At 72.6% G+C, this 56,463-nt stretch carries 50 protein-coding genes and 1 riboswitch (2 of these 51 cut by a window edge); of the genes, 25 read left to right on the top strand and 25 right to left on the bottom strand.

The features are described from left to right. Positions 1-405: the beginning of an NCS2 family permease gene (locus Q5694_RS24025; RefSeq protein ID WP_333935350.1), read on the bottom strand. Its footprint begins 1,047 nt before the window's first position; only the first 405 of its 1,452 coding nucleotides appear in the window; it begins with the start codon at positions 403-405; its stop codon lies off the left edge, out of view. A 118-nt stretch (positions 406-523) separates the two neighbouring features. On the opposite strand from Q5694_RS24025, the gene Q5694_RS24020 reads away from it, so the two are divergent. The 3 genes from Q5694_RS24020 (at position 524) to Q5694_RS24010 (ending at position 4,372) form a co-directional block, all read left to right on the top strand. After that, the gene (locus Q5694_RS24020; RefSeq protein ID WP_333935349.1) at positions 524-820 is read left to right on the top strand and encodes a DUF2530 domain-containing protein; all 297 of its coding nucleotides are present in this window, start codon (positions 524-526) and stop codon (positions 818-820) included. 179 nt (positions 821-999) lie between these two features. Then, the gene (locus Q5694_RS24015) at positions 1,000-1,845 is read left to right on the top strand and encodes a class I SAM-dependent methyltransferase (protein ID WP_333935348.1); all 846 of its coding nucleotides are present in this window, start codon (positions 1,000-1,002) and stop codon (positions 1,843-1,845) included. A gap of 133 nt (positions 1,846-1,978) precedes the next feature. Beyond that, positions 1,979-4,372 (top strand): HAD-IC family P-type ATPase, encoded by a 2,394-nt coding sequence (locus Q5694_RS24010; RefSeq protein WP_333935347.1) that lies wholly within the window; start codon positions 1,979-1,981, stop codon positions 4,370-4,372. Positions 4,373-4,376: 4 nt separating this feature from the next. Here Q5694_RS24010 and Q5694_RS24005 read toward each other — a convergent pair whose 3' ends face one another. Next, positions 4,377-5,906, bottom strand: coding sequence for an FG-GAP-like repeat-containing protein (locus tag Q5694_RS24005; RefSeq protein WP_333935346.1), 1,530 nt, complete (start codon positions 5,904-5,906; stop codon positions 4,377-4,379). A 114-nt stretch (positions 5,907-6,020) separates the two neighbouring features. Beyond that, positions 6,021-6,461, bottom strand: a complete 441-nt coding sequence (locus Q5694_RS24000) for a hypothetical protein (RefSeq protein ID WP_333935345.1) — start codon at positions 6,459-6,461, stop codon at positions 6,021-6,023. A gap of 490 nt (positions 6,462-6,951) precedes the next feature. Between Q5694_RS24000 and Q5694_RS23995 the strand changes: the two genes are divergently transcribed. Together Q5694_RS23995 and Q5694_RS23990 are read left to right on the top strand one after the other, a co-directional pair. Then, positions 6,952-10,641 carry an ALF repeat-containing protein gene (locus Q5694_RS23995; RefSeq protein ID WP_333935344.1) on the top strand — a complete coding sequence of 1,230 codons (3,690 nt, stop codon included), beginning with the start codon at positions 6,952-6,954 and terminating at the stop codon, positions 10,639-10,641. After that, positions 10,638-10,997 carry a DUF6086 family protein gene (locus tag Q5694_RS23990; RefSeq protein WP_333935343.1) on the top strand — a complete coding sequence of 120 codons (360 nt, stop codon included), beginning with the start codon at positions 10,638-10,640 and terminating at the stop codon, positions 10,995-10,997. The genes Q5694_RS23995 and Q5694_RS23990 overlap by 4 nt, the downstream gene beginning before the upstream one ends. A 76-nt stretch (positions 10,998-11,073) precedes the next feature. Here the strand turns inward: Q5694_RS23990 and Q5694_RS23985 are convergent, their stop codons facing one another. The 4 genes from Q5694_RS23985 to Q5694_RS23970 form a co-directional block, all read right to left on the bottom strand. After that, positions 11,074-14,238 carry a sacsin N-terminal ATP-binding-like domain-containing protein gene (locus tag Q5694_RS23985; RefSeq protein ID WP_333935341.1) on the bottom strand — a complete coding sequence of 1,055 codons (3,165 nt, stop codon included), beginning with the start codon at positions 14,236-14,238 and terminating at the stop codon, positions 11,074-11,076. 88 nt (positions 14,239-14,326) lie between these two features. Continuing rightward, a complete protein-coding gene (locus Q5694_RS23980) occupies positions 14,327-14,536 on the bottom strand; it encodes a DUF397 domain-containing protein (protein ID WP_333935340.1) in 210 nt (69 codons plus the stop codon). Next, the gene (locus Q5694_RS23975) at positions 14,533-15,411 is read right to left on the bottom strand and encodes a helix-turn-helix domain-containing protein (RefSeq protein WP_333935339.1); all 879 of its coding nucleotides are present in this window, start codon (positions 15,409-15,411) and stop codon (positions 14,533-14,535) included. Before Q5694_RS23975 ends, Q5694_RS23980 begins: the two co-directional genes overlap by 4 nt. A 600-nt stretch (positions 15,412-16,011) precedes the next feature. Next, positions 16,012-16,938: a DUF3027 domain-containing protein gene (locus Q5694_RS23970; RefSeq protein ID WP_333935338.1), complete on the bottom strand. Its 927-nt coding sequence runs from the start codon at positions 16,936-16,938 to the stop codon at positions 16,012-16,014. Positions 16,939-17,210: 272 nt separating this feature from the next. Between Q5694_RS23970 and Q5694_RS23965 the strand changes: the two genes are divergently transcribed. The 4 genes from Q5694_RS23965 to Q5694_RS23950 all read left to right on the top strand — a co-directional run bounded on the left by Q5694_RS23965 (position 17,211) and on the right by Q5694_RS23950 (position 20,855). After that, entirely contained in the window at positions 17,211-18,644 is a 1,434-nt protein-coding gene (locus Q5694_RS23965) for an MFS transporter (RefSeq protein WP_333935337.1), read from the top strand. 219 nt (positions 18,645-18,863) lie between these two features. After that, a complete protein-coding gene (locus tag Q5694_RS23960; RefSeq protein ID WP_333935336.1) occupies positions 18,864-19,337 on the top strand; it encodes a DUF2771 domain-containing protein in 474 nt (157 codons plus the stop codon). Then, positions 19,307-20,017: a futalosine hydrolase gene (locus Q5694_RS23955; RefSeq protein ID WP_333935335.1), complete on the top strand. Its 711-nt coding sequence runs from the start codon at positions 19,307-19,309 to the stop codon at positions 20,015-20,017. The genes Q5694_RS23960 and Q5694_RS23955 overlap by 31 nt, the downstream gene beginning before the upstream one ends. Continuing rightward, positions 20,007-20,855, top strand: coding sequence for a 1,4-dihydroxy-6-naphthoate synthase (locus tag Q5694_RS23950; RefSeq protein ID WP_333935334.1), 849 nt, complete (start codon positions 20,007-20,009; stop codon positions 20,853-20,855). The genes Q5694_RS23955 and Q5694_RS23950 overlap by 11 nt, the downstream gene beginning before the upstream one ends. Before the next feature lie 16 nt (positions 20,856-20,871). Here Q5694_RS23950 and Q5694_RS23945 read toward each other — a convergent pair whose 3' ends face one another. Beyond that, positions 20,872-21,255, bottom strand: a complete 384-nt coding sequence (locus tag Q5694_RS23945; RefSeq protein WP_010035896.1) for a cold-shock protein — start codon at positions 21,253-21,255, stop codon at positions 20,872-20,874. 162 nt (positions 21,256-21,417) lie between these two features. Between Q5694_RS23945 and Q5694_RS23940 the strand changes: the two genes are divergently transcribed. Beyond that, positions 21,418-21,666 (top strand): hypothetical protein, encoded by a 249-nt coding sequence (locus Q5694_RS23940; protein ID WP_333935333.1) that lies wholly within the window; start codon positions 21,418-21,420, stop codon positions 21,664-21,666. Here Q5694_RS23940 and Q5694_RS23935 read toward each other — a convergent pair. Together Q5694_RS23935 and Q5694_RS23930 are read right to left on the bottom strand one after the other, a co-directional pair. Then, positions 21,645-22,277 carry an HAD family hydrolase gene (locus tag Q5694_RS23935; protein WP_333935331.1) on the bottom strand — a complete coding sequence of 211 codons (633 nt, stop codon included), beginning with the start codon at positions 22,275-22,277 and terminating at the stop codon, positions 21,645-21,647. The two genes, Q5694_RS23940 and Q5694_RS23935, sit on opposite strands and share 22 nt — an antisense overlap. An 84-nt stretch (positions 22,278-22,361) precedes the next feature. After that, a complete protein-coding gene (locus tag Q5694_RS23930) occupies positions 22,362-23,375 on the bottom strand; it encodes a hypothetical protein (RefSeq protein ID WP_333935330.1) in 1,014 nt (337 codons plus the stop codon). Positions 23,376-23,527: 152 nt separating this feature from the next. On the opposite strand from Q5694_RS23930, the gene Q5694_RS23925 reads away from it, so the two are divergent. The 3 genes from Q5694_RS23925 to Q5694_RS23915 all read left to right on the top strand — a co-directional run bounded on the left by Q5694_RS23925 (position 23,528) and on the right by Q5694_RS23915 (position 26,678). Beyond that, entirely contained in the window at positions 23,528-26,068 is a 2,541-nt protein-coding gene (locus Q5694_RS23925; RefSeq protein WP_333935329.1) for a helicase C-terminal domain-containing protein, read from the top strand. Between the two features lie 193 nt (positions 26,069-26,261). After that, a complete protein-coding gene (locus tag Q5694_RS23920; protein ID WP_333935328.1) occupies positions 26,262-26,393 on the top strand; it encodes a hypothetical protein in 132 nt (43 codons plus the stop codon). A gap of 96 nt (positions 26,394-26,489) precedes the next feature. After that, the gene (locus Q5694_RS23915) at positions 26,490-26,678 is read left to right on the top strand and encodes a hypothetical protein (protein WP_333935327.1); all 189 of its coding nucleotides are present in this window, start codon (positions 26,490-26,492) and stop codon (positions 26,676-26,678) included. Here the strand turns inward: Q5694_RS23915 and istB are convergent. Then, a complete protein-coding gene (gene istB, locus Q5694_RS23910) occupies positions 26,656-28,116 on the bottom strand; it encodes an IS21-like element helper ATPase IstB (protein WP_443040931.1) in 1,461 nt (486 codons plus the stop codon). The genes Q5694_RS23915 and istB overlap by 23 nt on opposite strands. A 181-nt stretch (positions 28,117-28,297) precedes the next feature. Between istB and Q5694_RS23905 the strand changes: the two genes are divergently transcribed. Beyond that, positions 28,298-29,941 carry a DNA repair helicase XPB gene (locus Q5694_RS23905; protein ID WP_333935325.1) on the top strand — a complete coding sequence of 548 codons (1,644 nt, stop codon included), beginning with the start codon at positions 28,298-28,300 and terminating at the stop codon, positions 29,939-29,941. A gap of 15 nt (positions 29,942-29,956) precedes the next feature. On the opposite strand, the gene Q5694_RS23900 is transcribed toward Q5694_RS23905, so the two are convergent. Further along, positions 29,957-30,148, bottom strand: coding sequence for a hypothetical protein (locus tag Q5694_RS23900; RefSeq protein WP_333935324.1), 192 nt, complete (start codon positions 30,146-30,148; stop codon positions 29,957-29,959). Positions 30,149-30,425: 277 nt separating this feature from the next. Here Q5694_RS23900 and Q5694_RS23895 point away from each other — a divergent pair, with 277 nt between their 5' ends. Then, positions 30,426-32,465: a HelD family protein gene (locus tag Q5694_RS23895; RefSeq protein WP_333935323.1), complete on the top strand. Its 2,040-nt coding sequence runs from the start codon at positions 30,426-30,428 to the stop codon at positions 32,463-32,465. Between the two features lie 58 nt (positions 32,466-32,523). Here the strand turns inward: Q5694_RS23895 and Q5694_RS23890 are convergent, their stop codons facing one another. Together Q5694_RS23890 and Q5694_RS23885 are read right to left on the bottom strand one after the other, a co-directional pair. After that, a complete protein-coding gene (locus tag Q5694_RS23890) occupies positions 32,524-33,249 on the bottom strand; it encodes a copper homeostasis protein CutC (protein ID WP_333935322.1) in 726 nt (241 codons plus the stop codon). A 102-nt stretch (positions 33,250-33,351) separates the two neighbouring features. Then, positions 33,352-34,029 (bottom strand): maleylpyruvate isomerase family mycothiol-dependent enzyme, encoded by a 678-nt coding sequence (locus Q5694_RS23885; RefSeq protein ID WP_333935321.1) that lies wholly within the window; start codon positions 34,027-34,029, stop codon positions 33,352-33,354. 47 nt (positions 34,030-34,076) lie between these two features. Here Q5694_RS23885 and Q5694_RS23880 point away from each other — a divergent pair, with 47 nt between their 5' ends. Continuing rightward, positions 34,077-34,739 (top strand): HD domain-containing protein, encoded by a 663-nt coding sequence (locus Q5694_RS23880; RefSeq protein WP_333935320.1) that lies wholly within the window; start codon positions 34,077-34,079, stop codon positions 34,737-34,739. Between the two features lie 10 nt (positions 34,740-34,749). Beyond that, positions 34,750-35,829, top strand: a complete 1,080-nt coding sequence (locus tag Q5694_RS23875) for a GNAT family N-acetyltransferase (protein ID WP_443040930.1) — start codon at positions 34,750-34,752, stop codon at positions 35,827-35,829. Here the strand turns inward: Q5694_RS23875 and Q5694_RS23870 are convergent. Both Q5694_RS23870 and Q5694_RS23865 read right to left on the bottom strand, forming a co-directional pair. Beyond that, positions 35,799-36,086, bottom strand: coding sequence for a DUF4031 domain-containing protein (locus Q5694_RS23870; RefSeq protein WP_333935319.1), 288 nt, complete (start codon positions 36,084-36,086; stop codon positions 35,799-35,801). The two genes, Q5694_RS23875 and Q5694_RS23870, sit on opposite strands and share 31 nt — an antisense overlap. Before the next feature lie 7 nt (positions 36,087-36,093). After that, positions 36,094-36,477, bottom strand: a complete 384-nt coding sequence (locus tag Q5694_RS23865; protein ID WP_333935317.1) for a hypothetical protein — start codon at positions 36,475-36,477, stop codon at positions 36,094-36,096. Between the two features lie 55 nt (positions 36,478-36,532). Here Q5694_RS23865 and Q5694_RS23860 point away from each other — a divergent pair, with 55 nt between their 5' ends. Together Q5694_RS23860 and murQ are read left to right on the top strand one after the other, a co-directional pair. Then, positions 36,533-37,468 carry a MurR/RpiR family transcriptional regulator gene (locus Q5694_RS23860; RefSeq protein WP_333935316.1) on the top strand — a complete coding sequence of 312 codons (936 nt, stop codon included), beginning with the start codon at positions 36,533-36,535 and terminating at the stop codon, positions 37,466-37,468. 46 nt (positions 37,469-37,514) lie between these two features. After that, positions 37,515-38,474 carry an N-acetylmuramic acid 6-phosphate etherase gene (murQ, locus tag Q5694_RS23855; protein ID WP_333935315.1) on the top strand — a complete coding sequence of 320 codons (960 nt, stop codon included), beginning with the start codon at positions 37,515-37,517 and terminating at the stop codon, positions 38,472-38,474. A 53-nt stretch (positions 38,475-38,527) separates the two neighbouring features. Here murQ and Q5694_RS23850 read toward each other — a convergent pair whose 3' ends face one another. Further along, on the bottom strand, positions 38,528-40,576 hold the full coding sequence (locus Q5694_RS23850; protein WP_333935314.1) for a hypothetical protein: 2,049 nt from the start codon (positions 40,574-40,576) through the stop codon (positions 38,528-38,530). Positions 40,577-41,338: 762 nt separating this feature from the next. Here Q5694_RS23850 and Q5694_RS23845 point away from each other — a divergent pair. After that, positions 41,339-41,908 (top strand): hypothetical protein, encoded by a 570-nt coding sequence (locus Q5694_RS23845; RefSeq protein WP_333935313.1) that lies wholly within the window; start codon positions 41,339-41,341, stop codon positions 41,906-41,908. Between the two features lie 4 nt (positions 41,909-41,912). Here the strand turns inward: Q5694_RS23845 and Q5694_RS23840 are convergent, their stop codons facing one another. From Q5694_RS23840 to thrC, 6 genes are all read right to left on the bottom strand, one after another. Further along, a complete protein-coding gene (locus tag Q5694_RS23840; protein WP_333935312.1) occupies positions 41,913-43,448 on the bottom strand; it encodes a carboxylesterase/lipase family protein in 1,536 nt (511 codons plus the stop codon). Positions 43,449-43,539: 91 nt separating this feature from the next. After that, complete coding sequence (locus tag Q5694_RS23835; protein WP_443040929.1) at positions 43,540-44,697, bottom strand: NADH:flavin oxidoreductase; 1,158 nt, start codon at positions 44,695-44,697, stop codon at positions 43,540-43,542. A gap of 160 nt (positions 44,698-44,857) precedes the next feature. Continuing rightward, positions 44,858-46,480: a chaperonin GroEL gene (groL, locus tag Q5694_RS23830; RefSeq protein WP_333935309.1), complete on the bottom strand. Its 1,623-nt coding sequence runs from the start codon at positions 46,478-46,480 to the stop codon at positions 44,858-44,860. Positions 46,481-46,813: 333 nt separating this feature from the next. Beyond that, complete coding sequence (locus Q5694_RS23825) at positions 46,814-47,017, bottom strand: cold-shock protein (RefSeq protein WP_010035953.1); 204 nt, start codon at positions 47,015-47,017, stop codon at positions 46,814-46,816. A gap of 447 nt (positions 47,018-47,464) precedes the next feature. Next, complete coding sequence (locus tag Q5694_RS23820; RefSeq protein WP_134033403.1) at positions 47,465-47,740, bottom strand: MoaD/ThiS family protein; 276 nt, start codon at positions 47,738-47,740, stop codon at positions 47,465-47,467. Between the two features lie 85 nt (positions 47,741-47,825). After that, the gene (gene thrC / locus Q5694_RS23815) at positions 47,826-49,112 is read right to left on the bottom strand and encodes a threonine synthase (RefSeq protein WP_333935308.1); all 1,287 of its coding nucleotides are present in this window, start codon (positions 49,110-49,112) and stop codon (positions 47,826-47,828) included. Between the two features lie 18 nt (positions 49,113-49,130). Continuing rightward, a riboswitch (SAM riboswitch) is annotated at positions 49,131-49,286 on the bottom strand. A gap of 153 nt (positions 49,287-49,439) precedes the next feature. Here thrC and Q5694_RS23810 point away from each other — a divergent pair. From Q5694_RS23810 to otsB, 3 genes are all read left to right on the top strand, one after another. Then, entirely contained in the window at positions 49,440-50,384 is a 945-nt protein-coding gene (locus tag Q5694_RS23810; RefSeq protein ID WP_333935307.1) for a glucosyl-3-phosphoglycerate synthase, read from the top strand. A 73-nt stretch (positions 50,385-50,457) separates the two neighbouring features. Further along, the gene (locus Q5694_RS23805; RefSeq protein ID WP_333935306.1) at positions 50,458-51,846 is read left to right on the top strand and encodes an alpha,alpha-trehalose-phosphate synthase (UDP-forming); all 1,389 of its coding nucleotides are present in this window, start codon (positions 50,458-50,460) and stop codon (positions 51,844-51,846) included. A gap of 7 nt (positions 51,847-51,853) precedes the next feature. Beyond that, positions 51,854-52,693, top strand: a complete 840-nt coding sequence (gene otsB, locus Q5694_RS23800) for a trehalose-phosphatase (protein WP_333935305.1) — start codon at positions 51,854-51,856, stop codon at positions 52,691-52,693. A 102-nt stretch (positions 52,694-52,795) separates the two neighbouring features. Here the strand turns inward: otsB and Q5694_RS23795 are convergent, their stop codons facing one another. Beyond that, complete coding sequence (locus Q5694_RS23795; protein ID WP_333935304.1) at positions 52,796-53,047, bottom strand: DUF3263 domain-containing protein; 252 nt, start codon at positions 53,045-53,047, stop codon at positions 52,796-52,798. A 35-nt stretch (positions 53,048-53,082) separates the two neighbouring features. Beyond that, complete coding sequence (locus Q5694_RS23790; protein ID WP_333935303.1) at positions 53,083-54,336, bottom strand: ABC transporter substrate-binding protein; 1,254 nt, start codon at positions 54,334-54,336, stop codon at positions 53,083-53,085. A 133-nt stretch (positions 54,337-54,469) separates the two neighbouring features. Between Q5694_RS23790 and Q5694_RS23785 the strand changes: the two genes are divergently transcribed. After that, positions 54,470-55,411, top strand: a complete 942-nt coding sequence (locus tag Q5694_RS23785; protein ID WP_333935302.1) for an ROK family protein — start codon at positions 54,470-54,472, stop codon at positions 55,409-55,411. Beyond that, positions 55,411-56,463: the 5' portion of an N-acetylglucosamine-6-phosphate deacetylase gene (gene nagA / locus Q5694_RS23780; protein WP_333935301.1), read on the top strand. The gene runs 159 nt beyond the window's last position; 1,053 of the gene's 1,212 nt are visible here — the first part of the coding sequence; the start codon lies at positions 55,411-55,413; its stop codon lies beyond the right edge, outside the window. The genes Q5694_RS23785 and nagA overlap by 1 nt, the downstream gene beginning before the upstream one ends.

The raw sequence follows: 56,463 nt of genomic DNA, 5'->3' as shown, positions 1-56,463 counted from the left end.
GAAACCGGCCAGCACCACCATGCCCATCGCGTCCGGCCAGGACATGCGCGGGGCGAGCTGGAGGGCGACGACCGAGTTGACCCCGAGCCCGGCGGCGAGCGCGATCGGGACGTTGCCGATCACGCCCATGAGCAGCGTGCTGAACGCCGCGGTCAGGGCCGTGGCGGTGACCAGCTGCCCGTTGTCGAGCTGGTGGCCGTACATGTCCTTCGCGCTGCCGAGGATGATCGGGTTCAGCACGATGATGTAGGCCATCGCGAAGAAGGTGGCGAGACCGCCGCGGACCTCGCGGGGCAGGGTGCTGCCCCGCTCCGAGATCCGGAAGAAGCGGTCGAGTGCGCCGTACATGGGCCCGGCTCCCGGCTGATCAGGGGCGGGGACCTTGGCGGGAGCCGAGGAGGACATGTGCTTGGTGATTCCTACGAAGAGAAGTGGTCAGACACAAACCGTTTCAGTATGAACATATGAGGCCCGGGTCGGCCATCTCCGCGCGTAGACCCGAGCGCCTCGTAAGCTGTCCCCCATGGCGAAGTGGACCCCCCGACACGAGGCGCCGGAGCCCTTGGAGGGCCCCGTGGTCGCCACCATCACCGGCGGCACGATCCTGTGGTTCGTCCTCTTCCTGGTGCAGCTGCCCTTCTACGGCTGGTTCGACGACCACGGCCACACCTGGTGGGTCTGGACCTGCCTCGCCGGCGGCGGGCTCGGCCTCATCGGCATCTGGTACGTCCGCAGGCGCGACGCCGCCATCAAGCGGTCGGCGTCCGGCGCGGCGGCGACCCCGGCACATCCGGCCGGACAGGCGCCCCCGGCCGGATAGGCACCCCCTGGCCTCTCGGCCGCCCGTGGCGCTTCCGGCCGCTCCGGGCCGGACAGGCACCTCTGCTCCGCCCTCCGGGAGACACTCCCCCGGCTCCTCCCTACGCTCGTAGAGAGGCGGGCGGGCGTGCCCGGGGCCGTCGGCGCGAAACCGCCGTCCGACCGGTGAGGAGCGCAGCCATGACGACGCAGAACAGCGCGGCCGACGTCGACCGTGCGCTGAAGGCCAAGCACCGCGCGATGTGGGCCCAGGGCGACTACCCGTCCCTGGCCGCCGAGATCATCCCCGAACTGGGGGCGATCCTGGTCGAGGCGTGCGGGGTGGGCCCCGGCCAACGGGTCCTGGACGTCGGGGCCGGTTCCGGCAACGCCGCGATCCCGGCCGCCCTGGCCGGCGCGGACGTCGTCGCCTCCGACCTGACCCCCGAGCTGTTCGAGGCCGGACGGCTCGTGGCGGAGAGGCAGGGTGCGCGGCTCACCTGGCGGGAGGCCGACGCCGAGGCCCTGCCGTTCGGCGACGGCGAGTTCGACACCGTGCTGTCCTGCGTCGGCGTGATGTTCGCCCCGCACCACGACCGGGCCGCCGGCGAACTCGTCCGGGTCTGCCGCCCCGGCGGCACCATCGGCCTGCTGAGCTGGACTCCCCAGGGGTTCATCGGGCGGATGTTCGCCGTGATGAAGCCCTACGCGCCGCCGCCCCCGCCGGGTGCGCAGCCGCCCCCGCTGTGGGGCGAGGAGGACCACGTGCGCGCGCTGCTCGGCGACCGGGTCACCGACGTGCGCGCCGAGCGCCGGACGGTCCGCGTCGACCGCTTCGCCACGCCCGAGGCGTTCCGCGACTACTTCAAGGAGCGCTACGGCCCCACCATCTCCGTCTACCGGAACATCGCCGGCGAGCCCGACCGCGCCGCCGCCCTCGACCGGGACCTGGTGGCCCTCGCCCGCGACGGCGACCTGTCGGCCGGGCAGGACGGGACGGTCCTGGAATGGGAGTACCTGCTGTTCACCGCCCGCCGGTCCACCTGACGCCGGGCGGCGGGCGGGCGGGGCGACGGCGTACAACTGCCGTACGACCACGGCACGAAGCCGGTCCTTCCCAGGTCGGATCTTCGCCCCGTTCGGCGGGTGAGCCGGCAGAACCGCACGTACCGTCGAAGGCATGACGCATCTCGACGCGGGTGCCCGCACCGACTCCGCGCAGCCGGGGACGATCACCTCACGCGAGACGGGGCTGACCGCGGCCCAGGTCGCCGAACGCGTGCGGCGCGGGCAGGTCAACGACGTGCCGGTGCGCAGCAGCCGGTCGGTCGCGGACATCGTCCGGGCGAACGTCTTCACCCGCTTCAACGCGATCATCGGCGTGCTGTGGCTGATCATGCTGGTCGTCGCGCCGATCCAGGACAGCCTGTTCGGGTTCGTGATCCTCGCCAACACCGGCATCGGGATCGTGCAGGAGTGGCGGGCGAAGAAGACCCTGGACTCGCTCGCGCTGATCGGCGAGGTGCGGCCGACCGTGCGGCGGGACGGGTCCGCCGCGCAGGTCCACACCTCCGAGATCGTCCTGGACGACCTGATCGAGATCGGCCCGGGCGACAAGGTCGTGGTGGACGGGGTGTGCGTCGAGGCCGACGGGCTGGAGATCGACGAGTCGCTGCTCACCGGCGAGGCCGACCCGGTGGTCAAGCACCCCGGTGACCCGGTGATGTCCGGCAGTTTCGTCGTCGCGGGCGGCGGGGCGTTCCAGGCCACGAAGGTCGGCCGGGAGGCGTACGCGGCGCAGCTCGCCGAGGAGGCCTCCCGGTTCACGCTCGTCCAGTCCGAGCTGCGGTCGGGCATCTCCACGATCCTGAAGTACGTCACCTGGATGATGGTCCCGACCGCGATCGGCCTGATCATCAGCCAGCTGGTCGTGAAGCGGAACGCCTTCGACGACTCCGTCGCCCGCACGGTCGGCGGCATCGTCCCGATGGTCCCCGAGGGCCTGGTCCTGCTCACCTCGGTCGCCTTCGCCATCGGCGTGATCCGGCTGGGCCGCAAGCAGTGCCTGGTCCAGGAGCTGCCCGCGATCGAGGGCCTGGCCCGGGTCGACACCGTCTGCCTGGACAAGACCGGCACCCTCACCGAGGGCGGCATGGACGTCACCGAACTGCGCACGCTCCCGGGCGCGGACGAGACGTACGTGCGGAAGGTGCTCGGCGCCCTCGGCGCGTCGGACCCGCGGCCCAACACCTCGCTGAAGGCGATCATCGACGCGTACCCGGCCGTGGAGGACTGGCACTGCACCGAGGCGCTGCCGTTCTCCTCGGCCCGCAAGTACAGCGGCGCCGCCATCGACGAGGGCGGCGGGCGGAGCGGACGGTGGTTGCTGGGCGCGCCGGACGTGCTGCTGGCCGACGACGACCCGGCGCTCGCGGAGACCGTCCGGCTCAACGAGCGGGGCCTGCGCGTGCTGCTGCTCGCCCGCGTCGACCGGGCCTTCGACGATCCCCGTGTGAGCGACGGCGCCGAGCCGGCCGCCCTGGTGGTGCTGGAGCAGCGGCTGCGGCCGGACGCGGCCGACACCCTGCGCTACTTCGCCGACCAGAACGTGCGGGCCAAGGTCATCTCGGGGGACAACGCGGTCTCGGTCGGCGCGGTCGCCGCCAAGCTGGGGCTGTCCGGGACCACCGTGGACGCGCGGCGGCTGCCCGCCGACCAGGACGGCATGGCGGACGCGCTCGACGAGGGCACGGTGTTCGGCCGGGTCACCCCGCAGCAGAAGCGGAACATGGTCGGGGCGCTGCAGTCGCGCGGGCACACGGTCGCCATGACCGGCGACGGCGTCAACGACGTGCTCGCCCTCAAGGACGCCGACATCGGCGTGGCGATGGGCTCCGGCTCGGAGGCCACCCGGGCGGTCGCGCAGATCGTGCTGCTGAACAACAGCTTCGCGACCCTGCCGGCGGTGGTCGCCGAGGGCCGGCGGGTGATCGGCAACATCACGCGCGTGGCGACGCTGTTCCTCGTCAAGACGGTCTACTCGGTGCTGCTGGCGGTGCTGGTCGTGTGCTCCCAGGTGGAGTACCCGTTCCTGCCCCGCCACCTGACCCTGCTGTCGACGCTGACGATCGGCGTCCCGGCGTTCTTCCTGGCGCTCGCGCCCAACAAGGAGCGGGCGAAGCCGAACTTCGTCCGGCGGGTCATGCGGTACGCGGTCCCCGGCGGGGTCGTCGCGGCGGTGGCCACCTTCGCCACGTACCTCCTCGCCCGGGGGCACTACGCGGGGCCGGGAGCGCTGGCCGCGGAGACCAGCGCGGCGACCCTGACGCTGTTCCTGGTGTCGATGTGGGTGCTGGCGATCATCGCCCGGCCCTACACCTGGTGGCGGGTCGCGCTGGTCGCCGCGATGGGCGGGGCGTTCCTGCTGGTGCTGGTCGTGCCGTGGCTGCAGGACTTCTTCGCGCTGAAGCTGGTGGGGATGACGATGCCGTGGACCGCCGTCGGCATCGCGGCGGTGGCGGCGGCCGCATTGGAACTCCTGTGGAGGTGGGTGGACCGCCGCTTCCCCGCGTGACGCGTCAGAGTCTGGGCCACATGCTCTTGCCGGCTGCCAAGTTGCCCTTGCCGTCACCCGCGAACCAGCGCAGATCGCCGTTGTACTCGACGGAGGCCAAGTCGGCCTTGCCATCACCGTTGAAGTCGCCACTGAGCAGGGGTCGGTAGCTGGTCCAGTCCTTACTGGGCCACATCGAGCGGGCCTTGTCGAAGGTGCCGTCAGCCTTGCCGGGGTAGAGGCTCAGACTCCCATCACCTGCCCCGGCTGCTATGTCCTCGCGGCCGTCACCATTGAAGTCCCCTGTGGCGATGCGCTCCTTCTTCCAGGTCTTGTCCGGCCACATGGCCTTCTTCTGGTTGACCAGATCACCCTCTGCATCCCTCTTGTAGCTGTACAGGGAGCCATCCGGCCACTGGAAGACCGGAGTGTCGCGGCCGCGAGTGGCACTGTGCAGGACGGCTGCCGGCAGCAGTTCCTTCCAGGTGGCATCCGTCCACAGCTTCTGCCGCAACCACATGGGGAACGGCAGGCGCCTGCTTCCCATGTACAGATCTCCTGTGTCCCAAACGGTGAGCACCTCGACGCCGGCCTTGTCGGTGAAGTCACCCGCCAGGATCTGCTGCACCCGAGAGTTGCCGAGCGCGGGCAGGTAGGTGCCGAACTGCAGTGATCCGTCAGGACGGCTGTAGAAGACCTGGACGGTGTCGTCCGCCATGAGGGAAGCGACGTCCGTACGACCGTCGCCGTTGAAGTCCGCGGTCGTCATGGCGTCCTTGACGAACTTCTGACGGTGCGTCATGCGCACCTGCTGCACCCAGTCTGCGATGTCGTCCACACGGGCGGCGACAGCCCCGGTGCGCGTCTCGTCGGAATTGAAACAGCCACCACCCCAGGCCGCCGTGACAACGCCCACCAGCCGGCCCTGAGCACTGAGTACCGGGCCTCCGGCATCGCCCGGGCACACGGCTCCACCGGAGGTGGGTGAGATCGCCAGTGTCGTCGAGTCGACGGTGTCCACACGGAAGGCGCTACTGTGCGCCTTCTCAGGCACCCAATCGGTTCTCGTACGGCCGAAACCGACCGTACGGAGCTGATCGCCCGGGGCCGGTGCGGCCGACTCGACCTCAGCCTCGTCCCTGCCGGGGAACGGGCCGTCCAGCGGGTTCTCGACGCTTGGGTCGTCGACACGTGCCATAACCAGGTCGCGGTCCGTGTGCGGTACGAGCTGCAGGATCTTCTGCTTCTCCGGCGCCTGCCCGAGTCGGTTGCCGTCGGCGGTCACGACCGCCGGGTACGGAGGTGCGCCCGCCGCGACCTTCGTGGTGCTGGAAGGGTCGGCGGCGAAGCAGCTGGCGGCGGTGAGCACCCATTGGTGATCCACCAGAGTGCCGGAGCAACTACGTACGTTGTCCTTGCCGAGGGTGAGGTGGATCTTCACGGTGAACTGGTCGGCGCCGTCAGCCACCTGATCACCGCTGACGGGCTGCGCCGTCGACGCACCCAGCACGCTGGCCGCGAGAGCTACCGTCAGTACCCCACCAACCCACGACATGCGCTTGGCACTTGTACAGGGATATGTCACGTTTCCTCGCCTAAGGACGGGCTCTGCCCTGCAGAGATCATTCGGGTCAGTCGGAGTGTCACGCGGGGCGACGGGGGCACCCCGTCAGCCGGTCACGCGCAACTCGACCAGCACGGACCTGGCACCGCCTACGGTGCCTTCTCCCACGGATTCGAAGCCTCCCTGCGGGACGTTGACCGTCGTGGTCTTGCCGTTGGCAGTGAGGTCTGCACTAAGGGGGTGATCCGCCGCTTCCATCGCGAAGACGCGTGGCAGCTCGAGGGTAAGGCGGCCGGTCTTGCCGAGGGCTCTGAAGCAGTAGGTCCCCTGGCGGCCGACCGAGCCGTCCTCGACGGTCATCACTCGGATCTGTTGTGCAGCTTGGTCACATTCCGCCAGCAGGATGCGACCGTCCCCCTGCTTCAATTTGATTCCCTTTTCCGCCATGATGCGGTCGGCGCCGGGATATTTGTAATCCTCAATCGCGACGGGCGGGGTCGGGCCTGACGGTGATTGCGGCGGATCGTCCGCGGAAGCGACTGACATACCAGCGAGCGTGGCACACGCTACTGCGACGCCGGCGATAATCAGTTCTCGGGTGCGAAAAGGCACCGAAGCGTCCCTTCAGGCGCGGCTGCTCACATTACGAAGGCCTCGCCGGAATCAGAATGAAAGTGGAAATAGAATCCAGGCATACGCGACCGGAGTGCGGTCACCGGATACGCCTTGCAACCCGCGCCAACGGGCCCCCGTACAACCCCCTGAAGATATGAGCCTGGAGTGGTCCCGGCTGGTCAGGCCGACACGCGAAGCCAAAGTCGTGGCACAGCGTATGCAGGAGCAGGTCGAACGTCAACACGAATCTTCAAAACCTGCGCCTCCACTCCACCCCCTCGAGTGAAAAGAGCCGAAAAGTCCGTTCTGGGCGTGGCTCGATATTGGAGTAACCGACTGCAGAAGTGATGACTATGCTTATCCGTCGACTATTCGGCGACTCGCTTTCGGGGGTCGTCGCCGATGACGAGATAGGTGTTCAGTGAAACGAAGAACTGACCAGCTCGACAACGCCGGTAAAGTGGCGCGAGTCCTACGCAGAACGGCACTGAGCTTGTTGCCGTTAAGCCTTACGGTCGGCCTGCTGGGCTCTGTGCCGGCAGTGGCCGCCACAGCCGCTCCGAACGGGGCCCGGTACGCCGCAGCGACGTCGGCCGTCACCCCAGCGGACCGCGGTCTTGTCGTGGATTACTGGAGGAGCGGTGGTCCCGGTGTGAGGTCGGCGGCCGAGGCCGCGCTGACCGGCACGGATGCCGATGTGGAAGCCTTCCTGAAGGTCGCGGACGACTTGACCTTCCAGGACGAGCGGGTGAGTGCCGCGAAGATCGCTTCGGTGGGCGGCACGGAGCTGCTGACCGCCGCGCGGAAGGCCTTGGCCGGAACGCGTGATGAGCTGCACGACTTCCTGGACGACGGCTGGGAAGACCCAATGGCTCAGGACAACCGTGTCCGGGTCGCCCAGATCATCGACACAGGCAGCCCGAATGTCCAGAGCGCCGGACGGGCCGCGCTCGCGGGCACCCCTGATGACGTCCGAAAGTTCCTCACGGATGGCCAGTACGTGCAGCGTGAGCAGGACGAGCGGGTGCAGCTCGTGCAGATCGTCAGCGTAGGCGGCACCAACGTGCGTGCCGCTGGACGCATCGCACTGAACGGCAGCGCAGCGGACATCCGAGAGTTCCTCGAAGTCGGCCAGTTCGTCGCTCGCGCCAAAGACCAGGAGCACGCGACAGTCGCCGAACTCGCTCAGCAGGCGAAGGAGGCGGGTAAACAAGCCGCCAAGGCCACCGCGGCGGCCAAGAGCGAGTCCGCCAAGGCAGTACATGCGGCGCAGCTCGCCAAGGAGGCAGCGCAGGAAGCAGAAGCCGAGGCGAAGGCCGCCAAGAACGACACCGACAGAGCCGCACGGGCTGCGAAGCGGGCCGCCACGGCGGCTTCGCAGGCCGCCGCGTCCGCGCAACGGGCGATCGATGCGGCCGACGCCGCGAACAACTCAGCACGCGTCGCGGCCAACGCGGCCTCCCAGGCAGCCGCTGCAGCGGCAGGTGCTTCCCAGGCGGCCTCTCGCGCGCGCAGTGCTGCTGCCGATGCCGCAGTGGACGCGAAGAACGCGGAGGCAGCGCGCAAGGCGGCCAAGGACGCCCACAAAGCGGCTGAGGGGGCGAACCTGGCCGCCGACGCCGCCGATCAAGCGGCGAAGGCGGCCGACGCGGCGGGTGACGCTGCGAAGTCGGCGGCAAGCGCCGGCGCCAACGCCGATCTCGCAGCAGACGCCGCGACAGAGGCGGGCAACTATGCCGGTCAGTCGAGCGCCGCCGCTGCCGAAGCCCGCGCCGCCGCGGCGGCCGCCAAGCGTCATGCGACGGAGGCCAATCGGGCTGCGGCCACCGCCGAATCCCTGGCACGCAAGGCGGCGAAGGCTGCCCGTGAGGCCCGTGACGCGGCGAAGTCAGCCGCCACGCACGCCAAGAAGGCCGGTGATGCGGCTGAGGAGGCGGCCGAGAACGCCGGGAAGGCTGCGCAGGCCGCCACCAAGTCCACGGAGCACGCGAATGCGGCCACCGAGGCGGCGAATGACGCGACCAACGCCGTGTCGAAGGCCCGGGAGATCTTCACCCTCGCCCGCGAGGTCGAGGCAGCCGAGTTGCTCGGTCGCACGAACGCGGGCATAGAACTGGCCAAGGACTACAAGCAGCAGGAGGAGGCCCGTGCGACGGCGCGGGCCGGGCTGGTCAAGTCCTCGAAGGAGCGTGAAGCCGAGCGTGACCGGCTCGTCGCCTCGGCCGCCGAACCCGGTGCCGACCTGACAGCCGTGGCTGACGAGGGACGCGACCTGGCTGTGCGTGTGATGAAGGAAGGCACCGCGTGGGGCCGTGCCGCGGCCGAGGCAGCACTGGCCGGCACTGACGCGGTAGTCCTCGATTACCTGCGCAACGGCTGGCGGACGGCCCAGCAGCAGGACGAACGCTCCTACGTCGAACGCCTCGCCGAGGAAAGCGAGGACAAGGGGGTGCGTGAGGCCGCCGAGGCCGCCCTGGACGGTGATTCCTCCACCATCACCGAGTTCATCGAGACCGGTCAGTACAAGGCGGCTGCCGAAGGCATGCGCGTCGTCATCGCCCAGGTGATCTCCAACGCCGGGCCCGTCCTCAGCGAAGCGGGCCGCAAGGCCCTGGCCACCGGGGACCCCAAGAAGTACAGCGAGTTCCTCGTCACCACGCAGTACACCGCCCGTACACAGGACGAGCGGGTGAGGGCGGCGCAGCTGGTCGACACCGGCACTCCCGAGGTCAAAGCCGCCGCACGGATCGCTCTCGAGGGATCGCCCCAGGCGCTGCATGCCTTCATCGTTTCCGGTCAGTACATGGCCGCTCGCAAGGACCATCTGTCCGCCACGCACATTGCCCGTGTCCAGAAGCTGATCTCAGACGCGGCGAAGGTCGCGGCTACGGCACAGCAGAACGCCGCTACGGCTCAGAAGGTCGCCGCGACGGCCCGCAAGGCTGCCGACAAGGCCATCGAGTGGTCGAAGAAGGCCGACGCGTCGGCGGCCGACGCACGCGAGTACGCCAAGAAGGCCGAGCAGTACGCCAAGGACGCCGAGTCGTCGGCGGCGAGCGCGGCCGCGTCCGCCAAGACCGCCCGTGATGCGGCCAACCGAGCCGACGCAGCGGCGGCCGACGCGGCCAGGTCGGCGGCCGACGCCACGCTTTCCTCAGAGGTTGCTCAGACGGCTGCGTCCAACGCGTCGTATTACGCGGACCAGGCGTACAAGTCGGCGGTCGCCGCCGGCAAGGACGCCGAAGCGGCGCTCAAGGACGCGACTGCCGCCTTCAAGGTCGCCGTGAAGAAGTACCGGGAAGAGGAGGAGGCACGGCGCAAGGCCGCCATCGAGGCCAAGGAGAAGGCGAGCAACGACAACGGGGCACTAGCTCGTCAGATGTACCGTTGCGGACAGGGCTACATTCCTTGCGACCCAGCGGGTTTCGCCCGCTGGTGTCAGCACAACGAGGTCTACTGCGACGTCTTGGCGTACAGTGACGAGTTCGCCGACGCTATGGAAAGTGTCTGGAACGCGGAAAAGGAGCTTCTGGGCCTCGGGAAGCTGGAGCAGTGTTTGGAGAGGGCGGACTTCGAGCACTGCAGAGGGCTCGCTGCGGACGCGCTCGTGGGTGGCAAGCTGAAGGCTCTGGACAAGCTGTACGACCGGCTCACGCTGCTGAAGCGCGGCTGCAAAGTAGTTCCCAAGGCTTCGCGCACTTCGTCGGCCTCACTGGCCACAATACGGTCGACCAAGGCTTTCTCCTCCTCAGCAAAGGCTTCTGGCACCGGGGACTTCGAGTGCTTGGACGGCGTGAAGGATCATGACGTCTACGATCCCGACACCGGAAACCGGATCACGGACATCGACCTCTTCGAGAAGGGTGTGATGTGGGAACTCAAGACGGCCATCTACGCTGAAGAAAAGTGGCTCGACGACAAGGTCAACAAGAAGCTGGCTGCCTACTTGAAGTGCCGAAAGCTGCTCCCCGGCTACGAGAACGCACCCATCGGGTTCCGATTCACCAAGTCCGGTATGGACCCGCGCTTCCGAGCAGCCTTGGAGGAGCGCTTCCGTCAGCTACGGCAAGCCCATCCCGACCTCGACCTTCGACTGGAGATCGCAGATTGAGTTACCCCTTCGAGTACAACGACGAAACGCTCTGGGACGCGGGCTACCACAGCGGACGGCTGTACGAGTCCCTCGCCCAGGGAGCAGCCGGCTTCCTGGCGGTGCCGTCCGGGCTCACGCCCAGCCCGCAAGGGGGCTGCACGGTCGATCGCGACGTATTTCAGGCGTTCGTCCAGCGGTTGTACGACCTGCGCGCAGCTACCTCAGCTGAGGTCCTACGAGGACTGACGAACGGTCTGCTCGTCACATCGCTTGTACTGCTCAACCGGTCCGGTGGCTCGATCGCGCTGAACCCGGAGGATGCGACTGCCCTGGGCGAGGCCACGTCGACCCTCGCACGTTCCATGGCGTCCTAGCGCACATCGCCTCACCCTGGTCGGGGTGCCGTTTCCGAGACGGCACCCCGACCTCACCACATGCAGGCGGAGGCACTCAGTCGAACCACCGGTCCCGTGCCAGTTCCCGGGTGCGGGACGGGTCCTCCAGGAGGGCCGCCACCTCGAAGCGCCGGGGCCACTGGCCCGCCGCCCAGGCGAGTCCCGCGGCGACGCCCTCCAGGGTGGCCGCGTGCAGCACCCCGTCGTCGGTCAGCCGCCAGTCGATCTCCACACCGTCCACGACGAGTTCCTCGTGCTCGACGTAGGAGGCCGGGGTCCGCGCCCCGAGCAGCGTCCGCACCGGCTCCGGAACCTCGTGCTCGGTGCCCTCGGAGGTGACCTCACCGGTGACGGACTCGCTGAGCCGCCGCACCTGGAACAGTTCGGCCAGCTCCGCGGCCCGGCTGGGACGTACGGGCAGCAAGGGCACGCCCTCGGTGAACGGCAGCAGGTCGGGCGAGTCGCACACGACCGCCTCGGCCGCGTCCACCACCTCCACCCGGCCGTCGACGACCGCGCGGAGGTCGTCCGGGAGCGTCACCTGCTCCGGGTCCAGCTCGGCCAGCGCCCCGTACAGGGCGTGCAGTTGGGGAGCCGACACCTCCCGCTCCGGGTCGGCCAGCCGGTCGAGCAGTTCGGCGGCGCCGCCGGGCTCGTCCAGCAGCGCGGCGACGGACGTCCGCACGCCCAGCGCCCGCAGCACCTGCTCGTCCTCGAACCCGGTGGCGTCGGCCTCCTCGTACAGCCCGCGCAGCAGCGGGTCGCCACCGGCGGAGCGCAGGCCGGCCGGGCGGCGGCCGTCCAGCACGGGGTTCCCGCGCAGCCACCAGGCGGTGTACGGCCGGACGACCTCGTGCGTCCCGTCGTGCAGCAGGATCCGCACGGGCTCCACGAGGGCGTCCCGCAACGGCGGCCGGGACAGCAGGGCCAGCGCCTGCGGCCACTTGTCCTCGTCGACCAGGTCCAGGTCCCGGACGGCGACGATCTCGGTCGCCACCGGCGGCACGGGGCTGTCGGGGAACCGGTCGAGGACGTCCTCGCACCACACGTCGACGGCGTCCAGCAGCCCCGGGTCGTCCGGCTCGGCGAAATCGCCCTCGCGGGGCTCCAGTTCGTCCGGGTCGAGGACGACGTCGGTGGCGCGCACCAGGGCGAAGTTCACCAGCACCCCGCACGCGGCCAGCGGCTGCTCACCCCAGCGAGACGCCAGCTCGGCGTCCACGCGGGCCAGTTCGCCCTCCCGCATGACCCGGGCGAACGGCCCGCCCGGGTAGACCAGTTCGCAGGCCGGGGCCGGTTCGCCGTCCTCGTCGGGCAGGGCGAGCGCGCCGAGCCAGGGCTCCTCACCGGGCTCCAGACCGGCGTCCCGGACCAGGCCGAGCACGGTGTCGGCCAGTTCCTCGGCGTCGAGGACGTCGTCCTCCCAGTTCACCCCGCCCTCGTCGTCCAGGGAGGCGGCGACGGCGGCCCTCACCTGCGGGGTGGTGAGCACGGCCCGCGGGGTGGCGGGCAGCGCGCCCAGCTTCTCCAGGATCGGGTGGACGGCGTCCGGGTGGGCGACCTTCAGCCCCAGCCGGGCCAGGACCTCCGGGTCGATGCGGGCGGTTTCCGGACCGGGCAGCAGCACCTGCCGCGGCCCGATCGTGGTACGCCCGGCCCCGGTGCCGGACGCCTCGGGGCCGCCCCCGGCCAGCGGCACCGGCAGCCCCGACAGCCGGTCCGGGTCGACCCCGGCGAGGCTGTCGTAGAGCCGCCGCCACCAGCCCGGCTCCTTCTCCAGCCCGGCCAGCCGGTCGATCGCGTCGGTCAGCGGGATCCGGGCGACGCCGAGGGTGCGCAGCTCGGCGCGGCGTTCGAGCCCGGCGGGCAGCAGCGTGGGCAGCACCTCGGCGAGGACCCGTACGGCGTCGGCGCCCGCGCCCTCGACGAGTTCGGCGTCCCGCGGCCGCAGGGACTCCGGCAGGTCGTCATCCTCCCGGGGAGGCAGCGCGGGCGGCAGGAAGGCGGTGCGCGGCAGCCGCCGGAGGACGGCGTGGCGCAGGGCGCCGTCCAGTTCGCCCTTGCCGAGCGGGCCGGGCACCAGGTCGATGATGCCGGTGGTCACCGGCCGCCAGGCGGCGAGGAGTTCGGCGTAGGCGTCGGCGGCGCGCTCGACCAGGAAGTCGGTCAGCGGGCCGGGGGCGGCGTGGCGGCGCGTGGAGTCCAGCGGGAACGAGGCGATGAGCAGGGCCGGGACGCCGAGCGGCTCGTCGCTGGGCGTGGGGGCGTGCACCACCGGGCTGGTGCGCGGGCGGGCGGGGGTGCCGTCGCCGTCGACCGGCACGGCCCAGGTGACCGACCAGTGCGGGCGCAGCCGTTCCTCCACGGGCCGGTCGGCGAGCAGTTCCGGGTCGAGGGCGCCGTGGGCGGCGGCGATGCGCCAGTGGGTGACGCCGTCGCGGGAGTCGTCGACGACGGTGAAGGGACCGTCGGTGCGGCGGACGAGGGTGCGCGGGGTCTCGTCGCCGATCTCGACGACGACCTCCTCGAGCCCGGGCAGGGCGAGGAGCAGCGCGTCGTCGACGGACCGCAGCAGCCGCTCGGCGAGATCGGCGGCGGCGGTGTCGCGCAGCGGCAGGATGACGGCCGTGTCGTACGGGGCGGGGGCGGTGCCCTCGGCGGCGAACGGCAGCCGCAGCAGCGGGACGTGACCGTCGCGGCGGCGGACCTCGTCGCCGAGGCCGGGGCTGTGCCGCGCGGTGTCGGCGGCCAGGTCCCTGGCCTCGGCGAGGGACCAGCGCACCCCGCCGTGCCGGCCGACGACGGCGGGCTCGTCGGTGACGGACAGCACGGCCGCGAATCCCACGCCGAAGCGTCCGACGGAGGGAGTGTCGCGTTTGGCCGACGCCCGCAGCGTGGACAGCGACTCCACGCCGGCCGCGTCCAGCGGGGCACCGGTGTTGGCGGCGACGAGCACCCCGTCGCGCAGTGTCAGCCGCAGCCGCCCGGCGGCTCGGGAACGGGCCGCGGCGTCGGCGGCGTTCTGGGCGAGTTCGACGACGAGCCGGTCCCGGTAGCCGCCCAGGACCAGGTCCTCCTCGGCGTTGGCGTCCTCACGGAACCGGGCCGGGCTGGTGGCCCAGGCGTCGAGGACACCGCGCCGCAGCCGGGCCGTGCCGAAGGGATCGGCACCCTCGGCGGCGGGGCGCACGAACTTGCTGCTCACGTTGACTCTCCTCATCGGCCCTGATCGGCGTGAGGTCGAAGGTACCGCTCCCCGGCGGGGCGGTGAGACGGCAGTGAGCGGCGCGGACCCGGTGCGTCGGGCGTCAGGACCCGGAGGCGTACGGCACGAACGCCGCCCACGCGTCCGGGGTGACGGTGATGCGGGGGCCCTCGGTGTCCTTGGAGTCGCGGACGTGGACGGTGCCGGGGGTGAGGGCGAGTTCGACGCAGGAGTTGCCGTCGTTGCCACCGCTGTAGCTGCTCTTGAACCATGCCAGCTCAGAAGCGTCCCCGGCGATGGTCTTGCGGATCATGTTTCTCCCAGCAGTTCTTCGATGAAGGCTGTTGACTCGCGTGGAGAGAGTGCCTGAGCCCGGATCGTGCCATACCTCAGCTCAAGAATGCGTAGGTGCCTCGGATCGGAGGTCGGCCGACCGCTGAAGGCTCCGTCGGAGCGTCCTACCGCCGTGCCGTCCGCGAACTTCATCAGTTCGATCCTGCCGTCCATCCCCGAGTGGGTGTCACAGTTCATCGGCATCACCTGAAGCACGACATTGTGCAACCGCCCCACCTCCCACAGGCGTTCGAGCTGTCGGCGCCATGCCATCCTCCCCCCGATGGGGCGGCGCAGGACCCCCTCTTCCAGGACGAAGCTGAGGGCCGGGGCCGGGTCACGCTCGAACACCGCCTGCCGAGCCAGGCGAGCGGCCACCATGCGTTCCACATCGTCCGGCGAGTACGGAGGCTGTGCGGCCCCGATCACAGCTCGCGCGTGCTCCGGTGTCTGCAGCAACCCTGCGACGATGTTGCACTCGTACAGCCCGATCTCGACCGCCTTCGCCTCCAGCTTCCCCAGCTCCCGAACCTTCTTCGGATACCGGACCTTCTTCACGTCCTCCCAGGCCGCCGCGATGAGTCCGCCCGCGCCCAGGATCTCGTCCGCCTTGTCCAGGAACTCCTGGCGGGGGATCCGCTTGCCACCCTCGATCTTGTAGACCATGTCCTCGCCGTAGCCGACCACCTGGCCGAACTCGGCGGCCCGCATCCCCGCCGCCTCACGCCGCAGCTTCAGCTGCCTGCCGACGGTGGTGATGACCGCGACGCCCCACTCGTCGTCCGGGTCCACCTCCCAACCCGGCTCGTCCGCCTCGCTCTTGAGCCGACCCGCCCCCGCCTCGACCGCCGTCATGCCGCACCTCTTCCTCGGAACCGTCCGTGACGCACCCGGCGCCCTACCCGCGCGGGACGCCGGTGCAGCCAGGAAAGCACCGGACAGACACCGGACAGTGACCATAGACGCACAGCCGGTGACCACACGCCGGCGTGCGGATCACGCCCCACCGGAACCCGCGTTCCGAGGCTCCGGTGCCGTCGGCGCCTTCCAGAACAAGCACCTCGGGGAGGAAGCACCCCACCAGGCCCCACCCTTTCCCGCCCGAGGCGCACGCTCACTCGGGCGGGTGGACATCACCGGCTGAACTGGATTCTCGGTCCCCCGGCGGCTCTACGCTCAGCGCACACAACCGAAAAAACTTCGGCCCCCGCCGGGACGGCAATCCCAGGGCGAGGGCCTGACCACCAAGGAAGAAGCACCTTCCCGATGGATGCCCAAAACCCTCGCGCGCCCGGTCAGCCGCCGACCGCGATTCGACCCGTTCGCGTCACCGCGCGGGCGGCGTCGTCCACGACAACACCCGCCACACCACCCGCTTCGTGGTGATCGAGGCTCTGCTGGAGCACCTGGGGCTTTGAAGGGAGGCCGGCGGCGCCACCGCCGGCCTCGGGTGCGCTACGAGTGGCCGAGGTCGGCCGCGGCCTCGTCGTCCGTGACCGGCACCGAACCGGAGTCCGGGGCCGGGCGGAGCGGGAAGGGGTCGACGCGGGTCTCGTCGACGACCGGCGGGGCCGGCTGCGGCGGGCGCGGCATGACGGCGGCCTCGGAGTGGCCGCCGCAGCCGTAGGCGAGGGAGACCAGCCGGCCGTCGGCCGGGGAGAACTCGTTGGCGCAGGCGCCGAACGCCTGGCCGAGGGAGCCGCCGATGGGCACGAGGAAGCCGCAGCTGACACAGGAGGCGGGGGCCGACTGCGCCATGGGGGTCTTGGCGCCGAACGCCTCCTCCCAGCGGTCGGCCGCGGTGTGCAGCCCGTACCGGGACAGCACCCGGGCGCGGCGCATGCCCAGCTCCTCCGCGACGGCGGCGATGGAACCGCGCGAGGGGGCGAGCGGGAGGCGGGCGGGGGCGTCCCCGGTGACGTCGGCGTCCTCCGCCTCCACCAGGTCGGCCATCTCGTGGGAGACCGCGGAGTTGGGCGGCGGCTCGTCCTCGCCCGAGTAGCCGGGCTCCAGACGCAGGTCGTCGGCGTCCGTGGGGAGCAGGTCGCCCGGGCCCAGGTCGCCCGGGCGCAGCCGCTCGCTCCACGGCACCCACTCGGGCGCCAGCACCGCGTCCGGTCCGGGCAGCAGGACCGCCTCGTCCACGGTGACGATCTTCGCGCGGGACGCCCGGGCCACCGTCACGGCCCAGCGCCAGCCCCGGTAGCCCAGTTCCCGGCATTCGAAGAAGTGCGTGACAACGCGGTCCCCCTCGGAGACCGCACCCACATGCTCGCCGACGATCCCCGGCGCGGCGGCCTCCTCGGCGGCGGCGCGGGCGAGGTCGACGGCCTCGGCGCACAGACGGTCAGGGGTGCGGCTTCGCGTTGTCGCTGCGCTCACAGGTATCGCTTCTCTCCATACGCCGTCTCACGAGTGCGCCACTCCCGGCGCGGGGACGGACGGAGCGGACCGGGGGACCGCGTCGACGTCCTTCATCCATTTTGCGGGATGGCTGAGATACGCACGCTACCCTTCCGCCCCACTGCGCGTACACCGACGGTCCTGTTCCCCGCCGGACCGGTCATCGCCGATCACCCCCGGACAGTCACCCCAGAGGCCCTATACAAGCGGTAATGGCACTAGCCACAGCCGTATCGGGGCACTATGACGTCGTGGCAGCCGCGAAGACGCCCCAGGGCGCCACCGGGACCGGTGGGTCGAAAGGGGTCAAGACAACCAGCCGACCGCACGCACCGGGCCGTCGGGGCGGCCCCTTCCGCGCGTTCGGGCGCGCCCTGCACTTCCCGGTGACCGGGACCGCCCGCGGCATCCGCAAGGCCACCCACGCGCACGGCGCCGGCGAGTCCGGCCTCGGCAAGCTGATCGAACTGCACGGCGTGAACGGCGCCGGCGACGTCATGATCACCGTCGCGCTCGCCTCGACCGTGTTCTTCTCCGTGCCGACCGACGAGGCGCGCGGGCGCGTCGCGCTCTACCTCGCCATCACGATGGCGCCCTTCACCCTTCTCGCCCCGGTCATCGGCCCCCTCCTGGACCGCGTCCCGCACGGCCGCCGCGCCGCGATGGCCGGCGCGATGTTCGCCCGGGCGCTGCTGGCGATCGTGCTGTCCGGCGCCGTCGCCAGCGGCAGCCTGGAGCTGTACCCGGCGGCGCTCGGGGTCCTCGTCGCCTCGAAGGCGTACGGCGTGGTCAGAAGCGCCGTGGTGCCCCGGCTGCTGCCACCGCGCTTCTCCCTGGTGAAGGCCAACTCGCGGGTCACCCTGGGCGGCCTGCTCGCCACCGGCATCGCCGCCCCCATCGGTGCGGGACTCCAGCAGATCGGCCCGCGCTGGCCCCTGTACGGCGCCTTCCTGATCTTCGTCGCGGGAACGTTCCTGTCGTTCACGCTGCCGCCGAAGGTCGACTCCGCGAAGGGCGAGGACCGCGCCCTGCTGGCGGCCGACGAAGAGCACCTGCACGGGCCGCACCGCCGGCCGGTCAAGCGCCCCGGGCTGCGCACGGTCGGCCCGGCCGTCACCCACGCCCTGGCCGTGAACGCCTCCATCCGCTGCCTCACCGGGTTCCTGATCTTCTTCCTCGCCTTCCTGCTGCGCGAGCACCCGATCTCCGGTCAGAGCGCCGCCGTGTCCCTGGGGATAGTGGGCGTCTCCGCGGGCGCGGGCAACGCGCTCGGCACGGCCGTGGGGGCGTGGCTGCGCTCCCGGGCGCCGGAGATCATCATCGTGACGGTGGTGGCGTGCGTGCTGGGCGCGGCGGTCACGGCCGCGGTGTTCTTCGGGGCGATCCTCGTCGCCGTGCTGGCCGCGATCGCGGGGTTCGCGCAGGCGCTGGCCAAGCTGTCCCTGGACGCGCTGATCCAGCGGGACGTGCCCGAACTGGTCCGCACCTCGGCCTTCGCCCGCTCCGAGACCCTGCTGCAGGTGTCCTGGGTGCTGGGCGGGGCGATCGGCATCGTCATGCCGCTCAACGGCACGCTGGGCCTGGCGGTGGGCGCCGCCATCGTGGGCACCGGCTGGCTGGCGACCGTCCGCGGCCTGGTCGACTCGGCGCGGCGCGGGAGTACGGGGCGGGCGCGGGTGGCCTAGCGACCTGAGTCGGAGATTCGTCGAGGATCTCGTCGGCGGTCTTGGCCCAATGGCGTCGCGAGGCAGAAGGGAGTCGTCGGACAGGCCCTGGGGACTGCCGTCCGGATCACTGCGCGGACCGGGGCCCGGCACGCGCGCCGGTGAGGCGCCGCGCGGGTGGTGCGGGCGCGCCGGACCCCGCGTGGGCGGTGCGACCCGCGGGCCCGATAGCCTTCGCCCATGAACACGTTGCAATCCGCTGTGCGACGCCGCCGCGCCGTCGCCGCCGCCGGCGTCGTATCCGCCGGACTGCTCGTCCTGTCGGCCTGTGACAAGCCGACGTCGATGGCCACGCTGACCGTGGGCAGCGACTCGGTGAGCTCCGAGGCCACCTGCGGCGGCGAGGGCAAGGCCCTGAAGTCGTCCGCGCTCACCCAGTGCCTGAAGGACAAGGGCATCGAGAGCATCTCCGTCGACCCGGACGAGACCGTCCGCTTCGGTGTCGACCCGGAGATCGCCGACGAGGGCTGGACGATCCTGATGAACGGTCAGCCGCTGACCGAGGCCAGCAAGAAGACCTACCGCACGATCCCGGGCAGCGTGTTCTTCAACGCCCAGTACGGTGCGCAGGGCAACTCGACGCTGGTGTCCATCAAGGCCGGCGAGAAGGACACCCAGGGCCTTTGGAACTTCAAGCTCGAGAAGGACGCCTGATCGCTGCCGCTGAGCCCCGCCGGGTGCTGGTCGCCACCGCGGTTCCCGTGGAACGGGACGCGGTGGCCGCGGGCCTTGGCGGCGGCAGCGGCACGGACGTGATCGCCGCCGGGGTCGGGCCCGCGCTCGCCGCCGCCTCCACCGCCTCCGCCCTCACCGCCGCCGCCCTGCGCGGCACCCCGTACGGCCTCGTCGTCTCCGCCGGGATCGGCGGCGGGTTCCCGCCCGCGGCACCCGTGGGGTCGCTCGTGATCGCCGACGAGATCGTCGCGGCCGACCTGGGGGCGCAGACCGAGGACGGCTTCCTGTCGGTCACCGAGCTGGGCTTCGGCACCGTGCGGCACGAGCCGCCCGCCCCTCTGGTGCGGCGGGCCGCCGAGGCCACCGGCGCCCCGGCCGGGGCCGTGCTGACCGTGTCGACCGTGACCGGCACCGCCGCCCGGGCCGCGGCGCTGAAGGAGCGGCACCCCACGGCACTCGCCGAGGCGATGGAGGGCTTCGGCGTCGCCGAGGCCGCCGGCGCGCAGGGGGTGCCCGTGCTGGAGATCCGGGCGATCTCCAATCCCGTCGGACCGCGCGACCGCGCCGCCTGGCGCATCCCCGACGCCCTGGCGGCCCTCACCGAGGCGTTCGGGAAGCTCGCGCCCGTACTGGAGAGTTGGAACCGGCATGACCGCTGAGCAGCTGCAGATCGCGTACTCCCCCTGCCCGAACGACACCTTCGTCTTCGACGCCCTGGCCCACGGCCGCGTCCCCGGCGCTCCCGCCCTGGACGTGACCTTCGCCGACATCGACGTCACCAACGGCATGGCCGAGCGCGGCGAGCACGACGTGCTGAAGGTGTCGTACGCCGTGCTGCCCTACGTCCTGGACGACTACGCCCTGCTCCCCTGCGGAGGCGCCCTCGGGCGGGGCTGCGGGCCGCTGGTGCTGACCCGGGAGGCCGGAGCCGACCTGACGGGGCGGACCGTCGCGGTCCCGAGCGAGAAGTCGACCGCCTACCTGCTGTTCCGGCTGTGGGCCGCGGACACCCTGGACGGCGGGGTCGGCGAGATCGTCGTCATGCCGTTCCACGAGATCATGCCGGCCGTGCGGGACGGGAAGGTCGACGCGGGGCTCGTCATCCACGAGGCACGCTTCACCTACCGCACCTACGGGCTGCACAAGCTCGCCGACATGGGCGAGCACTGGGAACGCACCACCGGGCTGCCGATCCCGCTCGGCGCGATCATCGCCAGGCGGTCGCTGGGCGAGGAGAGGCTGCGGCTGCTCGCCGACTCGGTCCGGGCGTCCGTGCGGGCGGCCTGGGACGACCCCGAGGCGTCCCGGCCGTACGTCATGGAGCACGCCCAGGAGATGGACCCGGCCGTGGCCGACCAGCACATCGGGCTGTACGTCAACGAGTTCACCGCCGACCTCGGCGAGGACGGCTACGCGGCCGTGCGCGGGCTGCTGACCCGCGCGGCGGCCGAGGGGCTCGTCCCGCCCCTCGGCCCGGACGCGCTGCGGTTCCCCTGAGCCCGCGGTACCGGGCTCAGACGTCCAACTGGTCGGCGACCGCGCGCAACAGGCCGGCGATCTTCTTGCCGGCGGTCTTCTCGGGGTAGCGGCCCCGCTCCAGCATCGGCGTGATGTTCTCCAGGAGCGTGGTCAGGTCCTGGACGATCGAGGCCAGCTCGTCGGGCTTCTTGCGGGTCGCCGCCGCGACGGACGGGGTCGGGTCCAGGATCGTCAGCGACAGCGCCTGGTCGCCGCGCTGTCCGGCGACGACGCCGAACTCCACGCGCTGGCCCGGCTTGAGCGTCTCGACTCCGGCGGGGAGGACCGAGGAATGGACGAAGACGTCACCGCCGTCGTCGCGGGAGAGAAAGCCGAAGCCCTTCTCACTGTTGAACCACTTGACCTTGCCGGTGGGCACGTCTGTCCTCGTCCTCGTACTCGTCGGAAAACTGCTTCTGAAACGGCTCTGGATAGCACTCGGGCGGGTCCTACGACCCGCCGGTACCAAGGCTAATGCTCTTGCAGCCGGTGACAAGACGTCACCCGGCTGTTCCCTCGCGCTGGGAACTACCCTGGTCGGGTGCGTGACAAAACCCAAACGAATTCCGCCGCTCCCGGCGACCGCCTGGTCCGTACCGGAGCCGTCGTCTTCTTCATCGGTGCCGTGGCCACTCTGGTCACGGTCGCCCCGTTGTTCCTCGGGACGACGCCCTTTCCGACGTACATGTTCGGATTGAGCATGCTCATGGCGGTCGGTTTCCTGACGGCCGGGGCGGGGGTACTGCGTTCCGTGGCGGCCGGGCGGCGTCAGGCGCGCGCGGGACGGTAGTCCGAAATCCACCGCGGGAATTCGGTCAGGTCGCCGAGCACCACGTCCGCGCCCGCCGCGCGCAGTTCCTCCGGGGAGCAGGGGCCGGTGGCCACCGCCACCGAGAGCGCGCCGGCCGCGCGGGCCCCGCGGACGTCCCCGACGTGGTCGCCGACGTAGACGCCCGCGTCGTGCTCGCGCAGGGCCTGCGCCTTCTGCTCGGCCCACAGGTCGCCGACGACGGCGTCGGGCTCGATGCCCAGGTGGGCGAGGTGCAGCTTGGCGTTGGGCTCGTACTTGGCGGTGACGACGATCGCCCGTCCCCCGGCCCGGCGCACGGCGGCGACGGCCTCGCGGGCGCCGGGCAGCGCGGGGGTCGCCTCCACGGCGAACGCCGGGTACATCTCCCGGTACACGTCCGCCACGGCCGGCACCTCCTCGGCCGGGAACCAGTTGGCCAGTTCCTCGGCCAGCGGCGGTCCGAGGCGGGTGACCGCGAGGTCGGCGTCGATGTACACGCCCGTCCGCTCCGACAGCGCCCGGTAGCAGGCACGGATGCCGGGGCGGGAGTCGATGAGGGTCATGTCGAGGTCGAAGCCGACGGTGAGCGCGGGCAGGGTGGTGGAAGCCATATGGGCCATTGTGCCCGCGCGCCGCGGCCGACGACCGCCGCCCTGTGGGCGGCCGCCGCGCCGCGGCCGCCGCGCCGCGGCCGGTCATCCGCGGCGCCGGGAACGCCAGACGAGGAACAGGGCCGAGGTAACGGCCGCCGCCCGGACCACCCACGGCCAGGTCTGGGCCACCGCGTCGTTCAGGTGTCCCTCGGCGACGGGGTCGCCCCAGCGGCCGTTCATCCGGCCCCAGAGCCAGACCAGTCCGCCCGCCGCGCACAGGCCGGGCAGGACGGCGACCGTCCACTTGGTCTCCGCCGGGGTGAGGCGGCGCGAGGCGTAGGCCAGGAGCCAGCCGAGCAGCAGGACGAACCAGTTGCCGAGCACCGCGCCCGCCACCAGGAGCGCGGCGGCGACCAGCAGGAACGGGTTGCTCCAGCCCGTCGGGGGCAGGCGCGGGAAACGGCGCCGGCCACCGGTGTCCGTGGCCGCCGCCTCGACCGCCGGGGCGGCCTCCGCGTCCGCCGGCCCGTGCGGCCCGTCCTTCTCCGGCTTGCGCTGCGGCGGCGGCTTGAGCAGGTCGGGCAGTTCCACCCCGCCCACGAACCCCGGCACCTCGTCGCCCAGCCCGAACGGACTGCCGTCCACGCGCCACCAGTCCGGCTCGACCCGGCTGTCACCGAGTTCGTGCGCCGCGGCCAGGTGCGGCGGGGCCGCTCCCTCGGCGGGGGCCGGCCGGGCCTCCTCGCCGGTCCGGGCCTGGCGGGGGCGCGGGACGACGCGCCGGGCCCCCCTGGGCCGCTCGCCCCGCCCCTGCGGCTCGCGTTCGCGCTGCACGGGAACGGCGGCGGAGGCGGTCTGCGGCGCGGCACCGGCCGGTCCGGCGCCGCTGCCGTCGGCCGCCGCCGCCACGACCTCGTCGGGGCTGCCCAGCCGGGTCAGGATGCGGCGTACGGCGGCGGGCGAGTCGACGGTGGCCTTCGCACGGCACCGGTCGATCTCGTTGCGCAGATCCGCGACCAGGCGCATCCGGGTGGCCGAGGACAACTGCTGTTGCTGGGCCACGTCGCCGACGCGGCTCAGATACTCGTAAACGACCTGGTCGCTCTCAATCCCCACGAAGTCCCCTCCGGGGCGCATCCGTTGCGTGACGCCGTCGGACGACGGTACCGCGCGGGGCGGCGGGGCGGCCAAAAGGCCGTCCGCCGTCCGGGAGCGGGGCCGCGCACGGACGGCCCGGGCCCGGAAGGCGACCCGCTACCGTGGACCGGATGAGCACCGAGGACACGCCTTCGGCCCCCCGCTCCCTCGCGGAAGCGCTCCGCGCGCGGGGCGACGCTTCGCTCGGCGCGCTCCTGCGCAGCCGCCCGGACCTCATCACGCCCGTCCCCACCGACCTGACGCAGCTGGCGACGCGGGCGGGCACGCGTGCCTCGGTCGTCCGGGCCCTGGAGCGGCTGGACCGGTTCACCCTGCAGACGGCGGAGGCGCTTGCGGTCGCCCCGGACCCGGCGGAGTACGGGGACCTGCTGGGGCTCATGGCCGGGGACGACGCCGAACCGGCCGTCGTCGCGGCCCTGCCGCACGCCCTGGACGTGCTGCGCGAGCAGGCCCTGGTGTGGGGTGGCGACGACCGGCTGCGGCTGGTGCGCACCGCGCGCGAACTGCTGTCGCCCTCGCCGCAGCACCCCTCGCCGACCGGTCTGGGCCCGACGGTGCGGGAGGCCGCCTCCGGGATGTCCCCGGGGCGCATCCAGGAGATCGTCACGACCGCCGGGCTGCCCTCCACCCACGACACGGTCTCCGCGGTGACCGCGCTGTCGGCGCTGTTCGGGGACCGCGAACGGATGGCAGCGCTGCTCGACGGGGCCCCGGCCGACTCGCTGGAGGTGCTGGAGCGGCTGGTGTGGGGACCGCCGTACGGGCAGGTGACGGCCGATCCGGCGCCCCGGCTGCGCTGGTTGCTGGACCGCGGGCTGTTGCTGCCGACCGCGCCCGGGACGGTCGTCCTGCCGCGCGAGGTCGCCCTGCATCTGCGGCGCGGGCGGGCGCACCGCACGCCCGAGCCGGTGCCGCCGGTCGTGGAGGCCGCCGCCGCGCACCGTCCACAGGTTGTGGACAGCACCGCCGCCGGACAGGCGTACACCGCGCTCGCCACCGTCGAGGAGCTGCTGAAGGACTGGGACGAGGGCGGCCCCGCGGTGCTGCGGGCCGGGGGCCTGAGCGTGCGCGATCTGAAGCGCACCGCGGTCGCCCTGGACGTGCCCGAGCCGGTCGCCGCGTTCTGGGTGGAACTGGCGTACGCGGCGGGCCTGATCGCCTCCGACGGGGAGGCCGACGAGCGGTACGCCGCGACCCCCGCCTTCGACGAGTGGCGCGAGCAGCCCGCCGCCGAACGCTGGGCGCGGCTGGTCACGGCCTGGCTCGCGGCGACCCGCACGCCCGGACTGGTGGGCGGGCGCGACGCCAAGGACCGGACGCTGTCCGCGCTCGGGCCGGGGCTGGACCGGTCGGCCGCGCCCGAGGTCCGGCACCGGGTGCTGGCGCTGCTGGCCGGGCTGCCCGAGGGGGCCGCGCCGGCCGCCGCGTCGGTGCTCGCCCGGCTGCGCTGGGAGCGGCCCCTGCGCGGCGACCGGAGCGAGGACGATCTGCGCGGGCGGCTCGCCGAGTGGACGCTGGCCGAGGCGGAACTGCTGGGCGTCACGGGCCGGGGCGCGTTGTCGGGGCACGGCCGTGCCCTGCTGGGCCTGCCGCCCGCCCCGGCGAGGCAGACCGCGGCGCAGCCCTCCGGCCCGGGCGACAAGCTGCCCGTCCACCATCACCACCGGCCCGCTCCGCCCGCCCCCCTGTCCCCGGCCGAGCAGGCCGTCGCCTCCGCCGCCGCGGCCCGGCTGCTCGCCCCGCTGCTGCCCGAGCCGCTGGACCACGTCCTGCTCCAGGCCGACCTGACGGCGGTCGCGCCCGGGCCCCTGCGGCGGCCGCTGGCCGACATGCTCGGGGTGCTCGCGGACGTCGAGTCCAAGGGCGGGGCCACCGTCTACCGGTTCACGCCCGGCTCGGTGCGCCGGGCCCTGGACGCCGGGCGGAGCGCCTCGGACCTGCACGCCTTCCTCGCCGCGCACTCGCGTACGCCGGTGCCGCAGCCGCTCGCCTACCTGATCGACGACGTGGCCCGCAGGCACGGGCACCTGCGCGTCGGTGCGGCGTCGTCGTACGTGCGCTGCGACGACGAGGCGGTGCTCAACGAGATCCTCGCCGACAAGCGGGCCGGCGGTCTGGGACTGCGCCGGCTCGCCCCGACCGTGCTGGCCGCGCAGGCCGACCCGGCGGGGCTGCTGGAGGGGTTGCGGTCGATGGGCTTCGCGCCGGCCGCCGAGTCCGCCGAGGGCGATGTGCTGATCACCCGCGCGCTCGCCCACCGCACCCCGCCCCGCAGCGCCCCGGACCCGGTCCCGGACGGCCCGCCCGTGCCCGACGACACCCTCCTGTCGGCCGCGTTGCGCGCGATCCGGGCCGGTGACCTCGCCGCCACGGCTCCGCGCAAGCCCGGCACGGCCCCGGCCGCGGACGGGGCGCTGCCGCGCACCGACTCCGCCGAGACCCTGGCCACCATGCAGGCCGCCGTCCTCACCGGCGAGGCGCTGTGGATCGGTTACGTCAACGCGGAGGGCGCCGCCAGCCAGCGCTTGATCGCCCCGATCCGGGTGGAGGGCGGTTTCGTCACCGCCTACGACCACACCGCCGACGAGGTCCGCACGTATCCGCTGCACCGCATCACCGGGGTCGCGGAGCTCGCCGACGACGCCGGCTGAGACGCCACCGCGGGTTCACCCCTTCGGGTGCACCCCGGCGTTCATGCACGCCACGCCGGGGATGTCCCACCCTCGGGCGACCTTGCCGGGCGTGCCGCATCACGCGCCGGGCACGGGGGCAGCCACCGGGTGTCCTGTTGCGACCCGGTCCCGGGAGGGGTCCGGGTCGGTGCCACTCGAAAGGAAGTCCTTCATGCGCGCTGCCCGCCGGATCGCCGCCGTCCTGGCCACCGCCGTACTGATGACGTTCGGCTCGCTCGCCACTCCGGCCGCCGCGGTGAGCATCGACATCGCCGGTCTCGTCCTGGAGACGCCGCAGATCTGATCCGTTCCGCCGCACCGCCGGGCCGGCCGCGGTGTCCCCGGGCCGGGCCGCGGTCGCGCCGCCCCGACCACCGGCAGGGAAAGGTCCCGTCGCGTCATGCGTGAGAAGTTCGCCGCCGTCGCTCTGTTCGCCGTCGCCCTGCTGGGTGCGGCCGCGCCCGCCGCCACCGCGGGGCCCGCGCTGCCGCTGCCCCTGCCGGTCGCCGGGGTGGAGTCCTTGATCACCGAGGGGGTGAGTGTCGAGGGCCCGTTGGTGAACAACGTCAGTCTGCCCACGCCGGGGTAGCGCCCCGGGTCCGGTAGCTCTCGCCGTCCAGCCGCACGATCTCGGCGTGATGGGCGAGCCGGTCGGCCAGCGCGGGGGCGCACGCGCCGAGGATCTCGTCCCAGCGGCCGAGGGGGCGGTCGCCGGTGACGATCAGCGAGGCGCGTTCGTAGCGGTGGGCGACCAGCCGGAACAGCAGGCCCGCGGCCGCCGCGTCGAGCGGCGCGTAGCCGAGCTCGTCGACGATCAGGAGGGGGTGATCGTCGAGGGCGGTCAGCTCCGCGTCGAGCCGGCCGGCGGCCCGGGCCGCGGCCAGCCGGGCGGCCCAGTCGGCGGCGGTCGCGAACCGTACGGCGTGCCCGGCCCGGCAGGCCCGCACGCCGAGGGCGATGGCGAGGTGGGTCTTGCCGGTCCCCGGTGGTCCGACGAAGACCACGTTGCGCCGGGCGGTGACGAAGTCCGCCTTGCCGAGCCGGGCGAGGGCCTCCCGGTCCACGCCGCGCGGGTGCCGGTCGTCGAAGTCCTCCAGCAGCTTCCGGGCGGGGAACCCGGCGGCACGGATCAGCTCCTCGGCGTCGAAGCCGGCACCGCCCCGCACGGGCTCGGCCGGCCCGGTCCGGCGGGGGCCCGGCAGCGCGGCGACGGGAACGCCGGGCGTCCACGGATCGGCCCGGCCCGGCTCAGGAGCCTCGGTCCACGGTGCCCCGGGGACCCGCCCCGCATCCTCGGGCGCCCCCCGCCCGCCATGACCCCGCTCCGGCGCCTCGGTCCACGCGGTCTCCGGGGCCCGCCCGGACGGCTCGGGTGTCCGGTGGCCGGTGTGCGCCGCGGGGTCGTCGGGGCACGGGCTCTCCCGGTGGTGCGCGGCGGGCCGCTCCGCGGTGGCGGGTCCGGGTGACCGGGACGGCTCGTCGTGGGGGCGTGCGCCGTGGGCACGGTCGGCGTGCGCGGCCATCGGTCCCGACATGTACGCGAGGATCGCCGCCGAGACGATGAACGCCATGTGGATCACCGTGCCCCACAGCAGGGAGTGGTGGGAGGTGTGGTGGACGTCCACGAACATCTGCAGGAGGTGGACCGAGGAGATCCCGACGATCGCCGTGGCGAGCTTGACCTTGAGGACGTTGGAGTTGACGTGCGAGAGCCACTCCGGCTGGTCGCGGTGGCCCTGCAGGCCGATGCGCGAGACGAACGTCTCGTAGCCGCCGACGATCACCATGATCAGCAGGTTGGCGATCATGACCACGTCGACCAGCTTGAGCACGGCCAGCATGACGTACGTCTCGGTGGCGTGCCCGCCCACGCACATGCGGATTAAGGTCCACAGCTCCTTGAAGAACTTGTAGACGTAGACGCCCTGGGCCGCCACGAGCCCGAAGTAGAGCGGGGCCTGGAGCCAGCGCGTGGCGAACAGGGCGTATCCGAGCGTGGTGGTCGGCGGATTCTGCACGATCCGCATTCTTCGGGTCCGGGAAGGAAAAACTGAATTCACACCACACGTTGGGATGAATAGGCATTCTGTACGACCGGACGCACAGATCACACCACGTGACACGGTGGATCAGGCACACTGGACGTTTGGCCGAGGCGTCGAGCTGTCGAGCCGTCCGAGCCGTCCGGCCGCAGAAAGGATGCCGCGCGTGAATGGTCCGCTGATCGTCCAGTCCGACAAGACCCTGCTCCTGGAAGTCGACCACGAGCAGGCCGACGACTGCCGTCGGGCCATCGCCCCGTTCGCCGAACTGGAACGGGCGCCCGAGCACATCCACACCTACCGGGTGACCCCGCTGGGCCTGTGGAACGCGCGCGCGGCCGGTCACGACGCCGAGCAGGTCGTGGACGCACTGGTGCAGTACAGCCGCTACCCGGTGCCGCACGCGCTGCTGGTGGACATCGCCGAGACGATGGACCGCTACGGCCGCCTCACCCTCTCCAAGCACCCGGCGCACGGACTGGTCCTGACCACCACCGACCGTCCGGTGCTGGAGGAGGTCCTGAAGTCCAAGCGCATCACCCCGCTGGTCGGTGCCCGGATCGACCCGGACACCGTCGCGGTGCACCCCTCCGAGCGCGGGCAGATCAAGCAGACGCTGCTGAAGCTGGGCTGGCCGGCCGAGGACCTCGCCGGGTACGTCGACGGCGAGGCGCACGCGATCGAGCTGGCCGAGGAGGGCTGGGCGCTGCGGCCGTACCAGAAGCAGGCCGTGGAGAACTTCTGGCACGGCGGTTCGGGCGTCGTCGTCCTGCCCTGCGGCGCGGGGAAGACGCTGGTCGGTGCGGGCGCGATGGCCCAGGCGAAGTCGACGACGCTGATCCTCGTCACCAACACCGTCTCCGCCCGGCAGTGGAAGCACGAGCTGGTGAGGCGGACCTCGCTGACCGAGGAGGAGATCGGCGAGTACAGCGGGACGCGGAAGGAGATCCGGCCCGTCACGATCGCCACCTACCAGGTGCTGACGACCCGGCGCAAGGGCGTCTACCCGCACCTGGAGCTGTTCGACTCCCGGGACTGGGGGCTGATCCTCTACGACGAGGTGCACCTGCTGCCCGCGCCGGTCTTCAAGTTCACCGCCGACCTCCAGGCCCGACGCCGGCTGGGGCTGACCGCGACCCTGGTCCGCGAGGACGGCCGGGAGTCGGACGTGTTCTCCCTGATCGGTCCCAAGCGGTTCGACGCGCCGTGGAAGGAGATCGAGGCGCAGGGCTACATCGCGCCCGCCGACTGCGTCGAGGTCCGCGTGAACCTCACCGACTCCGAGCGGCTCGCGTACGCCACGGCCGAGGCGGAGGAGAAGTACCGCTTCTGTGCGACGACCGCGACCAAGCGGAAGGTCACGGAGGCGATCGTCCGCCGCTTCGCCGGGCAGCAGATCCTGGTCATCGGCCAGTACATCGACCAGCTCGACGAACTGGGCGAGCACCTCGGGGCGCCCGTGATCAAGGGCGAGACGTCCAACGCGCAGCGGGAGAAGCTCTTCGACGCCTTCCGCGCGGGCGAGATCAGCGTGCTCGTGGTGTCCAAGGTCGCGAACTTCTCGATCGACCTGCCGGAGGCGACGGTGGCGATCCAGGTGTCGGGCACCTTCGGTTCCCGGCAGGAGGAGGCCCAGCGCCTCGGCCGGGTGCTGCGGCCCAAGTCGGACGGCCACCAGGCCCACTTCTACTCCGTGGTCGCCCGCGACACCATCGACCAGGACTTCGCCGCCCACCGCCAGCGCTTCCTGGCGGAGCAGGGCTACGCGTACCGGATCATGGACGCGGACGAGCTGCTGGCGGAGAGCTGAGGCCCGCGGGTCCGCTCACCGGTGGCGGCGGACCACGCCGACCTCCTCCCCGTACTGACCGAGGATGATCACGTCGAAGGCGGCGCCCGCGAAGACCTTGACGGCGCGCAGGGCATCGCCGAGACGGTGGCGGTGGCTGCCCGCCACGGCGGTGGCGCCGGGCGGGCGGCCCGGTGCCGGGGCGGGGTGGACGGTTGCTGCGCTCATGTCTCCATGGTGCGTTTCGACCCATAAGGCCCGCGTCGGTCTCGGGACGGAACCTCCCGGCCGTCCGTGTACGCCTGTGGGCCGACCGGTCCCCCCGAGGAGGAGGGGCCCGCCCCCGCCCGTCCCCTAGGGGACGGAAAAACCGTTCGCGGGTGGTGGCCCCGCTCCTCTAAGATCTCCGCTCTTGCCCGCCTCCCTCACGGAGTGCCGCCGACCGGACGGAAACCGGCCGGCATCTCACCGCCCTTCCCCAGCAGGTCCCTCCGGAGGCACCCCCTTGTCCACGCCCGTCGACGATCCGCTCTCCCGCGAGCGCTCCCACCTCGCGGCGTCCCGTTCCGCCTTGCGCGCCATGCGCGAGGACGTCGAGGCCCTCGACATCACCGACGTCACCGCGAACTGGGTCAACGCCGAGGTGCTGGCCCGCCAGATCGAGGAGCGCATCAAGTCGCTGGCCGACCTCAGCGACACCCCGCTGTTCTTCGGCCGGCTCGACTACCTGCACGCGCCCGGGAGCGACCGGGCGGAGGGAGCGGAGGGGGAACGCTTCTACATCGGGCGGCGGCACGTGCACGACCACGACGGCGACCCCATGGTCATCGACTGGCGCGCACCCGTCTCGCAGCCGTTCTACCGGGCGTCCAAGAAGGACCCGATGGACATCGCGCTGCGCCGCCGCTTCGGCTACACGGGCGGCGACCTCACCGCCTATGAGGACGAGCACCTCTCCGACCCGGCGGAGGCGGCCCGCACCAGCAAGCTGCTCCAGCAGGAGATCGAGCGCCCGCGCGTAGGTCCCATGCGGGACATCGTCGCGACGATCCAGCCCGAGCAGGACGAGATCGTGCGGTCCGGGCTCGCCGGCTCGGTGTGCGTCCAGGGAGGCCCGGGCACCGGGAAGACCGCCGTCGGCCTGCACCGCGTCGCCTACCTGCTGTACGCCCACCGCGAGCGCCTGGCCCGCACCGGCACGCTGGTCATCGGGCCGAACCGGTCCTTCCTGCACTACATCGAGCAGGTGCTGCCCGCGCTCGGCGAGCTGACCGTGCAGCAGGCCACCGTCGAGGACCTGGTGGCCCACGTCGTGATCACGGGCACGGACGAGGCTGCGGCCGCGATCGTCAAGGGCGACGCCCGCATGGCCGAGGTGCTGCGCCGGGCGCTGTACTCCCACGTCACGATGCCCACCGAACCGGTCGTGGTGGTGCGCGGCTCCCGCCGCTGGCGCGTCCCGGCGTACGAACTGCAGGACATCGTCCGCCAGTTGCTCGACCGGGACATCCGCTACGGCGCCGCCCGGGAGGCCCTGCCGCAGCGCATCGCGCACGCCGTGCTGGTGCAGATGGAGCGCTCGGGCGAGGCCCCGGACGACCGGGTGCAGGACGCGGTGGCCCGCAACAGCGCGGTGAAGGCGGCGGTGAAGGCGATCTGGCCGGCCGTCGACCCGGCGAAGCTGGTGCTGCGGCTGCTGTCGGACGCGGAGTTCCTCGCCGGGCACGCGGAAGGGATCCTCGACGCGGACGAGCAGAAGGCGATCCTGTGGGCCCGGCCGGCGCGCAGCGTGAAGTCGGCCAAGTGGTCGGCCGCCGACGCCGTCCTGGTGGACGAGGCCACCGACCTGGTCCAGCGCACGCACTCCCTCGGGCACGTCGTCCTGGACGAGGCGCAGGACCTCTCCCCCATGCAGTACCGGGCGGTGGGCCGCCGCTGCACCACCGGCAGCGCCACCGTCCTCGGCGACCTGGCGCAGGGCACCACGCCGTGGGCGACGCGCGGCTGGCAGGAGGCGCTGGCGCACCTCGGCAAGGCGGACGCGGTGATCGAGGAGCTGACGGCCGGTTTCCGTGTGCCGACGGACGTCATCACCTACGCCTCACGGCTGCTGCCGGACATCGCCCCCGGCCTCACCCCGGTGGTGTCGATCCGTGAGAACCCGGGCCACTTCGAGGTCCGGCCGGTGTCGGGCGCGGCGGACGTGGTCGACGCCTGCCGGGACGCGCTGCGCAACGAGGGCTCGACGGGCCTGATCGCGGCGGACGCCCGGGTCCCGGAACTCGCCGAGGCACTGAAGCGGGCCGGGATCGCCTACCTCGGCCCCGGCGAGGAGACCACGCGGGAGACCCGCCTGACCCTGGTCCCGGCGTCCCTCGCCAAGGGCCTGGAGTACGACTACGTCGTCCTGGACGAGCCGCGCGCGGTGGTCGACGGCGAACCGGACGAACGGACGGGTCTGCGCCGCCTGTACGTGGCCCTCACCCGAGCGGTGTCGGGCCTGACGGTCACCCACACGGCACCGCTGCCCCCGCAGCTGGCCTAAGGCCTGTCCGACACTTCCCTCCTGCCTCGCGGCGACGGCGGAAGTCGTCAGACAGACCCTAGGGCGCCGCCAGGGGAGCGGGGGACGTGTGCCGCACGCCGTCCACCGCGGCCCGCCACTCGGCCACGGCCTGCGCCGACACCGGCTCGTCCCAGCCGCCCGGGCGGGCCGCGCCGCCGATGTGGAAGCCGTCGACCCCGGCCTCGAGCAGCACCGGCACGTGGTCGAGCCGCAGCCCGCCGCCCACCAGCAACTGCTGCTCGTAGCCCGGCTCACCGGCGCGCCCGGCCTCCGCGAGCAGTACGGGCAGCCCGCCGTCGACGCCGTCCGCCGAGCCGGCCGTCAGGTAGGTGTCCAGACCGGGCAGCCCGTCCAGCTGCTTGCGCAGGGCGTCCCGGTCGGCGGCCCGGTCGATGGCCCGGTGGAAGGTCCAGGGGCATCCGTCCAGCGCGGCCACCACCCGCTCCACGGCCGCCAGGTCCACCGCGCCTCCGGCGTCGAGGAAGCCCAGCACGAACTCCTCGGCGCCGGCCTCCCGCAACTGCGCGGCCGTACCGGCGAGCCGGTCGACGTCCCCCGCGGCGAACCCGTCGGCGAGACGGATCATCACCCGCAGGGAGATGTCGACCGCACGCCGGATCCCGGCGACGGTGGCGGGCGACGGGGTGAGTCCGTCGGCCGCCATGTCGGTGACCAGCTCGAGGCGGTCAGCGCCTCCCTCCTGGGCGGCGACCGCGTCCTCGACGCCGAGGGCGATCACCTCCAGGACTGCACGCTTGCTCATGGGGCCCCTTCGTCGGCATCGCGTCGGCGTTCGATGACAGGTCTAGTCCAATCACAGACTACGCTGCCCATTCCCGCCGCCTCCCACGCCCCGGGGACCTGCTCACCCGTAGATGTTCAGCTCCTTCGCCTCCACCCCGGCGAGTTCGAACACGGCCCCGCCGGCGGGCCGTCCCGCGTACAGCCTGACCAAGGTCGGCCCGTCGCCGATGAAGCGGCCCGGGGGCCGCTCCCCGCCGCTCCCGCCGAGCCGCAGCGGCTCGTCCAGGTCGTCGAGGTCGGCGTGCAGCGGCACGTGTCCCCGCTCCCGGGTGATGCGGGCGAGGAGTTCCAGCGCGTCGGGCAGCCCGGCCCCGCCGTACGCCCCCGGTTCGCCCAGGGCCTCGCGCACGTCCCCGGCGTGCACCCACTCCCCCAGGGCGAGACCGTCCAGCTTCCCGCCGGCCCGGGCGATCACCGGCCCGGCCGCGGTCATCCCGCGCTCCAGTTCGTCCACGACCTCGGCGTCGCTCCAGCCGGACCGCTCGGCGATGTCGCGGTCGTTGGACTCGGGCGAGAACACGCCCGGCTCGAGCCTGCCCTCGGCCGTCCGGGTCAGCGCGGCGGAGCAGTGGGCCAGCACGTCCCGCACCGTCCAGCCCGGGCACGCGGCCACCGGCCGGGCGAAGTCCTCGGCGCGCCGGCCCCGCAGCAGCGGGATCAGCGCGTCGCGTTCCGTCGCGAGCAGCCGCCCGGGCTGCTCGGGGTCCCGTACGTCGTGCACGTCAGCAGGAGTCGTCATGGGCCCCACGCTAGGTGCCCGGGCCCTCCGGGCGGGAGAATGCGCCCATGGCCGACCCGGAGACCCTGCGCACCCGTTTCGTCCGTGCCCTGGAGGCGGTCCGGGGGCCGTCCGGCGGGCCGGACCCGGTGCCCTACGCCGACAACCTGCTCGCCCGCTGGCAGGAGCCCCACCGCCGCTACCACACGGCCGGGCACCTGACGGCGGTCCTGGACCGCGTCGACGAGCTGGAGCGGTACGCCCGGGACCCGGACGTGGTGCGGCTGGCCGCCTGGTTCCACGACGCGGTGTACCTGCCCGACCGCTCCGAGAACGAGGAGCGCTCGGCCCGCCTGGCCGAGCGGGCCCTGCCGGAGGCGGGCGTCCCGGACGCCCAGGTGGCCGAGGTGGCCCGCCTGGTCCGGCTCACCGTCACCCACGACCCCGCCGACGACGACCCCGACGGCCAGGTCCTGTGCGACGCCGACCTGGCCGTCCTCGCCTCCCCGCCCTCGGCGTACGCCGCGTACACCGCCGCCGTCCGCGAGGAGTACCACTTCGTGCCGAACGAGCCCTTCCGCACGGGACGCGCCGCGATCCTGCGCCGGCTCCTGGACCTGCCACGGCTGTTCCGGACACCGCACGGCGCGGCCGAGTGGGAGGCCACGGCCCGGTACAACCTGTCCTCCGAGCTGGAAATGCTGTCGCTGCCGAGCGTGGACCCCTCGTAGTCTGCCCGGCATGTGGACCACGGGTGCGGAACAGGTGGAGCAGGCCGTCGCCGAGTGCGTGGGGCTGCTGGGGACGGTCACCGGCCGCGACTGGGAGGGCGTCGAGGCCGGGCGGCTGGAGTGGAGCTGCCGGCGCACGGCCGTGCACATCGCGGAGGACCTCATCGCGTACGCCGGGCAGTTGGCCGGGCGGGAGCAGGAGTCGTACACGCCGTTCGACGTCGTGCTGGAGGAGGGCGCCGGCAACGCGGACACGCTGCGGGTGATCGGCACGACGGGGGCGCTGCTGGCCGCAGCGATCCGCACCACGCCGCGCGAGGTGCGGGCCTTCCACCCCTACCCCTTCCGCAGCGCGAACCGCGAGGGCTTCGCCGCGATGGGCGTGGCCGAGGTGCTGCTGCACACGCACGACGTCGCCGAGGGCCTGGGGCTGGCGTACGAACCGGCCCCCGAGCTGTGCGCGTTCGTGCTCGGCCGGATCTTCCCGCACGTGCGGCCCGGCGAGACACCCTGGCGGACGCTGCTGTGGGCCACGGGACGCGGCGAGTTGCCCGGACGGCCCCCGGTCGGCGGCTGGCGCTGGAGCAACAACCTGGTCATCGGCACCGAACGGCTCACCCTCCAGGGCGTCACCCCGGCGGCGGCCGCCGACCTGGCCGCGGTGGGCGACGGCGGCTTCGCGTGGATCGAGGGCGGCCCGGTGGAGGGCACCCGGGTGGGCGCCGGGCTGCTGCACCGGCAGTACGAGGACGGGGTGCACCTGCCCGAGTGGGGCATGTACGCGCTGGTGCGCCGCGAGGACGGCCGGGCGCTGGGCGCCATGGGGTTCCACGGCGTGCCGGACGCGGAGGGGCTGACCGAGATCGGCTACGACCTGGTCGAGGGCGCCCGCGGCCACGGCTACGCCACCGAGGCGCTGCGCGCGCTGTCCCAGTGGGCGCTGGGCCGGCCGGAGGCGCGGACCGTCGTCGCGAACGTCGAGCGGGGCAACACGCCGTCGCAGAACGTGCTCGCGCGGGCCGGCTTCACCCGGGTCGCGGAGGACCCCGAGCACCTGACCTACGAGCTGCGCGAACCCGGCGAGGGGTAGCGGCCCTTGGCCCGGCGCAGTCCCGCCGCGTGCAGCAGCCGCACCACCTCGCGGCTGCGCACCTCCACGGCACCGGCGGCCACCGCGTCCGCGTACCGCTGGGCGGGGATGTCGTAGTGGTCGCGTTCGAAGGCGCGGCGGGGCACGCCCAGGCGTTCGGCGAAGGCGTGGAGTTCGTCGTAGGAGACGTCGCTGATCAGGTGGGACCACAGGCGGCCGTGGCCCGGCCAGGTCGGCGGGTCGATGTAGATGGTCACCCGGACCTCACGAGGACGCGGGACCGCCGAGGGCCTCGCCCAGCGATCCGACGGCGGCGACCTTCACCCCGGCCTCGCCGCACACCCAGTGCGGGTCGGGCCCCAACTCCGGTTCCACGTCGAGCGCGTGGGGCTGGCCGGTGCCGCACACCGGGCACAGGGGCCAGCGGCCGTAGCGCTCCAGCAGCGCGTCCTGCACGTCCTGCGCGACCAGCCCGGCCACGTACCGCGCGCCCTCCGGCCACTGCTCGACCCACCACCGCCGCTGTGTGACGGACTCCTCGACCAGCGACACGACGTCCGCCTCCGCGACGCGTCCCGCGACGAGGTCGGCCAGCACGAGGGCGCGCGCGGCGTGCAGCGCCTGCTCCAGGGGGCTGATGGGGTCCATGCACCCATTGTGCGCACTCTTGACCCGGACGCCGCGCCGAAAATATCTTTCAGTGGTGACCCGTGACGTGAAGGAAATTTTCGCCCGGGACCGCGGCGGTCCCGGCGGCACGGTCGGCGCCCCGCCCGCCCCCGCGGCCCTCGCGGCCAAGGTCCGCACGCTCGGCCCGTCGATGACGCGCTCCATGCAGCGCGTCGCCGAGGCCGTCGCGGGCGATCCCGCCGGCTGCGCGGCGCTCACGGTCACCGGCCTCGCCGAGCTGACCGGCACCAGCGAGGCGACCGTCGTACGCACCGCGCGGCTGCTGGGCTATCCGGGTTACCGGGACCTGCGGCTGGCCCTGGCCGGGCTCGCCGCGCAGCAGCAGTCGGGCCGGGCCCCCGCCATCACCACGGACATCGCGGTCGACGACCCGATCGCCGACGTCGTCGCCAAGCTCGCCTACGACGAGCAGCAGACCCTCGCCGACACCGCGGCCGGCCTCGACACGGTCCAGCTGGGAGCGGCCGTCACCGCGCTGGCCTCGGCCCGGCGCACCGATGTCTACGGCGTCGGCGCGTCCGGGCTGGTCGCCCAGGACCTCACCCAGAAGCTGCTGCGCATAGGGCTGATGGCGCACGCGCACAGCGACCCGCACCTGGCCGTCACCAACGCCGTGCAGCTGCGCGCGGGCGACGTGGCGATCGCCGTCACGCACTCGGGGTCGACGGGCGACGTCATCGAGCCGCTGCGGGTGGCCTTCGAGCGCGGCGCCACGACGGTCGCCATCACCGGCCGCCCGGACGGCCCCGTCACCCAGTACGCCGACCACGTCCTGACCACCTCCACCGCCCGGGAGAGCGAGCTGCGTCCGGCGGCCATGTCGTCGCGGACCGGACAGCTCCTCGTGGTGGACTGCCTGTTCGTGGGGGTGGCGCAGCGGACGTACGAGTCGGCGGCGCCGGCGCTCTCGGCGTCCTACGAGGCGCTGGCCCACCGGCACCGTTCCTGAGCCGGCCGCCCCGCCCAGCACCGGAAGCACACGGAAAGAGCCGTCCATGACCTCCGCCCCCGAATCCCGTGACGTCCGCACCGAGTTGGCGATGCTGACCACCGAGGCCTTCCGGCCGGAGCTGGCCGAGGTCGACCGGCTGCCCACGCTGGACATCGCGCGGCTGATGAACGCCGAGGACGCGACCGTGGCCGGGGCGGTCGCGGCGCGGCTGCCCGAGATCGCGGCCGCGATCGACGCCGTCGCCGAGCGCATGGCCCGCGGCGGCCGGCTCGTCTACGCGGGCGCGGGCACGGCGGGCCGGCTGGGCGTCCTGGACGCCTCGGAGTGCCCGCCGACGTTCAACACCGACCCGTCCCGGGTGGTCGGCCTGATCGCGGGCGGCCCGCAGGCCCTGGTGACCTCGATCGAGGGCGCGGAGGACTCCCCTGACCTGGCCCGGGCCGATCTGGAGCCGCTCGGCCTGACCGCGGACGACACGGTGGTCGGCGTCTCGGCCTCCGGCCGCACCCCGTACGCCGTCGGCGCGGTCGAGTACGCCCGGCAGCGGGGCGCCCTCACCGTCGGCCTGTCCTGCAACGCGGGCAGCCCCCTGGCCGCCGCCGCCGACCACGGCATCGAGGTCGTCGTCGGCCCGGAACTGCTCACCGGCTCCACCCGGCTGAAGGCCGGCACCGCACAGAAGCTCGTCCTGAACATGCTCTCGACGATCACGATGATCCGCCTGGGCAAGACCTACGGGAACCTGATGGTCGACGTCCGGGCCTCCAACGACAAGCTCCGCGCCCGCTCCCACCGCATCGTCGCCCTCGCCACGGGCGCCGAGGACAAGGAGATCGAAGAGGCCCTCACCGCCACGGACGGCGAGGTGAAGAACGCGATCCTCACGATCCTGGCCGACGTGGACGCCCCGACGGCGGCCCGTCTGCTGCGGGAGGCGGACGGCCACCTCCGGGCGGCCCTGGACGCCCACTCCCCGGGCCGGCCGGAGGACGGCCGCACCTGAGGGCGGCACCCCGCCGGCCGTGACGGCCCGGCCGGGCCGTCACGGCCGGCGGCTCACGTGAGCAGCACCGTCGGGCCGGACACCACCACGGCGACCCGCCGCTCCTCCTCCGGCGGCTGCGCCCGCTCGGCTTCCGCCTTCGCGGCGAGGGCCTCGACCGCCGCGTTGAACCGCCGCAGCGACGTCGGGTGGTCCGGGCCCAGGACGTACTCCTTGAGGACGCGGCGCTCGGGCGCCATCGGGTCGTGCCGGGGCTCGCGCACCGAGCGGAGGATCTCCGGCAGCCGGGTGCAGTCCCGGTCGAGGAGGTACGCGCCCCCGGCCGTGGTGTAGGCCGCCCGGAAGTCCTCATCGGGCAGGTCCTCCGCGTTGGTCAGGACGTACGGCTTGAGGCCGGCCACGAAGTCCGCGACGACGGACGACACGTCACTGACGAGCATGTCGGCCTCGTCGAAGCACGCGTACAGCGTCGGCAGCCGACCGGTGATCACCTCGTGCCGCACCGGCCCCCGGCTCGCCCAGAACAGGCGGTGCCACTCGGCGCGCAGCTCGTGCCACTCGTCCTCGCCGTCCGGGCCCGGGACCCGGGCCTCGCGCGTCTGCTGGGCGTCGTCGCCGTGCAGCCGTCCGGACAGTTCGCCGAGCCGGGCCCGGATCTCGTCCATGCGCGGCCGGGCCGCGGCGATCGCGGACTGCGCCCGCTCGGCGTCCCGCCCCTCGTTGCCGGCGCGCAGCAGCTCCCGGACGGCCCGGTCCGCCTCGGCCGCCGCGCGCGAGCGCTTGCCGGTGAGGGGGTGGGGTTTGTAGAGGACCCGGACGTTCTCCGCGATCAGCTTCTCGACCAGTGTCACGCCCATCGGGATCAGGGACGTGTGGCAGTCGTCGTCGCTCCACCCCTCCCAGGTCGGCGCGTACAGCACGGTCGGCAGCGGTCCCGGCACGTGGTCGGCGTGCAGCCGGATCGACGACAGCTGGGGGCGGCCCACCTCGACGATCGCGGAGTCGCTGATGGCGTGCCGCACCCGCCGGTAACGGTCGCGCCCGGCCCGGCCGGCCACCCAGATCTCGTCGTAGACCTTGCTCACGCGGTTGCTGCTGGCGAGCTTGTCGCTGTCGCCGTGCCCGATGAACACGTGCTTGGCCTCGGCGACGCGCAGCATGTGCACGTTCTTGCCCGCGTTGCCCGGGTAGAGGACGACCCGCAGCTCGGGCAGCTCCAGCTGCGCCACGTCGTCCGCCTTCGGCACGCACACCACGGGGATCCGCGTCCGGCTCAGGAAGCGGAACGAGGCGCGCTCGCGCAGGATGATCAGCGGCCGGCGGTCGAGCTGCTCCAGCGTCTCGATCCACATGTTGACCTGGTACATGAAGTCCCGGGAGACGGACGCGAAGCTGAAGTACAGCGCCACCTCCGGGCGGTACGCGGCCAGTTGCCGGTTGACCTCGGCGATCACGGCGTCCCGCCCCGGCATCCGGCGGGCCCGGCGCAGCTGGCCGAGCAGCGCCACCACGGCCGCCGCCGTCAGCCCGGCGGTCAGCGCGAAACCGGCCCCTGCGGCCTGCCACGCGCCCGCCGCGAGCGCGGCGAGCAGTCCCGCGTGCGCCAACAGGTCCAGGTGCAGCAGCTTGCGCAGGAAGCGCCGGTACAGGAAGGCGGGCGGGGCCTGCGGGATGCCCGCCTCGCTCATGTCGAGGTTGCGCACCACCACGGGCAGCACGCGCCGCCGACGTATCGCGTGGTGCACGGCCGAGTACAGGATCACCAGGGTGAAGTGCAGGCTGAACACCGCCAGCGCGGCGACCAGCACGGAGCCGGGCGCGTCCATGCGCTCGGCCAGCGCGAGCAGCATCACCGTCCGCACGGCGAACCGCAGGGTACGGGTCAGCTGCAGCGCGGCCAGCCGGCGCACGAAGGCCGGAGCACGGGCGTGGAGCACCTCGTCGGCCGCGTACGTCACGAGCGAGGCCACGGCGAAGCCCCACAGCGACGGCAGCAGCGCGAAGAGGGGAAGTGCGGCGAAACCGGCGGCGAACAGGAACACAAGCAAGAGGTCGGTCTTCCCGCGCACACGCAGGACACCGCACAGCCAACGGAACGTCATCGACGGGCTTTCTCTCGGGCAGACGTGGATTCCGGGCGGCGTTCGGTGGGGCGTACGCCGGGGTGTACGCGCGATACGCCTGTTCGACGGCGATGAGGGGCAAATGGTTGTACACCCGGAGATCATTCGTACGCCACCTCGACTTCACCTCCCGGTCGACCTGTCGCGCCCGGGCGGGAGTGCGTCACCGCGCAGGACGGCGGCTCCCGCTGGATCACCCGATCGTGGTGGTCCCGCACGGCCCGGGACGACGCCTGGTGGGCTGCCCTCACCCGCGGCGAGGTACCGAGGCAGCAGCGCCCCGCCCGCCCCCGGGCGCACATCTCGCCGGCCGCGCTCGGCCGCACGGCGCCCGTGCCGTCCCTCCCCCGGGCCGACTGCGCGGCACTCGCCCCGCCGGTGACGCAGTGGTTCGAGCGGGGCGCCTCGGAGGAGGACGTGCTGCGGGCCCTCACGGCCGGGCTGCCGACCCCCGTGCACCAACCCCGCCGCCCTGGTCCGGACCCGATGACCGGCGAGCTCCCGCCGCCGCCCGCCCCGCGTCCGCCGCTGCCTGTCCTGGAGTGCGCGGCCTGCGGCGATCCGGGGCGTCCGGAAGCCCTGGAGGGCGGCCGGTGCAGCGGCTGCCGCGGCGAGCGCGCCCCCGCACGCCCGCCGCGCCCCTGCCCGCCCCCGCCGTCCACGACCGGGCCGCCGCCATCCGCGCCGCGCTGTTCCGGCGCCGCCGGGAGCCGTACCGGCCCACGGAGGACAATGGGCGGCATGAACCACGCCCAGCTGACCGCACTCGGCCGTGCCCTCCGTCTGCTCGGCGAGCACGGGGAGGTCCTGACCGCCGACACGCCGGACGCCAAGCTGCACGAGGTCAAGGCGGACCTGCGACGGGCCCTGGACCTGCTGGAGGAGAGCGTCTCGAACGCCGCGCCCAGCACCCGCTGCCCGGAGCACCCGAACGGGCCGGTGGACGAGGCCGCTCCGGACCTGTGCCTGCTGTGCGAGACCCGGCGCCGGGCGGCCCGCCGGGCGGAGTTCAACGGACCCGCCCCGTACCAGCCGCAGACCGAGCCGGTCCAGTCCCGCTACGGCGTGCGCGGCGACCGCCCGCAGCCCCAGCAGCGCTGGCTGCCGGAGCTGTGGAACGGCCAGACCTGGCAGCTGTGCGGCACCCCGCGGCGGGACCGCCGCGAGGCAGAGCTGTACATCGCGGCCCAGCGCCGCGCGCCCCGGGCCGCCATGGCGTACCGCCTGGTGCACGAGTTCACCGACTACGAGGTCCTGCGCGTGTGGGGCACGCCCGTGCGCGTCGACATCGAGCCGATGGGCAACCTCTAGACGTTCACAGCAGCGGCAGCGGGCGGAACTCGTGGTTCTCCCACAGGCGCCGGGCGGTCTCCTCCGGGTACGGCGCGACCACCGGCTCGGCGTCCAGCACCTGCACCAGCCGCTGCTCGTCGTAGACCGGCCAGCCCGGGTCGCCCGTGCGGGCGAACGCCGACCAGGAGGAGCGGAAGCGGGCGGACAGCGCCAGGGCCTCGGCGGACGGCTCGGCGCCCGCGAAGAACAGCGCTCCCAGGTCCGCGCCGTAGGTGCCGAACAGCAGCGGGATGTCCAGGGCGTGGCAGGCGCCGAGCGCGCCGCCGTTGCCGGGGGCGGCCCAGGTCAGTTCGTAGACGTGCGCGGTGCCGCCGCCCGTGCGCTGCGCCTCGGCCAGGTGCAGGGAGGGCATGGAGAACAGCCACTCCGTCTGCACGCGTTCGTACAGCTCGCCCGCGCAGGCGCCGGGGAAGGCGGCGCGGTAGGACTGCTCGCCGCCGGGCGCGAACAGGCGCAGGGCCGAGGCCGCCCGCTCCTCGCCGACCCCGCCCAGGTGCCCGGCCATGGCGAGGAAGAGGCGGTACTCCTCGCGGTTGTGGCCGACGACCAGACCCACGTCCCGGGCGGCTCCGGCGGCCAGGGCCCGCCAGGGGGTGTCCGGCAGGATCTCGCCGTCGACGACCGGGGCGAACGGCGTGGCGGTGGGCGCGGCCTGGCCCCAGCGGTCGACGTACCGGGTCATCTTGGTGCTCAGCGTCTCGCCCGCCCCGGGCAGCCGGCGCGGGTCCACCGCCGACAGGTCGGCGACGGTCGGGCGCAGACCCAGCTCCGCGGCGAGGGCGCGGCCCATGTCGGCGGCGAGTTCGGCGGAGAAGAACGTGCCCGGCACGCTCTGCGCGATGGCCCGGCGGAACAGCCCCGCGGCCCGCTCCATGCCGAGCAGCGAGGCGATCGAGCCCGCGCCGGCCGACTCGCCGAAGAGCGTGACCAGCCCGGGGTCGCCGCCGAACGCCTCGATGTTGTCCCGCACCCACTCCAGGGCCGCCACCTGGTCGAGCAGGCCCCGGTTGGCGGGAGCGCCCTCGATGGCGGCGAAGCCCTCCATGCCGACGCGGTAGTTGAAGGTGACGACCACGACGTCGCCGTCGGCCGCGACGTGCCGGGCGTCGTAGCCGGGACTGCCGGCGTGGCCGAGCTTGTAGGCGCCGCCGTGGATCCACACCATGACCGGACGGCGGGCGGCCGGGTCGGGGTCGGGCGTCCAGACGTTGACCGTGAGCCACTCGTCGCCCTGGGGCACGTCGATCAGACCCGGGCCGCCCATCAGGCCGAGGTCCTGCGGGGGCGGCGGGCCGAAGGCGTGGGCCTCCCGCACGCCGTCCCAGGGCGCGGCGGGCCGGGGCGCCCGGAAGCGGGCCTCGCCGACCGGGGGCGCGGCGAAGGGGATGCCGCGGAAGACGGCGAGCCCCTCCTCCCGTCGGCCGCGGACCGCACCGGCGGTGGTGCGCACCACCGGCCCGGGGCCGTCCGTCGAGGGGCGGGGCTCGGACGTCGTCATCTGGGTCTCCTCACGAAGTGCCGTCGGACAAGCGCCCGTTCAGTGTCCATCGGCCGTCGCGAGCGGATCCGGGCACCCCGTGCCCGCCGGCTCAGCTGAGGGTCTTCAGGGCGGCCGGGTCGTAGGCGGCGAGGTCCTCGAAGCGGCCGGAGAGCACCTTGCGGGCCCACTCGGGGTCCTGGAGCAGTGCGCGGCCGACGGCGACCATGTCGAACTCGTCGCGCTCGAAGCGGTCGAGGAGGTCGTCGAGGTCACCGACCTCGGCGCCCTCGCCCTGGAAGGACTTGAGGAAGTCGCCGCCGTTCAGGCCGACCGAGCCGACGGTGATGGCGGGCCTGCCGGTGATCTTCTTGGTCCAGCCGGCGAGGTTGAGGTCGGAGCCGTCGAACTCGGGGACCCGGTAGCGGCGGGTGGAGGCGTGGAAGGCGTCGACGCCGGCGGCCGCGAGCGGGGTCAGGATCGACTCCAGCTCCTCGGGCGTCTCGGCCAGGCGGGCGCGGTAGGCCTCCTGCTTCCACTGCGAGTAGCGGAAGATGACGGGGAAGTCGGCGGAGACGGTCTCGCGGACGGCCGCGACGATCTCCGCGGCGAACCGGGCGCGGGCGACCCGGTCGCCGCCGTAGGCGTCGGTGCGGCGGTTGGTGCCCTCCCACAGGAACTGGTCGAGCAGGTAGCCGTGGGCGCCGTGCAGCTCCACGCCGTCGAAGCCGATGCGCTCGGCGGCCGCGGCGGCCTCGGCGAAGGCGCCGATGACGGCGTCGACGTCGGCCTGGGTCATGGCCTTGCCGGTGGGCTCGTCGGCGCCGATGCGCAGCCCCGAGGGGCCGACGGCGGGGGCGTCCGCGACGGGCGGCTCGCCCTGGTTGCGGACCATGCCGATGTGCCACAGCTGCGGCACGATCGTGCCGCCCGCGGCGTGCACCGCCTCGGCGACCTTCGCCCAGCCCGCGAGCTGCTCCTCGCCGTGGAAGCGCGGCACGCGGTCGCTCTGCCCGGCCGACTCGTGCCCGACGTAGGTGCCCTCGGTGACGATGAGGCCGACCCCGGCGGCGGCGCGGCGCGCGTAGTAGGAGACGACGTCCTCGCCGGGCACGCCGCCCGGGGAGAACATGCGGGTCATCGGGGCCATCGCGATCCGGTTCGGAACGGTCAGGCCGTTCAGGGACACGGGCCGGGACAGGAGGTCGGCTGCGCGGGAGGCGACGTCGGTCACGTGGGGGCTCCTTCGGATACCGGACAGTACGCGCATACCGGTGAGTATGTGCATGCGCATAGGACATCCGCTTCAACGGCCCGGCCGCGGTGGCCCATCCCGCGCTCCGGTGTGATCCCGCACACGCCCGAGGGCGGCACCTCCTGCCGGAACAGGAGGTGCCGCCCTCAGGAAGGACGTCGATCGACCGGGTCGATCAGAAGTCCATGTCACCGCCCGGCATGCCGCCGCCGGCCGGCGCGGCGGCCTTCTCCGGCTTGTCGGCGATGACGGCCTCGGTGGTGAGGAACAGCGCGGCGATGGAGGCGGCGTTCTGCAGCGCGGAACGGGTCACCTTCGCCGGGTCGATGATGCCCTCGGCGATCATGTCGACGTACTCACCGGTCGCGGCGTTCAGGCCGTGGCCGACCTGGAGGTTGCGGACCTTCTCCACGACGACGCCGCCCTCGAGACCACCGTTGACGGCGATCTGCTTCAGCGGGGCCTCCAGCGCGAGCTTCACGGCGTTGGCGCCGGTCGCCTCGTCACCGTCGAGCTCCAGCTTCTCGAAGACCTGGGAGGCCTGCAGCAGGGCCACGCCACCACCGGCGACGATGCCCTCCTCGACGGCCGCCTTGGCGTTGCGCACGGCGTCCTCGATGCGGTGCTTGCGCTCCTTGAGCTCCACCTCGGTGGCGGCACCGGCCTTGATGACCGCGACACCGCCGGCGAGCTTCGCCAGGCGCTCCTGCAGCTTCTCGCGGTCGTAGTCCGAGTCGCTGTTCTCGATCTCGGCGCGGATCTGGTTGACCCGGCCCTGGACCTGCTCGGCGGAGCCGGCACCGTCGACGATGGTGGTCTCGTCCTTGGTGATGACGACCTTGCGGGCCTTGCCCAGCAGGTCGAGCGTGGCGTTCTCCAGCTTGAGGCCGACCTCCTCGGAGATCACCTCGCCGCCGGTGAGGATGCCGATGTCCTGCAGCATCGCCTTGCGGCGGTCGCCGAAGCCCGGGGCCTTGACGGCGACGGACTTGAAGGTGCCGCGGATCTTGTTGACGACCAGGGTCGACAGGGCCTCGCCCTCGACGTCCTCGGCGATGATCAGCAGCGGCTTGCCCGACTGCATGACCTTCTCCAGGAGCGGGAGCAGGTCCTTGACGTTGGAGATCTTGGAGTTGGCGATCAGGATGTACGGGTCGTCGAGGACGGCCTCCATACGCTCCATGTCGGTGGCGAAGTACGCCGAGATGTAGCCCTTGTCGAAGCGCATACCCTCGGTGAGCTCCAGCTCCAGACCGAAGGTCTGGGACTCCTCGACGGTGATGACGCCTTCCTTGCCGACCTTGTCCATTGCCTCGGCGATAAGCTCGCCGATCTGGGTGTCGGCGGCGGAGATGGAGGCCGTGGAGGCGATCTGCTCCTTGGTCTCGACGTCCTTGGCCTGCTCGAGCAGGGCGGCGGAGACGGCCTCGACGGCCTTCTCGATACCGCGCTTCAGGGCCATCGGGTTGGCACCGGCGGCCACGTTGCGCAGACCCTCGCGCACCAGGGCCTGGGCGAGGACGGTCGCCGTGGTCGTACCGTCACCGGCGACGTCGTCCGTCTTCTTGGCGACTTCCTTGACCAGCTCGGCGCCGATCTTCTCGTACGGGTCCTCGAGCTCGATCTCCTTGGCGATGGACACACCATCGTTGGTGATCGTGGGCGCGCCCCACTTCTTCTCGAGGACGACGTTGCGGCCCTTGGGGCCGAGCGTCACCTTCACGGCGTCCGCGAGCTGGTTCATGCCGCGCTCGAGGCCGCGCCGCGCCTCCTCGTCGAACGCGATGATCTTGGCCATGTGAAGTGGTCCCTCCAGGACTGGGGGTGATGACTCCGGACCGCGCCCGCGCCCGCGACGGACGGCTCGCCTGCCTCGTGGTTCCTTCCCACTTCGGCCTGCGGGCCTCACCGACCCGGTCCTTACGTTGTCACTCTCACCTTCAGAGTGCTAACGCAATGATTAGCACTCGACCCCTGCGAGTGCAAGCGCCTCCCGGGATCGGGCGGGGCGCTCAGCCGCCCGCGAACACCGCCCCGCACGGCTCCCGAGCAGGCGGAAGGGCCCGCACCCCGGGGGGTACGGGCCCTTCCGCGAAGACCGGTCGCGTGAGCTTGTGGTCGTGGTGCGCGTTCAGGCAGAGACGCGAACCATGTCGGCCTGCGGCCCCTTCTGGCCCTGCGAGATCTCGAACTCGACCCGCTGGCCCTCTTCCAGGGTGCGGTAGCCGTCCATCTGGATCGCGCTGTAGTGGACGAAAACATCCGCACCACCGTCGACCGCGATGAAGCCGTACCCCTTCTCCGCGTTGAACCACTTGACGGTGCCCTGAGCCATGCCTAACTCCCCTATTACTGGCCCTTGCACAGATCCACACTTCGCGGACCCGGGTCAGACCTCACCCCCCACGGTTGGGGGCGTGCGCCGGAACGCGTCGACCGCGGCTGAATGTATCTGTCCAACTGCCGTCTGCAACAGGTCAATCGGACGAGAATTCTGGACGCTCAGGGTCCGGAATGTGGGGAGAGTTCGCCCGAATTCAGGGCAAGTCGGGCCACACAAAAAGAACAAAAGCCGCGAAAGACGCGCACACTTTGGCTACATCTTGTCGGGCTCGCGGCAGGAATTCAGGGTTCCGGTCAGTGGATCCGGAACGCGTTCCCCAACTGTACCGCGCTCAATCACACAGAATTGCCCCCTCCGCTTCTCTCACGGTGGGGGCAATTCGATGTACGCACGGTGACCGGCATTACTCAAGGTAATAATCAAGCCGGTCGACCGGATTCAGCCGCCGGCGACCGCCGGGATGATCGACACTCCGGCACCGTCCGGCGTGGCCGTCTCCAGCCCCTGCTCGAACCGCACGTCGTCGTCGTTGACGTACACGTTGACGAACCGCCGCAGCTTGCCCTGGTCGTCCAGCACGCGGGCGGCGATCCCGGTGTGGTTCTTCTCCAGGTCGGCGATGACCTCCCCGAGGTTCGCGCCCTCGGCGGAGACCTCGGCCTGCCCGCCGGTGTAGGTGCGCAGGATGGTGGGGATGCGAACGGTGACGCTCATGACTTCGGAACCTCCGGTTTGGTGACGGACCCAGGGGCGCGGGGAACTGCGCGAACAACCCCCACCGGCCCGCAGCGAACAACGATCAGACGAGCCCGGCTGCCCGGAACGACTCCAGACTCGGGCGAATGGTCGCGGTCAGCCCCGTGCCCGCCACCGCGTCCAGGGTCTTCAGACCGTCCCCGGTGTTGAGCACCACAGTCGTCTTCGCCGGGTCGAGGGCCCCGTTCGCGACGAGCTTCTTCGTCACACCCACCGTCACACCACCGGCGGTCTCCGCGAAGATGCCCTCGGTCCGCGCCAGGATCTTGATGGCGTCGACGATCTGCTCGTCCGTGACGTCCTCCACCGCACCACCGGTCCGCCGCGCGATGTCCAGCACGTACGGCCCGTCCGCCGGGTTGCCGATCGCCAGGGACTTGGCGATCGTGTCCGGCTTCTGCGGACGCACCACGTCGTGGCCGGCCTTGAACGCCGTCGACACCGGCGAGCAGCCCTCGGCCTGCGCACCGAAGATCTTGTACGGCCTGTCCTCGACGAGGCCGAGCCCGATCAGCTCCTGCAGGCCCTTGTCGATCTTCGTGAGCTGCGAGCCGGAGGCGATCGGCACCACGAGCTGGTCGGGCAGCCGCCAGCCGAGCTGCTCGCAGATCTCGTACGCCAGGGTCTTGGAGCCCTCCGCGTAGTAGGGCCGCAGGTTGACGTTGACGAAGCCCCAGCCCTCACCCGCCGGGTCGCCGATGAGCTCGGAGCAGAAGCGGTTGACGTCGTCGTAGTTGCCCTCGATGCCGACCAGCTCGCCGCCGTAGACGGCGGCCATGACGACCTTGCCCTGCTCCAGGTCGTGCGGGATGAACACGCAGGAGCGGAATCCGGCCCGGGCCGCGGCGGCGCCCACCGCGCCGGCCAGGTTGCCGGTGGAGGAGCAGGACAGGGTGGTGAAGCCGAAGGCGCGGGCGGCCTCCAGGGCCTGCGCGACGACCCGGTCCTTGAAGGAGTGCGTCGGGTTGCCGGAGTCGTCCTTGACGAACAGCTTGCCGCCGTCGACCCCCAGCTCACGGGCGAGGTTGTCGGCCTTGACGAGCTTGGTCCAGCCCGGGTTGATGTTCGGCTTGTCCGCGACGTCGGCCGGGACCGGCAGCAGCGGGGCGTAGCGCCAGATGTTCGCGGGTCCCGCCTCGATCCGCTTGCGCAGCTCCTCGGCGTCGTAGGACGAGAAGTCGTAGGCGATCTCCAGCGGGCCGAAACACTCCTCGCAGGCGAAGACCGGGCCGAGGGGCACGCGGTGACCGCACTCGCGGCAGCTGAGGGCCGCGGCGGGACCGAGGTCTACGGTGGAGTCGGTGGTGCTTGCAACAGTCTGCACAGCCATGTGAGGCGAGGCCCTTTCTCCTCATCTTCCTCACGGCGCACTTCGCCGTGAGACGGATTTGGCACCTTCCCTAGCCGGGAGCCTCGCGACGCGGTCACCAGTGACCTACGAGAACCGACTGGAGGGTTGCCGGGGCTTCATCGGGCCGTTTCCCTCTGCCCCTCTGGATGAGCTGTATGTGGTTGTAGGCGGCGTACGACCCCGGACATGCGAGGGTCATCCGCGTTGTTCAAGACTGTAACCGACGACCAGGACAGTTGAGATAGTCGTCCGAACCGCGAGACGCGTCACATCCGTCCCGCCGAGAGAACGCAAGGAGCAGCCACGGTGCTGGAAGAAGTCGAGCGCTGGCTGAGCGCCCGTTCCTGGTCCGTGCACGACCGTCCGCTCCACAGCATCCTGGCGGCCAAGCAGCGCACGGGCCGCACGGTGAGCGTGGTGCTGCCCGCACTGAACGAGGAGGAGACCGTCGGCGACATCGCCGCCGCCGTCCGCCACGACCTGATGCTGCAGGTGCCGCTCGTCGACGAGCTGGTGGTGGTCGACTCGGGGTCGACCGACCGCACCTCCGAGGTGGCCGCCGCCGCGGGCGCGACGGTCGTGCACCGGGACGCGATCCTCCCGCGTCTGCCCGCCCTGCCGGGCAAGGGCGAGGTGCTGTGGCGCTCGCTGCTCGTCACCCGCGGTGACATCGTCTGCTTCGTCGACGCGGACCTGCGGGACTTCTCGTCCGACTTCGTCTCCGGCATCGTCGGCCCGCTGCTGACCGACCCGGAGGTCGAGCTGGTCAAGGGCATGTACGACCGCCCCCTCGGCGGGGCCGCCGGGCAGGGCGGCCGGGTCACCGAGCTGATGGCGCGCCCGCTGCTCAACATGCACTGGCCGCGGCTCGCCGGGTTCGTCCAGCCGCTGGGCGGCGAGTACGCGGCCCGCCGCTCGCTGCTGGAGCAGCTGCCCTTCCCCGTCGGGTACGGCGTCGAACTGGGCGTGCTCGTCGACGCCCTGCACCTGGCGGGCCTCGACGCGCTCGCCCAGGTCGACGTGGGCGTGCGCAAGCACCGGCACCAGGACGGGCAGGCACTCGGCAGGATGGCCGCCGAGATCTACCGCACGGCCCAGCTGCGGCTGGCCCGGGGGCACCTGATCCGGCCGTCCCTGACCCAGTTCGAGCGGAACGGCGACGGCTTCGAACCCCGGACGTACTCCGTGGACACCGAGGAACGCCCGCCGATGGTGGAGATCGCCGAGTACCAGGCGCGGCGGGCCGCCTGACCCGGGCTGTTTTCGGCCGGGCGCGGCAGGTCCGTACGTTTGAGCGTTTACAGGCCGGGCTAGGTTGAGGCCTATGGGTTCGACGCACGGTTCTGCACGGGTATTGGTGGCCTCCAACCGCGGCCCGGTCTCCTACACGGTCGGTGAGGACGGTTCGCTCGACGCCAAACGGGGCGGCGGCGGTCTGGTCTCGGGGCTGTCGGCGATCGGCTCGGACGCGGACGCGCTGTGGGTCTGCTCGGCGCTGTCCGACGGCGACCGCGAGGCGGTCCGGCGCGGGGCCGGGGAGGACGGCGTGCGGATGCTGGACATCCCGGCCGACGTGCACGCCGACGCCTACAACGGCATCGCCAACTCGGTGCTGTGGTTCGTGCACCACATGCTCTACCAGACGCCGCTCGAGCCGGTCTTCGACGCGGAGTTCCGGCGCCAGTGGGCGTCCTACGAGACGTACAACCGGGCGTTCGCCGAGGCGCTGGCCGAGGAGGCCGCACAGGGCGCGGCGGTCGTGGTGCAGGACTACCACCTGACGCTGGTGCCGGGCATGCTGCGCGAGCTGCGCCCGGACCTGAGGATCGGCCACTTCTCGCACACGCCGTGGGCGCCGCCGGAGTACTTCCGGATGCTGCCGGACGACGTGGCCGGGCAGGTGCTGCGCGGCATGCTGGGCGCGGACCGGCTGGGCTTCCTCACGCAGCGCTGGGCGGACGCGTTCACCGCGTGCGCCGAGCGGTTCGCGGGCGGGCTCGGCGGCACGCGGGTCGGCGTGCACGGGCTGGGCGCCGACGCGGACTTCCTGCGCAAGCGCGCACACGAGCAGGACGTCGAGGAGCGCATGGCGGCGCTGCGCGAGGAGATCGGCGAGGGCCGCCGCACCGTCGTCCGCGTCGACCGCACCGAGCTGTCCAAGAACATCGTGCGCGGCCTGCTGGCCTACCGCCGGCTGCTCGAGGCCCACGGCGAGTGGCGCGAGCGCGTGGTGCACGTCGCCTTCGCCTACCCCTCCCGGCAGGACCTCGCGGTGTACCGGGACTACACGGCCGAGGTGCAGCGCCTGGCCGACGAGATCAACGCCGAGTTCGGCACGCCGGGCTGGACGCCGGTCGTGCTGCACGTCAAGGACGACTTCGCCCGCTCCCTGGCCGCCTACCGGCTGGCCGACGTGGCCCTCGTCAACCCCATCCGCGACGGCATGAACCTGGTCGCCAAGGAGGTCCCGGTCGTCTCCGACGCGGGCTGCGCGCTGGTGCTGTCCCGGGAGGCCGGGGCGCACGAGGAACTGGGCGAGGACGCGATCACGGTCAACCCGTACGACGTCACGGGCACGGCCGAGGCCCTGCACGAGGCCCTGTCGATGCGCCCGGAGGAACGGGCCGAGCGCAGCAAGCGCCTGGCTGCGGCGGCCACGGCCCTGCCGCCGGCGCGCTGGTTCGTCGAGCAGCTCGACGCGCTGAGGGGCTGAGCGGCCGATGAGCACCACGTCCGCCTCCCAGCCGCTGCCCGTCCCCGTCACCGAGGCCGGGCAGGAGGGCCTGGACGCCCTGCTCGCCGGGCCGGGCAAGGCACTGATCGGTCTCGACTTCGACGGGACGCTCGCCCCGATCGTGGCCGACCCCGACCGGGCCCGGGCCCACCCGGAGGCGCTGTCCGCACTCGCCGCGCTCGCGCCGAAGGTGGCCGCCGTCGCGGTGATCACCGGCCGGCCGGCCGAGGTGGCCGTGCGCAACGGCGCCTTCGCCGACGTGCCCGGCCTGGAGCACCTGGTCGTCCTCGGGCACTACGGCGCCGAGCGCTGGGACGCCCGCACGGGTGAGGTCACCGCCCCGCCGGCGCATCCCGGGGTGGCCGCCGTGCGCGCCGAACTGCCCGGGCTGCTGGAGGGCAGCGGGACCTTCGTGGAGGACAAGGGCCGGGCCGTGGCCGTGCACACCCGGCGCGCGGCCGACCCGCAGGCCGCCTTCGAGACACTGCGCGCACCGCTGGCGGGGCTCGCGGCCCGCCACGGCCTGATCGTGGAGCCGGGCCGCATGGTCCTGGAGCTGCGCCCGCCGGGCATGGACAAGGGCGTCGCCCTGACCGGCTTCGCCCGCGAGATCGGCGCGGGCTGCGTCCTGTACGCCGGCGACGACCTCGGCGACCTGCCCGCCTACGCCGCCGTGGACACCCTCCGCACGGAGGGCACCCCGGGCCTGCTGGTGTGCAGCGGCAGCGACGAGGTGACCGAACTGCGCGACCGGGCGGACGTGGTGGTCGACGGCCCGGAGGGCGTGGTCCACCTGCTGCACGCCCTGGCACACCACGTCAACTGAAGGGCCGCCCCTTCAGGGGCGCGGGGAACCGCGCGAACAGCCGCAGCGCACCCGCACCCGGCGGACAACCCGGGGTCCCGCGGACGGCCGCAGACCACGACGTCAGCGTTCCGCCCGGCGGCGGTCCCGTATCCGCCGCAGGCGGTTGACCGTGACCGGGGCGTAAGCCAGGGCCCGGGGGTCGTCCAGCAGGGCGTTGAGAAGCTGGTAGTAGCGGACCGGCGCGAGGCCCAGTTCCTCGCGTATGGCCCGCTCCTTCGCGCCGGGGCCGGGGAAACCGCGGCCCTCCAGCGCCAGGATGTCCCGCTCCCTGCGCCCGAGCCCCGGCCGCGTCCCGCCGCTCTCCTCGTCCATGCCCGGCACCGTAACGCCTGCCACCGACAGCCGCGCTACTCCGCGCTCTCCGCCCGGCTCGCCGACGCCTGGAGGTGGCCCAGGACACCCGAGACGCTTCCGCCGGGGGCCACGGCCTTGCCGATCTGCTGCTTGACCTGCGCACTGACCTCGGCCCAGGAGGTCTTGCCGACCGGGTAGATCTCGGAGGCGGGCAGCTCCTCCAGGAACGGCCTGAGGTGCTTGTCCCGGTCGGCGGCGGCCATGGTCGACGACGCCGAGTTCGTCACCGGCAGCAGGTCGTACTCGCGGGAGAACGCCAGCACGTTCTTCTCGCTGTAGACGAAGTCGAGGAAGTCCCCGGCCTCGTCGCGGTGGCCGTTCTCGCGGAAGGCCATCATCCAGTCGGCGACGCCGAGGGTGGAGCGGCTCTTGCCGTCCTTGCCCGGCAGGGGCACCATCCCGTAGTCGACGCCCTTCTTCTCCGCGATCTTCATCAGCGAGGGGTGGCCGGTCAGCATGCCGACCTCGCCCTCCGCGAACGCGGTGAACGCGTCGGCCCGGTTGAGCTTGCCCGGCGCGACCGGCCCGGTCAGGCCCTTGCCGACCAGCTCCTCCTTCAGCCAGGTGAAGGTGCCGATGTTGTCCGGGGAGTCGATGCCGTAACTGCCGACGGTGTCGGTGTAGCCGCCCCCGCCGCTGAGCATCCACTGCATCGTCTCGGCCTGCGCCTCCTCCGGCCCGAGGGGCAGCGCGTAGGGGTACTTCACGCCCCTCGCCTTGAGCTTCTGCGCGTCCTCGGCCAGCTCGTCCCAGGTCTCGGGCGGGGTGATGCCGGCCTTGGCGAAGAGGGACTTGTTGTAGAAGAGGACCCGCGTGGAGGAGGCGAACGGCATGCCGTACTGGACGCCGTTCACCTGCCCGGCGGTGGCCAACTGCCCGAGGAAGTCGGCCTGTACGGGTATGGAGAGCAGTTCGTCGGCCTTGTACAGCTGGTCGCGCGCCGCGTAGTCGGCGTACGCGCCGATCTGCGCCAGGTCCGGCGGGTCACCGGCCGCGACCATCTCCTTGACCTTGCGGTCGACGTCGTTCCAGGAGTAGACGCTGACGTCGATGTCGACGTCGGGGTGGTCGGCCTCGTACTCCTCGGCCAGCTTCTCCCAGTACTTCTTCGAGCTGTTGGCGGCGCTGTCGCCGTAGTCGGCGGCGACCAGCTTCAGCGTGACGTCGGCCGAGCCGCCCGTGGCTCCGCAGCCACCGAGGACCGCCGTCATGCCCAGTGCGGACACCACCGCGATCGTTCCTGCCATCCGCCGCCGCTGCACCGCTGTTCGTCCCCAACCCTGGCGTCGCCGCCGTCCGAAACTTTTCGATTTTCGGAACAAGGTCTACACCACGCGAGTGGACTAGACCTCTTGCGGGTCCCCGGGTCACACTGTTCCCGTGAGACATGTCATCGCCCTCGACGTGGGCGGCACCGGTATGAAGGCCGCCCTGGCCGGACCCGAGGGCGAGATCCTGCACCGGGCCCGCCGGGCGACCGGCCGCGCCCAGGGCCCGGACGCCGTGGTCGCGGGCATCCTCGACTTCGCCGCCGAGCTGCACGCGTACGGCACCGAGCGGTTCGGCACACCCGCCTCCGCCGCGGGCGTGGCCGTCCCCGGCATCGTCGACGAGGCCCGGGGGGTCGCCGCCTACGCGGCCAACCTCGGCTGGCGCGACGTCCCGCTGCGCGACCTGCTCACCGAGCGGCTGGGCGTCCCGGTCGCCCTCGGCCACGACGTGCGCACCGGCGGCCTCGCCGAGGGCCGGGTCGGAGCGGGCCTGGGCGCGGACCGGTTCCTGTTCGTGGCGCTCGGCACCGGCATCGCGGGCGCCATCGGCGTCGACGGCCGGGTCGAGGCGGGCGCGCACGGCTTCGCCGGCGAGATCGGCCACGTCGTCGTACGCCCCGGCGGCACCCCCTGCCCGTGCGGGCAGCGCGGCTGCCTGGAGCGGTTCGCCTCGGCGGCGGCCGTCAGCGAGGCATGGGCTGCGGCCTCGGGCACCCCGGGCGCGGACGCGGCGGACTGCGCCAAGGCGGTGGAGTCCGGCGATGCCGGGGCGTGCGCGGTCTGGCAGGAGGCCGTGGACGCCCTGGCCGACGGACTGGTCACCGCCCTGACCCTGCTGGACCCCCGCGTGCTGATCGTCGGCGGTGGCCTGGCGGAGGCGGGGGACACCCTGTTCACACCCCTGCGGGAGGCGATCCGCAGCCGCATCACCTTCCAGAAGCAGCCGGCACTCGTCCCCGCGGCCCTGGGCGACGCCGCCGGATGCCTGGGCGCCGGGCTTCTGGCCTGGGATCTCCTCGACCGAACCGACCGCATGGAGGTAACTCCCTGATGGCCATTGCCCCAGGGGCGCGGGGAACTGCGCGACCAGCCACAGTGCATCCGCACCCCGCCACGGCCGGACACCCCACGGTCCTCACCGGCGCGACGGTGGTCCTCCCCACAGGAAGCGTCGAAAACGGCCGACTGGCCATCGACGGCACCCGCATCGCCGCCACCCCGCCGGAGAACGCCCGGGTGATCGACGCAACCGGCCACTACGTCGTCCCCGGCTTCGTCGACATCCACAACCACGGCGGTGGCGGAGCCTCCTTCACCTCCGGCTCGGTCGACGACATCCTCAAGGGCATCCACACCCACCGCCTGCACGGCACGACCACCCTGGTCGCCTCCACCGTCACCGGCGACATGGACTTCCTCGCCCGGCGCGCGGGCCTGCTGAGCGAACTCGCCGAGCAGGGCGAGATCGCCGGCATCCACTTCGAGGGCCCGTTCATCTCCCCCTGCCGCAAGGGCGCGCACTCCGAGGAGCTGCTGCGCGACCCGGACCCGGCGGAGGTGCGCAAGCTGATCGACGCGGCCCGGGGCCGGGCGAAGATGCTCACCCTCGCCACCGAGCTGCCCGGCGGCCTGGACTCCGTGCGCCTCCTGGCGGAGCACGGCGTGATCGCGGCGATCGGCCACACGGACGCCGGCTACGAGCAGACCGTCGAGGCCATCGACGCCGGCGCCACGGTCGCCACGCACCTCTTCAACGCCATGCCCCCGCTCGGCCACCGCGCCCCGGGCCCGATCACGGCGCTCCTGGAGGACGACCGGATCACCGTCGAGCTGATCAACGACGGCACGCACCTCCACCCCGCCGCCCTGCAGTTGGCGTTCCACCACGCGGGCGCGGACCGGGTCGCGTTCATCACGGACGCGATGGACGCGGCCGGTTTCGGCGACGGCCGCTACTGGCTCGGCCCGCTGGAGGTGGAGGTCGCGGACGGCGTGGCCCGTCTGGTGGCGGACGGCACGATCGCCGGTTCGACCCTCACCCTGGACCGCGCCTTCAAGCGGGCCGTCACGATCGACGGCCTGTCCGTCGAGGACGCGGTGACG

It is taken from the genome of Streptomyces sp. AHA2, from assembly GCF_036857595.1.
In the GTDB taxonomy this organism is placed as follows: domain Bacteria; phylum Actinomycetota; class Actinomycetes; order Streptomycetales; family Streptomycetaceae; genus Streptomyces.
This window is presented reverse-complemented; position numbering and strand designations above follow the sequence as displayed.

Bases quoted from the DNA above. Each gene is read 5' to 3' on its own strand.
- Q5694_RS23845 (WP_333935313.1), top strand. From the start codon at position 41,339: ATGAACCACGCCCAGCTGACCGCACTCGGCCGTGCCCTCCGTCTGCTC.
- murQ (WP_333935315.1), top strand. From the start codon at position 37,515: ATGACCTCCGCCCCCGAATCCCGTGACGTCCGCACCGAGTTGGCGATG.
- Q5694_RS24020 (WP_333935349.1), top strand. From the start codon at position 524: ATGGCGAAGTGGACCCCCCGACACGAGGCGCCGGAGCCCTTGGAGGGC.
- Q5694_RS23875 (WP_443040930.1), top strand. From the start codon at position 34,750: ATGTGGACCACGGGTGCGGAACAGGTGGAGCAGGCCGTCGCCGAGTGC.
- Q5694_RS23795 (WP_333935304.1), bottom strand. From the start codon at position 53,047: ATGGACGAGGAGAGCGGCGGGACGCGGCCGGGGCTCGGGCGCAGGGAG.
- Q5694_RS23865 (WP_333935317.1), bottom strand. From the start codon at position 36,477: ATGGACCCCATCAGCCCCCTGGAGCAGGCGCTGCACGCCGCGCGCGCC.
- Q5694_RS24005 (WP_333935346.1), bottom strand. From the start codon at position 5,906: ATGTCGTGGGTTGGTGGGGTACTGACGGTAGCTCTCGCGGCCAGCGTG.
- Q5694_RS23835 (WP_443040929.1), bottom strand. From the start codon at position 44,697: ATGCGCGTACTGTCCGGTATCCGAAGGAGCCCCCACGTGACCGACGTC.
- Q5694_RS23890 (WP_333935322.1), bottom strand. From the start codon at position 33,249: ATGAGCAAGCGTGCAGTCCTGGAGGTGATCGCCCTCGGCGTCGAGGAC.
- Q5694_RS23885 (WP_333935321.1), bottom strand. From the start codon at position 34,029: ATGACGACTCCTGCTGACGTGCACGACGTACGGGACCCCGAGCAGCCC.
- Q5694_RS24000 (WP_333935345.1), bottom strand. From the start codon at position 6,461: ATGTCAGTCGCTTCCGCGGACGATCCGCCGCAATCACCGTCAGGCCCG.
- Q5694_RS23925 (WP_333935329.1), top strand. From the start codon at position 23,528: ATGAGCACCGAGGACACGCCTTCGGCCCCCCGCTCCCTCGCGGAAGCG.
- Q5694_RS23880 (WP_333935320.1), top strand. From the start codon at position 34,077: ATGGCCGACCCGGAGACCCTGCGCACCCGTTTCGTCCGTGCCCTGGAG.
- Q5694_RS23980 (WP_333935340.1), bottom strand. From the start codon at position 14,536: ATGATCCGCAAGACCATCGCCGGGGACGCTTCTGAGCTGGCATGGTTC.
- groL (WP_333935309.1), bottom strand. From the start codon at position 46,480: ATGGCCAAGATCATCGCGTTCGACGAGGAGGCGCGGCGCGGCCTCGAG.
- Q5694_RS23950 (WP_333935334.1), top strand. From the start codon at position 20,007: ATGACCGCTGAGCAGCTGCAGATCGCGTACTCCCCCTGCCCGAACGAC.
- Q5694_RS23805 (WP_333935306.1), top strand. From the start codon at position 50,458: ATGGGTTCGACGCACGGTTCTGCACGGGTATTGGTGGCCTCCAACCGC.
- Q5694_RS23790 (WP_333935303.1), bottom strand. From the start codon at position 54,336: ATGGCAGGAACGATCGCGGTGGTGTCCGCACTGGGCATGACGGCGGTC.
- otsB (WP_333935305.1), top strand. From the start codon at position 51,854: ATGAGCACCACGTCCGCCTCCCAGCCGCTGCCCGTCCCCGTCACCGAG.
- Q5694_RS23850 (WP_333935314.1), bottom strand. From the start codon at position 40,576: ATGACGTTCCGTTGGCTGTGCGGTGTCCTGCGTGTGCGCGGGAAGACC.
- Q5694_RS23840 (WP_333935312.1), bottom strand. From the start codon at position 43,448: ATGACGACGTCCGAGCCCCGCCCCTCGACGGACGGCCCCGGGCCGGTG.
- Q5694_RS23935 (WP_333935331.1), bottom strand. From the start codon at position 22,277: ATGGCTTCCACCACCCTGCCCGCGCTCACCGTCGGCTTCGACCTCGAC.
- Q5694_RS23920 (WP_333935328.1), top strand. From the start codon at position 26,262: ATGCGCGCTGCCCGCCGGATCGCCGCCGTCCTGGCCACCGCCGTACTG.
- Q5694_RS23915 (WP_333935327.1), top strand. From the start codon at position 26,490: ATGCGTGAGAAGTTCGCCGCCGTCGCTCTGTTCGCCGTCGCCCTGCTG.
- Q5694_RS23820 (WP_134033403.1), bottom strand. From the start codon at position 47,740: ATGAGCGTCACCGTTCGCATCCCCACCATCCTGCGCACCTACACCGGC.
- istB (WP_443040931.1), bottom strand. From the start codon at position 28,116: ATGCGGATCGTGCAGAATCCGCCGACCACCACGCTCGGATACGCCCTG.
- Q5694_RS24010 (WP_333935347.1), top strand. From the start codon at position 1,979: ATGACGCATCTCGACGCGGGTGCCCGCACCGACTCCGCGCAGCCGGGG.
- Q5694_RS23975 (WP_333935339.1), bottom strand. From the start codon at position 15,411: ATGACGGCGGTCGAGGCGGGGGCGGGTCGGCTCAAGAGCGAGGCGGAC.
- Q5694_RS24015 (WP_333935348.1), top strand. From the start codon at position 1,000: ATGACGACGCAGAACAGCGCGGCCGACGTCGACCGTGCGCTGAAGGCC.
- Q5694_RS23825 (WP_010035953.1), bottom strand. From the start codon at position 47,017: ATGGCTCAGGGCACCGTCAAGTGGTTCAACGCGGAGAAGGGGTACGGC.
- Q5694_RS23900 (WP_333935324.1), bottom strand. From the start codon at position 30,148: ATGAGCGCAGCAACCGTCCACCCCGCCCCGGCACCGGGCCGCCCGCCC.
- Q5694_RS23985 (WP_333935341.1), bottom strand. From the start codon at position 14,238: ATGAGGAGAGTCAACGTGAGCAGCAAGTTCGTGCGCCCCGCCGCCGAG.
- thrC (WP_333935308.1), bottom strand. From the start codon at position 49,112: ATGGCTGTGCAGACTGTTGCAAGCACCACCGACTCCACCGTAGACCTC.
- Q5694_RS23960 (WP_333935336.1), top strand. From the start codon at position 18,864: ATGAACACGTTGCAATCCGCTGTGCGACGCCGCCGCGCCGTCGCCGCC.